Annotated in this window: 38 protein-coding genes and 1 pseudogene; 16 read left to right on the top strand and 23 right to left on the bottom strand. The window is 69.7% G+C overall.

All coding sequences use genetic code 11. The features are described from left to right. The first annotated feature begins 105 nt into the window (after positions 1 to 105). On the top strand, positions 106 to 1,299 hold the full coding sequence (locus tag ACIRU3_RS25640) for an Imm50 family immunity protein (protein ID WP_404060413.1): 1,194 nt from the start codon (positions 106 to 108) through the stop codon (positions 1,297 to 1,299). A 684-nt stretch (positions 1,300 to 1,983) separates the two neighbouring features. Beyond that, positions 1,984 to 2,517 (top strand): orotate phosphoribosyltransferase, encoded by a 534-nt coding sequence (pyrE, locus tag ACIRU3_RS25635; protein WP_404060411.1) that lies wholly within the window; start codon positions 1,984 to 1,986, stop codon positions 2,515 to 2,517. 77 nt (positions 2,518 to 2,594) lie between these two features. Here the strand turns inward: pyrE and ACIRU3_RS25630 are convergent, their stop codons facing one another. The 4 genes from ACIRU3_RS25630 to ACIRU3_RS25615 all read right to left on the bottom strand — a co-directional run bounded on the left by ACIRU3_RS25630 (position 2,595) and on the right by ACIRU3_RS25615 (position 5,596). Beyond that, positions 2,595 to 2,753, bottom strand: coding sequence for a hypothetical protein (locus ACIRU3_RS25630; protein ID WP_404060409.1), 159 nt, complete (start codon positions 2,751 to 2,753; stop codon positions 2,595 to 2,597). Positions 2,754 to 2,854: 101 nt separating this feature from the next. After that, positions 2,855 to 3,793 (bottom strand): hypothetical protein, encoded by a 939-nt coding sequence (locus ACIRU3_RS25625; protein ID WP_404060406.1) that lies wholly within the window; start codon positions 3,791 to 3,793, stop codon positions 2,855 to 2,857. A 353-nt stretch (positions 3,794 to 4,146) separates the two neighbouring features. Continuing rightward, positions 4,147 to 4,467, bottom strand: a complete 321-nt coding sequence (locus tag ACIRU3_RS25620) for a hypothetical protein (protein WP_404060404.1) — start codon at positions 4,465 to 4,467, stop codon at positions 4,147 to 4,149. Positions 4,468 to 4,552: 85 nt separating this feature from the next. After that, a complete protein-coding gene (locus ACIRU3_RS25615) occupies positions 4,553 to 5,596 on the bottom strand; it encodes a GlxA family transcriptional regulator (RefSeq protein ID WP_404060401.1) in 1,044 nt (347 codons plus the stop codon). A 132-nt stretch (positions 5,597 to 5,728) separates the two neighbouring features. Between ACIRU3_RS25615 and ACIRU3_RS25610 the strand changes: the two genes are divergently transcribed. Together ACIRU3_RS25610 and ACIRU3_RS25605 are read left to right on the top strand one after the other, a co-directional pair. Further along, positions 5,729 to 6,652, top strand: coding sequence for an NADP-dependent oxidoreductase (locus ACIRU3_RS25610; RefSeq protein ID WP_404060398.1), 924 nt, complete (start codon positions 5,729 to 5,731; stop codon positions 6,650 to 6,652). Positions 6,653 to 7,339: 687 nt separating this feature from the next. Beyond that, positions 7,340 to 7,777, top strand: a complete 438-nt coding sequence (locus ACIRU3_RS25605) for a subtilase-type protease inhibitor (protein ID WP_404060395.1) — start codon at positions 7,340 to 7,342, stop codon at positions 7,775 to 7,777. A gap of 302 nt (positions 7,778 to 8,079) precedes the next feature. Here the strand turns inward: ACIRU3_RS25605 and ACIRU3_RS25600 are convergent, their stop codons facing one another. The 3 genes from ACIRU3_RS25600 to ACIRU3_RS25590 form a co-directional block, all read right to left on the bottom strand. Next, positions 8,080 to 8,616 (bottom strand): hypothetical protein, encoded by a 537-nt coding sequence (locus tag ACIRU3_RS25600; RefSeq protein WP_404060392.1) that lies wholly within the window; start codon positions 8,614 to 8,616, stop codon positions 8,080 to 8,082. A 94-nt stretch (positions 8,617 to 8,710) separates the two neighbouring features. After that, positions 8,711 to 9,328 (bottom strand): TOPRIM nucleotidyl transferase/hydrolase domain-containing protein, encoded by a 618-nt coding sequence (locus tag ACIRU3_RS25595; RefSeq protein WP_404060389.1) that lies wholly within the window; start codon positions 9,326 to 9,328, stop codon positions 8,711 to 8,713. Positions 9,329 to 10,172: 844 nt separating this feature from the next. Next, on the bottom strand, positions 10,173 to 10,805 hold the full coding sequence (locus tag ACIRU3_RS25590; protein ID WP_404060386.1) for a glyoxalase: 633 nt from the start codon (positions 10,803 to 10,805) through the stop codon (positions 10,173 to 10,175). Positions 10,806 to 11,142: 337 nt separating this feature from the next. On the opposite strand from ACIRU3_RS25590, the gene ACIRU3_RS25585 reads away from it, so the two are divergent. Next, the gene (locus ACIRU3_RS25585) at positions 11,143 to 11,703 is read left to right on the top strand and encodes a hypothetical protein (protein WP_404060383.1); all 561 of its coding nucleotides are present in this window, start codon (positions 11,143 to 11,145) and stop codon (positions 11,701 to 11,703) included. Positions 11,704 to 11,733: 30 nt separating this feature from the next. Then, the gene (locus tag ACIRU3_RS25580; RefSeq protein ID WP_404060381.1) at positions 11,734 to 12,291 is read left to right on the top strand and encodes a hypothetical protein; all 558 of its coding nucleotides are present in this window, start codon (positions 11,734 to 11,736) and stop codon (positions 12,289 to 12,291) included. A gap of 251 nt (positions 12,292 to 12,542) precedes the next feature. On the opposite strand, the gene ACIRU3_RS25575 is transcribed toward ACIRU3_RS25580, so the two are convergent. Further along, the gene (locus ACIRU3_RS25575) at positions 12,543 to 13,064 is read right to left on the bottom strand and encodes a hypothetical protein (protein ID WP_404060378.1); all 522 of its coding nucleotides are present in this window, start codon (positions 13,062 to 13,064) and stop codon (positions 12,543 to 12,545) included. Positions 13,065 to 13,220: 156 nt separating this feature from the next. Continuing rightward, complete coding sequence (locus ACIRU3_RS25570) at positions 13,221 to 13,781, bottom strand: hemerythrin domain-containing protein (RefSeq protein WP_404060375.1); 561 nt, start codon at positions 13,779 to 13,781, stop codon at positions 13,221 to 13,223. A 351-nt stretch (positions 13,782 to 14,132) separates the two neighbouring features. Here ACIRU3_RS25570 and ACIRU3_RS25565 point away from each other — a divergent pair. Further along, positions 14,133 to 14,709: pseudogene (locus ACIRU3_RS25565) on the top strand (hypothetical protein); the annotation flags it as partial. Positions 14,710 to 14,909: 200 nt separating this feature from the next. Then, the gene (locus ACIRU3_RS25560; RefSeq protein WP_404060373.1) at positions 14,910 to 15,638 is read left to right on the top strand and encodes a hypothetical protein; all 729 of its coding nucleotides are present in this window, start codon (positions 14,910 to 14,912) and stop codon (positions 15,636 to 15,638) included. 154 nt (positions 15,639 to 15,792) lie between these two features. Here ACIRU3_RS25560 and ACIRU3_RS25555 read toward each other — a convergent pair whose 3' ends face one another. Then, entirely contained in the window at positions 15,793 to 16,374 is a 582-nt protein-coding gene (locus ACIRU3_RS25555; RefSeq protein WP_404060370.1) for an AAA family ATPase, read from the bottom strand. Between the two features lie 641 nt (positions 16,375 to 17,015). Between ACIRU3_RS25555 and ACIRU3_RS25550 the strand changes: the two genes are divergently transcribed. Further along, positions 17,016 to 18,602 (top strand): multicopper oxidase family protein, encoded by a 1,587-nt coding sequence (locus tag ACIRU3_RS25550; protein WP_404060367.1) that lies wholly within the window; start codon positions 17,016 to 17,018, stop codon positions 18,600 to 18,602. 105 nt (positions 18,603 to 18,707) lie between these two features. Here the strand turns inward: ACIRU3_RS25550 and ACIRU3_RS25545 are convergent, their stop codons facing one another. Continuing rightward, entirely contained in the window at positions 18,708 to 18,932 is a 225-nt protein-coding gene (locus ACIRU3_RS25545; RefSeq protein ID WP_404060366.1) for a hypothetical protein, read from the bottom strand. Between the two features lie 709 nt (positions 18,933 to 19,641). Between ACIRU3_RS25545 and ACIRU3_RS25540 the strand changes: the two genes are divergently transcribed. The 4 genes from ACIRU3_RS25540 to ACIRU3_RS25525 all read left to right on the top strand — a co-directional run bounded on the left by ACIRU3_RS25540 (position 19,642) and on the right by ACIRU3_RS25525 (position 23,667). Beyond that, positions 19,642 to 19,818 (top strand): hypothetical protein, encoded by a 177-nt coding sequence (locus ACIRU3_RS25540; protein ID WP_404060364.1) that lies wholly within the window; start codon positions 19,642 to 19,644, stop codon positions 19,816 to 19,818. A 197-nt stretch (positions 19,819 to 20,015) separates the two neighbouring features. Continuing rightward, complete coding sequence (locus tag ACIRU3_RS25535; protein WP_404060361.1) at positions 20,016 to 20,465, top strand: VOC family protein; 450 nt, start codon at positions 20,016 to 20,018, stop codon at positions 20,463 to 20,465. 370 nt (positions 20,466 to 20,835) lie between these two features. Continuing rightward, positions 20,836 to 21,612, top strand: a complete 777-nt coding sequence (locus ACIRU3_RS25530; protein ID WP_404060359.1) for a hypothetical protein — start codon at positions 20,836 to 20,838, stop codon at positions 21,610 to 21,612. A 168-nt stretch (positions 21,613 to 21,780) separates the two neighbouring features. Beyond that, positions 21,781 to 23,667 (top strand): protein kinase, encoded by a 1,887-nt coding sequence (locus tag ACIRU3_RS25525; RefSeq protein WP_404060356.1) that lies wholly within the window; start codon positions 21,781 to 21,783, stop codon positions 23,665 to 23,667. A gap of 44 nt (positions 23,668 to 23,711) precedes the next feature. Here ACIRU3_RS25525 and ACIRU3_RS25520 read toward each other — a convergent pair whose 3' ends face one another. Next, complete coding sequence (locus tag ACIRU3_RS25520) at positions 23,712 to 23,939, bottom strand: hypothetical protein (RefSeq protein ID WP_404060354.1); 228 nt, start codon at positions 23,937 to 23,939, stop codon at positions 23,712 to 23,714. 480 nt (positions 23,940 to 24,419) lie between these two features. On the opposite strand from ACIRU3_RS25520, the gene ACIRU3_RS25515 reads away from it, so the two are divergent. Both ACIRU3_RS25515 and ACIRU3_RS25510 read left to right on the top strand, forming a co-directional pair. Further along, complete coding sequence (locus ACIRU3_RS25515) at positions 24,420 to 25,184, top strand: FHA domain-containing protein (RefSeq protein ID WP_404060352.1); 765 nt, start codon at positions 24,420 to 24,422, stop codon at positions 25,182 to 25,184. A 256-nt stretch (positions 25,185 to 25,440) separates the two neighbouring features. Then, entirely contained in the window at positions 25,441 to 25,656 is a 216-nt protein-coding gene (locus ACIRU3_RS25510) for a hypothetical protein (protein ID WP_404060349.1), read from the top strand. Between the two features lie 40 nt (positions 25,657 to 25,696). Here ACIRU3_RS25510 and ACIRU3_RS25505 read toward each other — a convergent pair whose 3' ends face one another. The 8 genes from ACIRU3_RS25505 to ACIRU3_RS25470 form a co-directional block, all read right to left on the bottom strand. Then, positions 25,697 to 26,233, bottom strand: coding sequence for a 2'-5' RNA ligase family protein (locus tag ACIRU3_RS25505; protein WP_404060347.1), 537 nt, complete (start codon positions 26,231 to 26,233; stop codon positions 25,697 to 25,699). Positions 26,234 to 26,642: 409 nt separating this feature from the next. Then, positions 26,643 to 27,794 carry a glutathione-independent formaldehyde dehydrogenase gene (locus ACIRU3_RS25500; RefSeq protein WP_404060344.1) on the bottom strand — a complete coding sequence of 384 codons (1,152 nt, stop codon included), beginning with the start codon at positions 27,792 to 27,794 and terminating at the stop codon, positions 26,643 to 26,645. A 293-nt stretch (positions 27,795 to 28,087) separates the two neighbouring features. Next, positions 28,088 to 30,880 carry a SpoIIE family protein phosphatase gene (locus ACIRU3_RS25495; protein WP_404060341.1) on the bottom strand — a complete coding sequence of 931 codons (2,793 nt, stop codon included), beginning with the start codon at positions 30,878 to 30,880 and terminating at the stop codon, positions 28,088 to 28,090. 29 nt (positions 30,881 to 30,909) lie between these two features. Further along, entirely contained in the window at positions 30,910 to 32,826 is a 1,917-nt protein-coding gene (locus ACIRU3_RS25490; RefSeq protein WP_404060430.1) for an MFS transporter, read from the bottom strand. 107 nt (positions 32,827 to 32,933) lie between these two features. Then, positions 32,934 to 34,139 carry an NAD(P)/FAD-dependent oxidoreductase gene (locus ACIRU3_RS25485; protein ID WP_404060340.1) on the bottom strand — a complete coding sequence of 402 codons (1,206 nt, stop codon included), beginning with the start codon at positions 34,137 to 34,139 and terminating at the stop codon, positions 32,934 to 32,936. Next, on the bottom strand, positions 34,136 to 34,345 hold the full coding sequence (locus tag ACIRU3_RS25480; RefSeq protein ID WP_404060337.1) for a ferredoxin: 210 nt from the start codon (positions 34,343 to 34,345) through the stop codon (positions 34,136 to 34,138). Before ACIRU3_RS25480 ends, ACIRU3_RS25485 begins: the two co-directional genes overlap by 4 nt. Positions 34,346 to 34,380: 35 nt before the next feature. Beyond that, positions 34,381 to 35,619 (bottom strand): cytochrome P450, encoded by a 1,239-nt coding sequence (locus ACIRU3_RS25475; RefSeq protein WP_404060334.1) that lies wholly within the window; start codon positions 35,617 to 35,619, stop codon positions 34,381 to 34,383. 131 nt (positions 35,620 to 35,750) lie between these two features. After that, entirely contained in the window at positions 35,751 to 36,233 is a 483-nt protein-coding gene (locus tag ACIRU3_RS25470) for a MarR family winged helix-turn-helix transcriptional regulator (RefSeq protein WP_404060332.1), read from the bottom strand. A 124-nt stretch (positions 36,234 to 36,357) separates the two neighbouring features. Between ACIRU3_RS25470 and ACIRU3_RS25465 the strand changes: the two genes are divergently transcribed. After that, the gene (locus tag ACIRU3_RS25465) at positions 36,358 to 36,804 is read left to right on the top strand and encodes an ATP-binding protein (RefSeq protein ID WP_404060329.1); all 447 of its coding nucleotides are present in this window, start codon (positions 36,358 to 36,360) and stop codon (positions 36,802 to 36,804) included. Between the two features lie 271 nt (positions 36,805 to 37,075). Here the strand turns inward: ACIRU3_RS25465 and ACIRU3_RS25460 are convergent, their stop codons facing one another. From ACIRU3_RS25460 to ACIRU3_RS25450, 3 genes are read right to left on the bottom strand one after another with little or no spacing between them, the layout of a single operon-like run. Then, positions 37,076 to 38,275 (bottom strand): FAD-dependent monooxygenase, encoded by a 1,200-nt coding sequence (locus ACIRU3_RS25460; protein WP_404060326.1) that lies wholly within the window; start codon positions 38,273 to 38,275, stop codon positions 37,076 to 37,078. 35 nt (positions 38,276 to 38,310) lie between these two features. Beyond that, entirely contained in the window at positions 38,311 to 41,199 is a 2,889-nt protein-coding gene (locus ACIRU3_RS25455) for an ATP-binding protein (protein WP_404060323.1), read from the bottom strand. A 39-nt stretch (positions 41,200 to 41,238) separates the two neighbouring features. Beyond that, positions 41,239 to 42,009 (bottom strand): SDR family NAD(P)-dependent oxidoreductase, encoded by a 771-nt coding sequence (locus ACIRU3_RS25450; RefSeq protein WP_404060320.1) that lies wholly within the window; start codon positions 42,007 to 42,009, stop codon positions 41,239 to 41,241. Positions 42,010 to 42,347 lie beyond the last annotated feature (338 nt).

The raw sequence follows: 42,347 nt of genomic DNA, 5'->3' as shown, positions 1-42,347 counted from the left end.
TGAACACCGCGCCTGGCCACAGCCGACCGGCACTGGACCTCAAACCGTCCTCATCACAAGACCCCAACCCGCAAGCCCGTAACGCAACGGCATTGCCCCTAGGCGGTGGGTTTCGCCCTGCCGAACCCGGCCAAGGGAGCTGCTGCTGAGCCGTGGCGGTGGATCGCCGTCGAGCCCGGCTGCTGCAGGCGGAAAAGGGAGGGAAGCGGAGGTCCGGGGGCCGGCAAAGGCCTTCGGCCACTGCCGCCCTCGGCCGACGACCCTGCTCATGAAACGCGGAACTCCCGTCCGCGGTCGGCCGATACCCGGCAACCGGCTCAAGCCCCACGAGCCGCCTTGAGAAACGATGTCTCGGCGACCTCAGGCACAGACTGTGCATCGTCATCCCGTGCTCGCGATCCATACGAGACGCTGACATGCCGGTCGTCCCCCGGTCCCTCGCCGCACGAGCCGGGCTTTGTGACGCCGGCCAGCAGGTTCCGGACGCCGCGCATCCGCCGCGAACCTCGCGTCAGCGGCAAAGAGCGACAGGCGTGGACCTGGTGTCCGGCCGTGCGGTCGGCGTGGTCTGGCCGGAAGACGTCACTGAGGTGGAGGAGAAACGGCTGCTGCAGCGGCACGGGCGCTCCTGGCATCGGCCCAGGACGCCTGCACGACGATGAACGGTGCCGAGCCTGTTGTCCGCGGGCTCATCGCTACACCCCGGACAGGGTGAGACCCTGGTGTGCCGGAGGAGCCGAATGCCGAGCAGAGTGGTCTTCACCTTGTCATTTCGAGCAGAGGAGCACGGATATCGCCACCCCGACCTGGGACAGCCTGCTGTGCAACCCCGAACATCTGACGGATTACTACACGGCGGTCCCGCCGCTGGAGCAGGTGCCCCTGCGATCCGTTCATCTGAGCCCTCATGGTCCGACACTCAAGCTGCGCATTGAACTGCCTTGGTTCGCAGACACCCCGCCGCCAGGGTGGGCAGAGGCCGGGTGCGATCGCCTTGAATGTCAGGTGGGGTTCCTGGCGACCGATGACCTGCACATGCGAGGCCTTCCCGCTGGGCAGTTGGTCAATCTGGTGCACTCGCCGCTCGGGCAGCGCCGATTGAGCGTCTCGGTTCTTGGCGACGCGGTCCAACTGGAATTCACCTGCGCCGACGCCCTGCAGGTGAGCCACGTGAGCGCGTATCGCGCGGAGGACGGGGATCCCTACCGTGCCCGTCGTTGGTTCCGCAGCCCCGTGGATCAGCGCCTCCCCACCACTCTGCCGGACCCGACTCGGAAGACCTTCTATGACAACCCCTGACTGGACAGCTGTCTTGGCGGATCCGACACCGATCCGCACTGCTCTCGGAAACCCTGCTCCGGCGCTCACGGAACTCGTCCTCTTCTGCGTTCACCTCGATGAGCGCGACGCCTCCATCACACTGATCTTCCAATGCAGGCGAGCGCCCGCCGTCGCCATAGGGGAACGGTCCGAGCACGGCCATAATGCGATGGAGTTCTCGCTGGTGCTCAAAGGAGTCTCCGACCTGCAGGTCGAGGGCTGGACACACGAGCCGATGACCGCCGTGACCTTGACCGCCGGCTCCGCGGTTCTCTCAGGGCCTGGTCAGCGCATCTCCTTCAGCTACGAGGTCGCCTTGGCTACCGGGGTACGCAGCTTCCGAGCCTCCCCCACGTCCGTTGCGGTACCCCCTGGCCAGTGATGCCATGGGAGTGCGACGGCCCTGCTACGAGCGCCGTTCTGAGCGGGCAGCGCGCTCACGAGGTGGCCCGGACGCCGATCGCGTACTTCACTGTCGAAGGAAGAATCCGGCCATGTCGTCTGCGCCCACTCGGGGGAAGGTCGCGCTCGTGACCGGGCGATTCAGCTGATCAAGTACCGGCAGCAGGGGCTGCCTTCCCGGTGACAGGCTCCCGGACGTCGACCAGACTGGCGCGGCCCTGCCCCGCTGGGCGGTCCGGCGGGATGGGACACTTTGATCCTGTGACTTCTTCAAATTTGGCTCGCCAGATCCATGCCACCTCTCATCTGACCGGCGAATTCGTCCTCCGATCGGGCCAGACGGCCACGGAGTACTTCGACAAATACCGCTTCGAAGGCGATCCCGCTCTCCTCGACGCCATCGCCAAGGAGATGGCTCCGCTCGTGCCGGCGGAGACGGAGGTGCTGGCCGGCCTTGAAATGGGTGGGATACCTGTCGTCACCGCCCTGGGCCGGCATACGGGCCTGCCCTGCGCATTCGTCCGCAAAGAAGCCAAGCCCTATGGAACATGCCGCCTGGCGGAGGGTGCGGACGTCGTGGGCCGGCGCGTCCTGGTCGTCGAGGACGTGGTCACCAGCGGCGGACAGATCGTGCTGTCCACGGCTGAACTGCGCGCTCTGGGCGCGGATATCCGCGAGGCGCTGTGCGTCATCGACCGTGGGCAGGGTGGAGCCGAGGCACTTGCTCGTGAAGGGATCGGCCTGGTGTCGTTGCTGACCGCGGATGATCTGAAGGCTGCGGGTGCCGCTGGCTGACGGAACCTTGGGCTCCGGCAGTACGGAGCCAGAAGCACTCGTTTCGGGATAAGTTGAAAGCCGGTAGGCCCGAACGTTCAGTGCTTGAGCATCTTGATCCGGTTGACGTGCCCTTCGACTACGCCGGAGTTTGAAGGCAGGGCGAGGCCGACGCTGACTGCGTCACGGTCGCGGTAAACGTCAGCAGCGAGGGTGCGGAGGCCGGGCAGGTCGTCGTTGCGGTGTGGACGGTGCATTGAGCCACCCCCGTGGGGCTTGGTGCTCAGTGAGGATCTGCACGAAGGCAACAGCCTGCCCGGTCAGGGCCCCTGGCCCGGGGCAGAGAGCAGGGTGGCCGCTATTTCGTCACCTCGGAAACCGCATTTCTTCGGTCCGCCTCAAGGGCGACGCGGCGCCACTGGGCTTCGCCGCCCGGCAGCGGCCAGGCCCAGGTGGGCTGTTGTGCCGTACGCAGTTCCTGGAGATGGCGGGCGAGGGTCGGACCTGCGATGGCGGCACCATCTGGGACTGCGGTGCCATGGACGCTGCGGAGCTCGGCGAAGCGCGCCAGTTCGGCCTCGTAGAGGTGCACTGCCTGCTCGGTGCCCGCCACTACCTCATCGCTGGGTGCAGTGCGGTGCAGTTGCAGCAGCGAGGGCGCGGTCGACTCGGCGATCGCCGCGGCGAGTCGCGCGTGACCGTCCAGAATCAGGTGGCAGTCCAGGCCACTCACCCACCACAACAGAACGGGCGGGAGCGTACCGTCACGGGCCTGCTTGCGATACGCCTTCACTCGGCCGTCGCCAGCATCGGGCATGGGACGCAGCGGGAAAATCTCCCACGAGCCGGAATGGATGAACCAGTCGATGTATCCGTCCGGATGGCCCTCGATCACCATCGACTTCCAATACTCCGCCTGCGTCCTACGGCCGTGGTTCCAGCGCAGGAGCGGGCTCTCGCGTGACAGCAGCCATCGGCCGTCGTGCAAAGGGCTGCCTGGTGAATCGATCAGGTACTGCCCGAAGCGGTATGCCCAGCGATCCGGGCGGCCGGCCAAGGCTCGTCCCGTCTCGGCACGCAACGGCGGGACGAAAGAGCGGTAGACATCAGTGCGCCTGAACTCCACCCCGCAGTCGTCCTCGTCGACAGTGGCAAGGAGCACGGGCCTCGACTGCTGGGCAAGAAGGAGCCGCCGCTCGGCGGTGAACAGACAGAGACCCGGTTGGCGACGTGACTGTACCTCCAGGGACAGGCCCGTCCAGGTCCCGTCGTCCTGCGTGACATCCGTGCGCCGCATGCCGAAACCATAGATGGTGCACGTGGTCGACCGCACAGTTGTCTTCAGGAGCACCCGAGCCGTCTGACGGACCGAAACAGCAAAAGCCTGCTTGAAGCGACCACTTCCGCGTTCTGCTACGCCGGTTTCCGGACGCCCCGGACCACTCGGCAGGTCTCCTGCTCGCCGGCCCGTCGCCGGGACGCCGAACGGCAATGTGGACACGGACCACACGCGGCACGAGTCCGCCGGCTCGGCGAGGCAGCACCCTCGTTGCCGGAACTCCCATGGCCGCCAGAACCCGCACACCGGCCCGAGCCCGCACAGCCACAGGCCTGGGGCCGACGGGGACTTCGTCGCCCCTGGGCCTATGTTCAGGCCAGCAGATCCAGAGGACGACGTGCCGAGTCTTCGAGGACGCAGGCAAGGCCGGCACCGTAGCTGCCGGTGCCTTCGAGTGCCCAGCAGCGCCGTCCGGGCACATGCTGTCGGGCGAAGTCCGGCAGACGCTGGTAGCCGGGCGTGAGCGGGTGCGTCGGTGGTCTCCCGGACTGCGCTGACGGGCTGATGGCGGCTACCGCCAGGGTGTCGCGGTGGGTGTCGACACCGATGGCTCCGTCGACGTGCTCTGCGACCACGGACGCCTGGTCCTGCGGGACGCTGGTGCGCAGCCCCGCGATCTGTTCCGGTTCCATCGGGGCGCTTGGCGTACGCCGTTGTCGTGGTCCTTGCTCGTCCAGCGATCGATGGTACACCGGTCGGGTGGAGTCTGATGTGCCATCAGCCGTGGTTTCTGACGAGGTCGTTGGGGCTGAAAGTGCGACGGTAGGCAGCGGGTGAGACGCCGAAGGCCGTTCTCATGTGTGCGCGCAGGGAGTTCGCGGAGCCGAAGCCGGCCCGGTGTGCGACCAGGTCGATCGACAGGTCGGTGGTCTCCAGCAACTGCTTGGCCAGTTCCAGGCGTTGTGCGGTGAGCCACTGCACCGGAGTCATGCCGACCTCGTCGCGAAATCGCCGGGTGAAGGAGCGCAGGCTCATCCGGGCGTGTTCGGCGAGGCGGTCCAGGGAGAGCGGCTCGCCCAGGTGTTGAAGGGCCCAGGCCCGGGTGGCGGTGGTGGTGGCGACGGTGGGTTCGGGGACCGGGCGGTCGATGTACTGGGCCTGTCCGCCGTCCCGCCAGGGCGGTACGACACACATGCGGGCAGCCCGGTTGGCGGCGGCCGCGCCGTGGTCGCGGCGGATCATGTGCAGGCACAGGTCGACGCCGGCGGCGACGCCCGCGGAGGTGAGCACGTCGCCGTCGTCGATGAAGAGGACTTCCTCATCGACCTTGACCTGGGGGTAGGCGCGGCGGAACTCCGGGGCCAGGTTCCAGTGGGTGGTGGCGGGCCGGCCGTCGAGCAGTCCGGCGGCGGCGAGGACGTAGGAGCCGGTGCAGATGGACACCAGCCGCGTACCGGGCCGGATCCGGGCGATGGCCGCGGTGACCTCGGGCGGCAGCGGGCCGCCGCGGCCCAGCTCGGGCATGGCGTGCGTGGGCGGGACGATCACGGTGTCCGCGGCGGCCAGGGCCTCGGGGCCCGCAGCGGGCTGCACGGTGAAGCCGGCGTCGCTGAGCACGGGGGCGCCGTCGGCGGTGCAGACAGTGACCTCGTACAGCGGGCGGCCGGCGGCGTCCACGACGCTGCCGAAGACACGGGAGGGGATGCCGAGCTCGAAGGGCGGGACCCCGGGCAGGGCGAGCACGGCGATCCGGTGCCGCCCGGGCACCTGCTCCGCTTGGTCCCGCTCTCCCTCGGTGCATGGCCTGTACATCTCGCTCATGGCCAGATCCTGTCACATAGTGGCCGTACGGCCAATACCATCGTGGGCGGTGGTGCCGGATCGTGGACTGCGTCGCACCGGGGACCGCCCGGGCGGCGAGCAGAATCGAGACGGAAGAGCGAGGCGGACAGCATGCGTGCGGTGGTCGTGGAGCAGTGGGGCGGACCGGAGGTGCTCGTCGAGCGCGAGGTCGAGCGCCCCGAGCCGGGCCTGAACGAGGTACTGGTGCGGGTCCACGCGGCTGGAGTGAACCCGGTGGACTGGAAGACCCGGGCAGGCGGGGCCCTCATCGAGTGGGGCGAGGTCCCGGCGGTCGGCTGGGACGTCTCCGGCACCGTCGAGGCCGTGGGGCCCGGCGTGGGGATGTTCCGCCCCGGGGACGAGGTCTTCGGCATGCCGCTGTTCCCGCGGCAGGCGGGCGCCTACGCCGAGTACGTCGTCGCCCCGGCCCGCCACCTCGCCGCCAAGCCGGCCAGCCTGACGCACGCGGAGGCGGCCGCGCTGCCGCTGGCCGCGCTGACCGCCTGGCAGGCTCTGGTGGACACCGCTGACGTGCGCCCCGGTGAGCGGGTACTGATCCACGCGGCGGCCGGCGGCGTCGGCCACCTGGCCGTGCAGATCGCCAAGGCCCGCGGCGCGTACGTCATCGGCACGGCCAGTGCCGGCAAGCACGACCTGGTGCGACAGCTGGGCGCGGACGAGGTGATCGACTACCGCACCGTCCGGTTCGAGGACGCCGTGTCCGACATCGACGTGGTGCTGGACGGGCTCGGCGGCCAGAGTGCCGAACGCTCCGTGCAGGTGCTCCGGGACGGCGGCCGGCTGATCACCCTGCCCGGCCCGGACGACGTCCCCGCCACCCCCGACCAGGTGCGGGCCGTGTGGATGCTGGTCGAGCCCGACCACCTGGGTCTGCGCGAGATCGCCGCCCTGGTGGAACGTGGCGCGCTGAAGCCGGTGATCGAGACCGTCCTGCCGCTGGCCGAGGCCGCGAAGGCGCACGAGATCGGCGAGCAGGGCCGTACCACCGGCAAGATCGTCCTGACCGTCGCCTGATCCGGCCGCCGGCCGTCGGCAGTCGGCCGTCGGCCGTCGGACAGACAGGAGCCCTGGGCGCACAGGCCCCCGGGGCTCCTGCCGTGCCGGGCCGGCAACATGCTTGATCGTGATCCTCGTGCGGCAGGAATGCTTGCCGGTCTCGGTGGCCCTGGTGCCCGTGGACGGCCGAAGGGCCGAGGGTGAGTGCGCTGCACCGCAGCAGTTTCTCCGCGTGGCTGCCGGCCCACAGAGCACTTCGTACGGGGGTGTCACCGGACCGCGCAGGGTGACCCCGTGACGTAAGTCAGGTCACAGGCCGGCGTCACCCACGCTCGATTACGGGGTCAATCCCGGTGTCCAGCGGCGTTGTTGCGGCGCCGGCCGCACCCGGAGGGTCGGTGCGTGTCATGGACGGGGTGCTGTGGCCGACGCGGCAGCACGCCCTGACTTCCGGCCATTCTGTGCGGTGTGACGACCATCGCGACCTGGCCTTTCACCTCGTCAAGACTAGTCGAATTCACACCTACTTGACCTGAATGAAGATCTTCACAGGGTGCGACAGCCCCATGACCTGCACGTATGACATTCACAGCATGCACACAGATCGAGCACGTCTCAAACATGGTCAGTCAACTGGCCTTGCCCCGTTGCTCAGGCGAAGCTGCTCCCGGCCCACAAAGCCCCGACCCTCCTGAAGGAGCCTTCATGCGCACGAACCTGCGCTTCGCCGCCACCGCCGCCACCGCCACCGCGCTGGTCGGCGGAGCACTCATCGCGACCTCGGTCACCGCCACCGCGGCGCCGGCCGGTCTGTACGCGCCCTCGGCACTGGTCCTGACCGTCTCCCACCCCGGAGGATCGACCGACACCGCAGCTCGTGCCGTCACACTGAGCTGCATGCCCGGCGCGAGCGGCACCCACCCCAACCCTACCGGGGCCTGCGCCGACCTGCGCGCCGCCGACGGCCGGCCCGGCTCCCTGCTGTCCGCCACGCCCGGCCGGGCCTGCACGCGACTGTGGTCCCCCATCACCGTCACGGTCGACGGCGTCTGGCAGGGCACCCGCACCTCTTGGAAATACACCTTTGCGAACTTCTGCGAAATGAACAACGCCGTCGGGCAGAGCAGCCTCCTCAACTTCTGACCTCAGTGGGACCCCTGGGGGCCGGGGGAACGGCCCCCAGGGACGGACGAGCACCCGGGACATGCCCGTGGGTACAGATGTGAGCGCCGCGCAACGGGACTTCCACAAGCCGTGACATCACCACAACCGGCTCCACGGCCGTGAGGTCCGCCTCTTGAGGCTCAGCCACCAGTCATCATCAACAACCGATTCAAATGCGGAGCATGAGCGCATCCGGCCCATGTGAAGGTTCTGGCCGCAGTTTCGTGAATAGCCAGGTCAGCGCCTGCATGTACAAGTGGTCAGGCTGGGTACCGACGCGCTCAGCTTGCGTTGAAGCCGTCGCCCTCCTGGCCCGGCAGCATGGGTGGGCAGTCGTGGAACGAGGAGGAGACGGCCTTGTTCAGCACCGGGTCCGCGAGCGGAGGCTCGTCGTAGCCCTGGGTGGTGACGAACACGAATTCGGTCCGGACCCCGTCCGCCTCGGTCTCCACGGTGCACTGCCCGGAGAAGTCCTGCCCCCGGGTCCAGTCGCACCTCACGGCGTCCAACGCTGCGGTGAACTGGGAGTACGTCACGTCCGACGGATAGCTGACCATCGTGTGCGTGTCCGCGTCGGGAACTTCGATCTCCCCGCGCCCCACCGGGACGATGACCTGGACCACCAACCGACACTGGCAGACGACCAGTTGCAGATTGCCGTAGCCGAACCAGCGCGGCCAGCGGGACTTGCTGTACACGGGGTCACCGACGAAGGGCTGCCCCAACGCCTCCACCAATGTGGGCAAGGCGGCGTTACAGCCGATCGGCCCGATCCTGGACGTCCGGCCGAACTCCGCCAGTATTTGTGGCGCAGTCATGGTGAAGATTCTGCCATCAGGCATGCTGAGCTGCGGCAACGGTTCGCGATCAGGGATGCGCTTCGTTTCTGCCGGAATCGGCGTCGCCCAACGGTCACAGGGTGGAGAGCAGGCCGTCGAGTGGGGCTGGGATTCGGTCGGGGTCAAGGGCCTCGCCGAGGACGCGGCCGTAGTGGATCTTGCGCCCCTTCTTCGTTCCGAGGAAGCGCTTGAACTGCTGCTGTGGGGCGCGGCCCTGCTGTGCGGGCTGGCGCAGGAAGGTCTGCAAGGCACGCAGGTCGCCTTCCGCCCGAATGAGCTCCTCCACCCGTGTCACGCCCAGCACGCGGATGAGCTCGTCTTCCAGATCCGCCGCGCAGACGAAGAAGTCTTGCTGTGCGGCACTGGCGCGTTCGAAGCCGCGTGCGTAGTAGGGGCGCTCCGCCTCGTCGCACAGTCCGGTGAGGCGGAGGTCCAGGCCGGGTGAACCGAGGAGTCGGGCGTAGCGTCCGATGCTCATGGCACCGCCGATCGACAGGACGCAGATCCCTTCGGCCGCCAGGTCCCGACCGCGGTTCGCTGCCAGCGCGTTGACCGCCGCGACGTCGCTCGGCCCTTCGAGCAGGACGGCCGCCCGGACGGCCAGCCGCGCGGCCAGCTCGTACGCGGGGTCGCCTGGACCACCCGCCGCCCACGCGGTCACCGAGTCTCGGAACGCCCCCATGTCAGCCATGAGACGAGTCTCAGCCTGTTCCGGCCGCAGCGCGAGGGAATTTCCGCGGGTGTGTCGATGGGCGGTGAGCGGTCGGACCCGAAGCTGCTGCCCAAATGGGACGAATAGGCGCGAAGGGCGCATCAGGCTTGCCCGGCACCGATAGGCCCGCCCCAAGCCCGCTCAGCCGAAGTCGTTCCAAGACGTAGGCCCGGCAAGGCAGCAGGAAAGGAAACGGCTGATGCCGGTTCACTCCGGCCGCCACTCCCGAACTGTCCGCACACTCGTTCAAGTGCTCAAACGGATACGGATGAACGCGCTCCGCTGGTGGTCGTCGAGGTGCCCTCGACGACGTCCCGCTGACGACGCTCTTCCCGCGAGCCTCGGGTACTGACTTGGGCCCCCGAGGAGGCGTGGGAGCGGCTGTACGCGTCAACGTGCTCCTGCTGACCGGAGTCTGGGGACTGTGGGCGCTCACCGCCTCCACTGCAACGTGGACGGGCAAGCGCGGTCGGCCCGCCCGGCTGCCCCAATCGGCTGCCCCGCCCGGACCCCCAAACGCTCCGCCGGCTGGAGTCGGGGTGGCTCTTCGCGTGGAGGGGTTGGGAGCCGCCCTCACGTTGTACGTCGCGACGGCATGTCCTCCCGGTGCCGAGCCGGCAGAAGGACTCACCCTCGCAGCCGTTCTGCATACCGCCGCACGAGCGGCGGGCACGGTGGTGCGTCGATGCTCGTCCGTACCCGCCGGCGTATCCCGGTGGCGGATTGCGCCAAGACCTCCGCATGACCACCGTGCTCAGGGGGCACGGAGGCCGCCCCCTCCGGCGCGCCTGTCCGGCTGTCCCGCAGACAGAGCTGACCCGGCTCAGGCGATGGCGGACAGCGGTGTAGCGGTTTCCCAGACGAACCCGTCCGGGTCGCTGAACGGGCCGGCGGCGCTGGAGAGCGCCAGACGGTGCGATCCGGTTCCGTCTGCGGGGACGCCTACGTCCTTGGCGAGAGCACGGTGCTTGTACAGGGCCAGCTTGACGGGGCCCGCCCCGGCGGCGAACTCGACGTACTTGCCGCCGAAGCTCTTACCCACAGTGAGGCCCTGCTCGACGTAGAACTGCTTGCTGGCCTTGACGTCCTGGACCCCCAGCAGGAGGACGAGTTCGTCGAAGTCCCGGGTGACCGGGCCACTGTCCTTCTTCTTCGACGTCGCGATCTTCCAGATCGTGCCGTCCGGGGCCTGGACGACGCCACCGTAGCCCCACAGCGACTTGGAGGCAGGCTTGAGGGTGGTGGCGCCGGCGTCCAGGGCGGCGCCGACGAGGGCGTCGACGTTACCCGGCTGGGACACCACGAGCGACAGGGTGAATCCGCGGAAGCCAGTCGTGGGGGCCTCCGAGGCCCGCAGGCTCACCTGGGACGGGTCCAGTCCGAAGGCGGTGGAGTAGAAGCGGGCGGCGGCCGTGGTGTCGGCCACCTCAAGGATGACAGAGCCGATAGAAGTCATGCCGTCGACAGTAGGCGCGGCTCGGGCGCCGACGCTTCTCGAAAACTGCCCGATCCCGCCGGCCCCGCGGCCACGGGCCCGAGCGGTCCGCGGCCGTGTCGAGCCGCCGTCGCCCCACGTGTCGCCTCAGGGGAAAGCCGACCCAAGCCGAAACGCAGGGTGATCGCTGCGCCGACCGGGGCTCCCGGTTGCATACGCGACGCAGGACCTGCGGCCTTGCCCGTCAAGACCGAGTCACAGAAGCGGCCGCACTGCCCCTTATGCCGCAAATGTGTACGAATGATGGGTGTGGATACCCGTGGAGTGCGTGTCACTACTCCCTGAGGAGCGTGCTCCCATGTCCACGGGAACCCTTCTGGCGATCATCATTCCGATCGTGGTGGTGGTCGCCCTGGCCGCAATAGCGGTTTCACTGATGATGCGTCGCCGACACCTCCGAGAGCGATTCGGCCCGGAGTACGAGCGCACGGTCGAGGGATCCGACGGCCGGTTGGCCGCCGAGCGTGAGCTCAAGGCTCGTGAGAGGCGGCACGACTCGCTGGAGATCAAACCGCTGTCCCCCGTCTCGCGGAGCCGCTACACGCAGAGGTGGAGCAGTGTCCAGGAGGAGTTCGTGGACCGGCCGGTGGACGCGGTGCACGACGCGGACCAGCTGGTGACCTCTCTGATGCATGAGCGCGGATACCCGACCGAGGGATTCGAGCAGCAGGTGAAGGATCTCTCGGTGGAGCACGGCCGCACCCTGGAGCACTACCGTGCCGCCCACGAGGTGGAGTCCCTCAGCACAGACAGCCGGGCGACGACCGAGCAGTTGCGGGGTGCCATGGTGCACTACCGCGCCCTCTTCGACGAGTTGCTCTCCGACGGCGGAGGCCGGGCGCGGCACGCGCACGCCTGACGCCGACCACGACCCGCATGGAGGAACACCATGCACAGCGAGAAGACGGATCGCACGACGGGCACCCTCTCCACCGAGGACCTGGCCCAGCCGTCCGGCACCGCCGCCGGGACACCAGGAGAAGGGGAGGAAACCTCGTCGAGAGCCCCGATCTATCCGGGTGAGAGCACCGCGTCGGCCGAGACGGAGCGCCGCCCGGGCGATGAGTCCGCTGGTGTGACCGATGCGGACGCCGCGGCCTCGGACTCGACAACCGCGGATTCAGCAGCCACGGACGCCTCGGCCACCGAGGACGTCCCGGGCTCCTCGGACGGCGAGGCTCCGCAGCTGCTGACGGACGACGAGGAGCGCGGCTACCGCGACCGCTGGCAGAAGATCCAGAGCAAGTTCGTGGACGACCCCCGCGATGCTGTGCACGACGCCGATGCCCTGGTGGCGGACGTCATGCAGACCCTGGCGGCCACCTTCGCCCAGCACAAGAAGGATCTGGAAGGCCAATGGAGCCAGGGCGAGCGTGTGAGCACCGAGGAGCTGCGCGGGGCTCTGCGCCGCTACCGTTCCTTCTTCAACCGGCTCCTCAGCACGTGAGAGGCCTCCTGGGCCGGTACCCGCAGGGCCCAGACGCGCTGACCCCGTAGGGGTTCGATCGGCGCGGGTCCGTCCCGCGAGCATGCGCAGCGCCTGGCTGACTGCGCGGAGATCCACGGCTGCGGCGACCAGCCCAGATGCCTCTTCGCGAGACGCCCCCTTCGTCAGACTTCCCCTGCCAGACGCCTCCCTTCGCCAGACGCTCCCTTCGCCGATGCGTTGGTCGCGCTCGCGCGGCAGACTCGTCGCGATCAAGCCCCGGCCGTATCGGATCCAAGGAGTTCGAGCAGAGTCGTGCGGTGCACGCTGCCGACCGGTGCGAGCAGGTCAGGGTGGCGCAGCAGGGGCGCCGCGTCGTGGTCGCGTGGACTGGGCATGGTCAGCCGACGCACATCCCCCACGGTGCTGGCGCCGTGTTCCGTGGCCGACAAGGCGGTTTCCGCGGTGGTGGCCAGGTCGGGATCGGCAAGCAGGTTCGCCGCCCAGCTGACGACGGTTTCGTCGACCCAGGTGCGCCAGGAGTGTTCCGTCTCTCCCGAGTGGTGCTGGTCGGCTCCGGTGAGTGCGTCCAGCCGTCCGGAGCCTCCGGGGCCGAGGAGGTTCAGCAATTCGACGTCGAGTGTCGTGGGGTAGCGCAGAGCTGCCGCGATGGTGGCTGCCTGCCGTGCCTGGGCTTCGGCCAGTGCGTAATTCATGGCGCCGGCTGCCGCCGGGAAGGCGGTCAGCAGCCAGCGTGTGGCGGCGGCTATGACTGGCGAGAGATCACTGGGCATGTGAACCGTCCTTCACGCGCGCCCGGTGCCCGTCTGTGGTGCGTGAGCCAGCCGCGCTGTCGCGCATGACGCATGAGCGTATGCGGACCTCCCTGGTCTGCGACAAGGAGGTACGTCACAGTCGCGCGGGTGGGGCCGCCCGGCCCGTGTTCCGGGTCAGGACCTGCCGCGGCCGGTGACGAAGTCACGCACGCGGTCCACCAGCCCCGCTCCCGGTGCGAGCAGTTTGTTGGCGGGCGGCGTGTCGGGGGCGGAAGGATGCGGACGGGTGGGGGCCATGGCCTTGGCCCGGCGGATCTTGTCACCCAGGTCGTCCAGTGCTTCAGCCGTACATGACTGGCGCAACCGAGGGAACAGCTGGTTCTCCTCGTCGTGGAGGTGAGCGTTGACGTCGTCCATCAGCATCTGCAGGGTCGGATGGAACTGCGCGTCGTCGACCCTCAGGTGCTCCAGCTCCTTCATGAGCTTCTCGGCCTCGGCGTGTTCCGCGATCTCCTTGTCCGCGAGTGCCGCACCGCCCTCGATGTACTCGCGGACGGCCGGATAGAGGTATTGCTCCTCCGCGACCGAATGCCGCACAAGCTCGATGGTGACTTCGTCCACCAGGCCACGCAGGTCACTGTCCCCGGTCGGCAGCTCCTCGATCCGGGAGAAGAGCTCCTCCACCTCCCGGTGGTCGGCCATGAGCTCCTCAATCGCGTCTCCGCCGTGCCCCATGCTCACATTCCTCTCACCTCGGCCAGTGGCCGGGACTGCCCGGCCACGCCTGATGGGTTCCCCGTCGTCTGCTCACTGTCCGTGGCATCGCGGGCAGGCCACCCGGCTGGCGGCAGCCAGAAGGTCCGGGGCGGCAGCAGACGGGACGGCGCGCCGCCCGCGGATCCGGGCGCTTCCTCGAGTGCGGAGAGTTGGAAATCCGGATTGCGCGCCCCATTGCCTGTCGGCTGCAGAGGGGACGTCTTGCGCCGAACCCTCTGCGAACCCTCCGTGTTCGAGCGGGTGATCGGCCCTGCCCACAAGACGGTGCGCACCCCCGTCCGGCACCTCGCCATGGACCTGGAATTGGCCCCGGCCCCGATCCCGGCCCGTTGGACCTTACAGCTCGGCCAGGCCGTACCCCGCGAGCTGCACGACGCTCACCCCCGTCCTCACCGTCAGCTCCGCAGCCTCAGGGATCCCAGGGTCCTTGCTGGACACCCTGCCCGTCGTCGGTGCCTCGACTTGAACGCGCTCGTCCGGGGCGTCGAGCGATTGCCCGACGAACGGGCTCTCCCGACCGGACCTGCATGGTCTTCAACGGCACCAGCGTGGTGGCCGGCAACCCTCGGGCGCTGGTGGTCGACATCGGCGACCGGACCGAGGGCCGCCGGGACCCTCCGCCTCGCCGCGCGCACGCCTCCTTCCCCCGCCGCCGTACCCCAGCACCTGCCGCTGGTGGCCACAGTCGCCCAACCGGCCGGCGGCCGGCCGCCCGGCGCATGAGCCGCAGCGCAGTGCAGATCCGTACCTCGCGCACGTTCGACGCACTGAGCCGGGCCGCTTGGACACCTTCTGCTTCGACAAGACCGGCACGCTCACCGTGCACCGGCTCCGCCTGGTGGGGATTTCCGACGCCGACATGACGATCCGGACGGTGGACGAGGCCGCGGTCGGTGTCCCCGGGGCACCGCTCATCAGGCAGACCCGGCACCGCGCCCTGACCACGTACCTGGGATCGGTCACCGCCTGACTCATCGACCGCTGCACGCCCAGCACGGCTCGCCGCAACAGCACAGGCTGCCCGGGTCACTTGCCGAAGGGGTTGTCAGTGGGCGGTGCGATGCTGGCGACCGACAACTTCGCGCGTTGATCAAGGGGATTCCGGTGTTTGGCGAATCAGAGTCCGACGTGTCCTCGGCCGGCTTCGACTCCGCGTGGTGCGCCACTGACCTTGGTGAGTACAGGGCCTGCCGTTACACCTACGAGTACTACCCGTACGCGAGTCTGCCTCCGCTCGACTCCGCCGAGTTCACAGGAGCCTTTCAATGGCTTGGTGGTTCCGGCGAGCTTGTGCCCGAACAGGTCACGAAGCTCAACGGCTTGGCAGCGAGCCTGGCTACCAGGAACCTGACGCTGCCGCACGACTTCGTCACCTTCCAGACCGGCTCGAATCTGTACCTCTCGTTGGACGAGGTTTCCGTGACCTCTTGCTGGACCGACTTGTCGGATCCGCTGCCCAGTCCGGTCGAGCCTGGTGCCTTCCTCGTACGGTTCCTGCGGGATCAGCAGGACTGTGTCTTCTGGTATCTCTGCCTCCGCCCTTCAGGCGAGGCGTTCGTGGTGTTTTCCCATCTCGACTACGAGTACGAGCACGAGGCACGGCGCGATGGGGAAGAGACGAAGACCAATCCGGATGACAAAGAGGAACAGTGGGCATCGATCTTCTGGTGCGCACCGTCGTTCGAGGAGTTCGCTCACCGATTCTGGATCGAGAACCGCCTCTGGTGTGCCCTCAACGGTGGTGACCTGTCCGAGCTCGATCCGGAGTTGCGTGACTATCTGCGTCACTATGCGGAGCCTGAGATACCGGCATGACGCCGCATGCCTCGCACGACCCCGCTTGGTACAAAATCACGTGCGGTTGGCAGAACAGCCGATCGCTTATCCTGCGCTGCTGCCGAGATATCCGCTCCACCACCTGGCACCTGAAATGACGCCTGCAGCACCACCGCACACGGTCCTGCCCTGATCACTGCTCTGCGGCCACCAGGGCGAAGCGGTCGGCGCGAAGTCCGGCGAGGACGTCTGCAACGGTCTGCTCCACCGTCTGGTCACTCGAGTCGACTACGTGATTCTCCAACGGCCCCAGGGACTCGAAGGCGCCGTACAGGCCGACGATGGGGTCGATCTCCTTCAGCTGCCTTCCCTCCCGCCGGGTTGCCCTCGTGAGGGCCACGTCGAGGCTCGGCCGCAGGACGGCGTAGGAGAGTGCGAGGTTGCCCTCTTGGCAGGTCTTGCGGAAAGGCTCCAGCAGCCAAGGACCGAGGATGCCGTCCAGGACGACGTCGTATCCGCCGCGCGCGTACGCGCACGCCGTGTTGATCATGACATTGACGACGACCTCGTTCTGTCGCTGAGCTTCTGGAAGGTAGGGCGGAACGAAGCCCGAGCGAATCCACATGTAGAGACTGTCCGTGTGCAAGTGGACCGTTGGCCGCTCGGCAGCCGAAGCGAGGGTTTCGGCGACGGCGGACTTGCCGGCGCCCGGCGGCCCACCGAGCAGCAGCAGTCCGCCGGTCCGCGAGGACACGCTGGAATCGTTGGTCGACAAACCAGTCTCCTTTACCTCGTTGCTGATTTCGGCGGGAGTCTAGCCTCGAACATGCCATTGATTTTTTCGGCTGATAAAGAAAATCGCGTCAAGCGCAGCGGGTGTTAAGTTGGTCACCCCTGGCGTGAGTGGCTGATCTGAACTGATCCGATGCAGCGCCACCGCGCCCTGCAATAAAGCAAGACCTGCAGATCGGACTATCGCACTCTCGATCACATATCCGGTTCGGTCGCATATCCAGAGCAGTGAGACTGCGGAAATGCCTGGTATCACCAATATCCGAATTGGCGCAATCAAGCAGGCCCGTTAGAGCCGGATGGGGCCTGATCAGGAGCCCTCCACGACGGACCGTGTCCTCGGATACCTCGGGGCTGGCCTCACCAGCCGGCCAGCCCTTTGGAGCCGAAGGCGAACAACCCCCGCCTCCTTCGCAATTCAGTCCGACAATAGGGCAATCGATCGACTCGCTGCGTCCAGAAGGCCGAACAAGGCCCGCTGGACTGAGAGAAGACTCGACAGGCCGGCGTTCCACGACGCGGCCAGAGGCACCGACCGCCGACTGGGGCACCGGAGGCCGACACTACCGGCGTGCAACGCCGTATTTCCCACCACCTCCCCACAAAACGTGTCTTATTGCAGCCATGCACACACCTTCGCGGCGCACCCTGCTCCGTGCCCCGCTCGCTGCGGCCGGCGCCGGACTCCTGCCTGCCCGTACCGACTTCACTCTCCGCCCGTACCACCGCCCCGAGGGGACCGCCCTCAGAAACGACTTCGGCCCGTCAGGGACCCAGGGATATGTCGACCCGTCGGGTCCGGAGGTCCTTGCCGCCGAGCGGAGACGCGGTACCGGTCCCGTGCGCAGGTTCGCCTTCACCGCCTCCCCGTCCAGGCTGGACCTGGGCGGGCGGACCGTCCGGACCTGGGCCTACAACGAGACGCTGCCCGGTCCGGTGGTGCGCGTCACCGCCGGTGACATGCTGAACCTCACCCTCGCCAACCGACTGCCGGCCACCACCACGCTCCACGCGCACGGAGTGCGGCTGCGCTGCGACATGGACGGCGCCCCCGGCGTGACGCAGAACGCCATCCGCCCGGGGGCCGACTTCACCTACCGCTTCGCCGTCTCCCACCCGGGCACCTATCTCCTCCACTCCCATGTCGGACTCCAGCCCGACCGTGCGTTGTACGCCCCGCTCATCGTCGACGACCCCAGGGAACCCCTCGCCTACGACAAGGAATGGGTCATCGTCCTGGACGACTGGGTCGACGGCGTGGACGGCTCCACCCCGGTAGGCGTGCTCGACCAACTCCAGCCCGGCACAGGCACCTCCATGGCTGACGGAGGCATGGCCATGGGTCCCGGACCCGGCCGCCGGCCGGCAGGCCCCTCTCGGGTGTTGCACCGTTCCCACAGCCGCATGCTCGACGGTGAGGGAGGCAGTGTGGCCTACCCGTACTACCTCGCCAACGGCCGACTGCCGGCCAATCCCCCGGTGTTCCGGTGCCGCCCGGGTGAGCGCGTCCGGCTACGCATCATCAACGCGGGTTCCGAAACCGCATTCCGGGTGGCGCTGGGCGACCACACCATGACCGTCACTCATACCGACGGGTATCCCGTGGAGCACACAGAAACCGACGCCCTCCTCGTCGGCATGGCCGAGCGGTACGACGTCCTTGTCACCGCCCAGGACGGCGTCTTCCCGCTGGTCGCACTCGCCGAGGGGAAGAACGGCCAGGCTCTCGCCGTGCTGCGCACCGACACGGGACGAGCCATTCCCGGGCGAAACGTCCGCCCGGACGAACTGAACGGGCGCGTCGTGCCCGCACGACGCCTCGAACCGGACGAGTCCGTGGCGTTGGACGAGCGCGAGCCCGACCGCGAGATGCGGATCAGGCTCACCGGCACCATGAAGAAGTACGACTGGGGCTTCGACCACCAGCTCTACGACGTGCACAAGCGCCACCCCGTGCGTGCCGGGGAACGGGTGCGGCTCACTCTCATCAACGCCACCGACATGTGGCACCCGCTCCATCTGCACGGTCACACCTTCGCGCTCGCCGGCATCGACTCCGCCGGCACGCGCAAGGACACAACGATCGTGCTCCCCCACCGCAAACTCGTCCTCGACTTCGACGCCGACAACCCGGGCCTGTGGATGCTCCACTGTCACAACCAGTACCACTCGGAAAGCGGCATGATGACGATCCTCGGCTACCTCAAGTGACCTGTCCCTGGTCCACCACGAACGGCGCCGTCCGGGCGAGGCTGCCTGCCCGTCGACGGCCGACTCGTGGCTGGACCAGGACTTGATGTCGTCGATGCAGGCGTATCAAGGGCTGTGCTGCTGGTGATCGGAGTTGACCTCGCCGTAGTTGGTTGCGTACCAGATGTTCAGGGCGTTGCTGCCGAAGATACGGTCCGAGCCAGGCGTCGCGCCATCCCGGTACTCGGCGGCTCCGGTGTGGTCGTGGGCGACGACGATGACGCGCGCGTTGTTCGGGCTCTGCGCGTCGGGGATCCAGTCGTAGAGGTTGCCGTCGGGTGCGCAGGGCAAGCAGTGCGGCTCGGATGTCCGCCACACGTATCGCACCGTCGCGGCCCCGAAACTCCGCATGCTCGGCATGACGCTTCGAAGGATATGAATGCTCAAGTCTTCCCGGATCGCGGCTGTCACGCTTCTCGCTGTTGGCGGCCTCGGTGCATCCGCGCCCAACTCGTCGGCAGCCCCTCCTCGTGTCGATTCAGTCGCGGTGAGTGGCCTGCTTGCTGACCCTACGCAGGCTCCGGCCCCGCCCACGGGTGCCGGCCCTGACGGGTCGCCCACCGGGGGTGCCCTGTACAGCCCTGCGGATCCCATCGGCTTGGGGCCGCTCAACATCGGCGTCCCTGCACTGGGCGTGCTGTAGGGCGGATTGATTCCGAAGTCGGAGCCTTCCGGCCGTTTGCGCACCGGTGACGGGCGCACGCCGTTCGTCGGTGCCGAGGGCATTGCCGAGGCTACTGGGGCGGCGCCGGCCACAGGCCGCCACGGCCGCCTGGTCTACGACCTGGCCGGCCCACGGCGAGCTGCTCCGGGTGCGACACGAACCGGCTTCGGGATGCGGTCACCCGCAAGCCGTCCGACTTGGCCCCAGCCGCAATTCGAACGCCGGGTGTGGATCCCAGCCCCCTGCTTGCTCAAGTTCCGCTCAAAGCTGGTGTAGACACCCGTGTCACAGGCGCATGCTCACCAGTAAGAAACACGCCTACACAGGGGAACGATCATGAACGCGTTACTCACCCAAGCCGCGACCTTCATCCGGGATACCGTCTCCGGCCGTCGCCGTCTCACAAAGTACGGCGACCCCGAGGCGCACCGTCGCCCCCGCCACGACCGTGACGCGGGCCTCGCCAACCACTACATCCCGTCGAGCAACTTCCCCACTGTCGGCGGGCTGTGACCCCGTAAGGCCTCGCCGGGCTGCTGGAGCGCGGCTCTTGACGCGCTGGTCAGCTGATCGGCTGTGTCTGTCCGGGCAGTGACCACTGATGCCGTGGGGGACTCGATCGAGCCGTCGAAGCTTGTGGCGACGTCGTCGCCGTGACAGGCACCTCGTGCCTGCGCCTCTCCGGCCACCGATCACCTCACACTGGGAGTATGAACGGAGACGACAGGAACCCATTGGCTCGAGGCCGGGTGGCAACCAGGCTTCCGGCCCAGGACCTGGACCGAGCACGCCGTTTCTACTCCGAGCAACTCGGTCTGCAGCCCGCCGAGGAGGCCCCCGGCGGGCTGCTGTATCGGTGCGGAGGGGCGGAGTTCCAGGTGTTCCGGTCCGAGGGAAACTCGCCCGGGACCTTCACGCAGATGTCGTGGGAGGTGGACGACATCGAGGCGGTCGTTGCGGAACTCAAGCGACGCGGTGTGGTGTTCGAGGAGTTCGACCTTCCCTCGGTGTACGGCGGCGCGCGGACGCACGACGGAGTCGTACAAGTCGAGAACTACCTCAGCACGCGCGCACCGGGCGCACGGGGAGCGCGCGGCGCCTGGTTCCGTGACAGCGAGGGGAACATGCTGGGCATCGGCCAGCCGCTCGACCTGAGCTGAACATTCGGTCAGCGCCGGCATTGACGGTGCACGCCCCACCGCGCCCACCGAGTGAAGCCTTGTCGGCCGATGGTGCGGGTGGACGTCTCGCCGTGGCTGCGACCGGGCGCCGGCACCTTCCCGGACCGGTCCCACTGTCACACCTTCTGCCGGTGCGATGCTTGAGACACCCGGCTGTCCGCCGCCACCGTCTGCTACGGCCTGCATGCCAACCCCAGGAGTGGCAATCGGGGCAGCATCGCCGGCCCCTTTCCTCCGGAGGGCCGCGGACCTTCGGGACCCCTCCCGTGCGCCCGGTCCTACGGTGTGGCCGCGTCCCGGCCGGTCGAGGCAGGGGCGCGGACAGGCGATTCAGGGCGGGCGAGAGACGATGACGATGGACGAAGACGTGCACTTCCCCGAGTACCGGGCTCCCGAAGGATGCATGGGCGGGCTGGCCGTGCCCAGTCTGGGACTGGTCGGGATCATGGGCGGGCTGGCGCAGTTGTCCCGGGGCGGCGCGCCCTTGTGGCTGCTGCTCGGGCTTCCCGCCGTCCTCCTCCTGTTGTTCCTCCTGATGCGTATCGCGGCCGGTCGCATCGCGACCCTCACCGGACCGGACGGCATCACGGTGAAGCGGCCGTTCGGCGCGCGCAGCACGGCGTGGCCCGACATCCAGGCCATCGAGGTCCAGTCCGACCCGTCCGCCGTCGTGGACACCGGCGTGATCGCGGAGCATGTCGTGCTCTACGACCGTGACGGGCGCCAGATGCTGCTTCCCCACATCAACAGCAAGACGGTGTTCGCGCTGAACGAGGACGTGGTGGAGTTGCGGGCGCTCTGGGAGCGGCTGCGGGGCAAGGACTGGGTGGCCCTGCCGGAGGTCGTCGAGAAGATGGCCAGGACGCGGCGCCGTATGAACGGGCAGCGCGCGGTCCTGGCCGGCGTAGCGGCCTGGGGCGGTGTGATGGTGGTCGGCCTCGTGCTGTTCCTCGTCCTGCTGCTCACCGGGGCTCTCGACGGTATCGAGGAGAGCACGCCGGCCCTGGGCGCCGTGGCGCTCGCGGTGGTCGGCGTGGTGGTGGGCGTCATGTTCGGCCGCCGGGTGGCGCGAAAAGGTGAGCCGTCCGCCCCCGCACGACTACGGCGCACCGGCCGGCACGAATGATGTACGCGAACATCGCGTGAAAGCGCTCGGTGACGCCCCGGTAACCCACTACGTTCGGTTGCCGCAGACAGCGGTTTTCCGAAGCGTGGGTGAGGGGGCGTCTCGGTGCGCCTGGGAACGACGGTGGGTGGGCGCTACCGGCTCACGCGGGGTCCTCTGCGTGGGGGCATGGGCGAGGTGTGGCTGGCACGTGACCAACGCCTGCCGCGCGATGTCGTCCTCAAGCGGCTGCTCCCGGCGGACGAGGCCGCTTTGTTCGACGGGTTGGAGGCCGAGGCGCGCGCCCTGGCCCGCTTCGGCCATCCCCACGTCGTCACTCTTCACGACGTACTCGCGCTACCCGCCGGGGGGTCGCGCCGGCTGGGCCGCGGACCGGGAAACCGCGAGTCCTGGCTGGTGATGGAGTGGGTCTCCGGGGGCAGCCTGGAGAACCGGCCGCTGCTGCCGCCCGAACGCGCCGCCCGCGTCGGTGTCCAGATCGCCGACGCCCTGACCGCACTGCACGCACAGGGCCTCGTGCACGGCGACGTCAAGCCGGGCAACATCGTCGTCACCCCTGAGGGTCTCGCCAAACTCGCCGACTTCGGCGCGGCCTGCCGGGTCGGCGGCGCGGAGACCATCACCCCGAAGCACACCGTCGGTTACACCCCCGACTACGCCGCGCCCGAAGTGGTCCGGGGCCGTCCCGAGCGCGCCTCGGACGTCTTCTCCCTGGCCGCCACGCTGCACCGCCTGGTCACCGGCCGGCCACCACGCCCCGACGCCACGGCCACGGACGCCGACCCGTACGTCATCGCCCGCCAGGCTGCCCGCGGAGAGGTCGAACTCGCCCCGGACCTGGCCGTGTTGAGCAGCGTCCTGCCGGCCATGCTGGCCCGCGACCCCGAGGATCGGCCGACCGCTGTCGAGGCCCGCCAGATGCTCCGCGAGATCGCCGGGCCACAGGATCCGCTGCCGGCGCCGGTGCCGAGCAATGCGGATGAAGGCGGGTCGGCGCCTGAACCGCTGTCCGGCGGGCTCAGCGGCTGTGCCGGAACGGCGCGGGGCGCGGTGGCCGGGATCGGACGGTTCTGGAACCTTCTCCTCGGGGTGGGATCGGCCGCCGTACTGAGCGCCGTCGTCGTCCTGGTGGCCCGGATGCCGGCCGGCGGTCCTGACACCGCGGTGCCCCCGGACGGCAGTTCGACGCGGGCGGGGCACACCGCCTTCCTCTGGGGCGACCACCGTACGGCCGACCCCTGTGCACTGGTCGAGCCGTCCGTGTTCGGACGGTTCGGGGAGGTGGACCTGGACCCCGCCTACGGCAACTTCGACCGCTGCGACGTCCTGGTGGACACCGGCGAGGGCGACCCCGTGGACGTGGAGATCCTGTTCGAGAACGGAGGCGGCTCGGAGCTGTCCGCGCCCAAACGGACGGTACACGGCATCGCGGTGGTGGACGAGGCGGACGACGGCACAACGTGCGTCAAGGACCTGCTGCCCACCACCGATCCCGACACCCGCATCGTGGTCCAGGCCAAACAGGACGGCCAAGAGGCGGTAGACAAGGCACCGTTGTGCGTGATGGCCGACAGTGCCACCGATCACGCGCTGCAGGTCCTGGGCCACGGCAAGATCACGCGCCGTACGCCCCTGCCGGCCGACTCGCTGATCCACCAGGACGCCTGCGCCGTGCTCCCGCCGGGCGTCCTGGAGGGCGTACCCGGAATCGACGCCGACCACCCGGACGTCTCGTTCGGCAACTGGGGCTGCCGCTGGCACAGCACCACCAGCCCACTGTGGGTGGATCTGCGCTTCGACCGCGGACAACCGCTCGGCGCGTCCGACGGTACGTTCACCCGCGTCGGCGGACGCACCGCCGTCGTCGAGCCGGACGCGGACGGCGATCACACGTGCCTGATCAGCGTGGCCCATCGCCCTTTCACCAACCAGGACGGCGGCACGGCGGTCGAGACGCTCGACCTGACGGTCGGTGGCGACACGTCGGCGGCAGCACTACGCCGCCTGGCCACCCAGCTGGCCACCGCGGCGGTCGCCCGACTCGAGCGGAACTAGGGGCATGACGTGCACGCGCATCCGGGCCACCCGCTCCGAGCCGGCTACTTCTTCGGGAAGAGATCGAGTACGACCTTCCCGTCGTGGAGTTCCGCCACCCGGAAGCTCAGCCCGTTCAGGCTGCTGATGCCTCCCTTGCTGACCGAAGTGGCCAGGAACACGCCGTTGCCCGAGGCCTGTACGACCACCGAGCTCGCCGTGATGCTCGTGACCTCCAGCGATCCGACGCCGAACCGGACATCGACCGGAATGCTCGTCGGCTGCTTCGTCACGAGGATCTGGCAGCGCCCGTCGAAACAAGCACCGACGTCGGTACCGTCGGCAGCCCGTCCTGCGGCGGATGCCGGACCGGGAGAAGCGGCCCAAGTGGACCGCGGGACGGAGGGAGCGGTGGACGGAGAGACGGACGGGGCCGGTGAGGAAACGGCCGACGAGGACGGCGACTTGGCCCCCTCCACCGAGCCGCCGCCCCCTGCCCCTGCCCCTGCCCCTGCCCCGCAGGCTGCGAGAGACACCGTCAGGAACAAGCCCAGTACGGCTACGACGCTCCGGTGCGCACCCATCCGCATTGCTCTGCCCCTCACCACTTGCCTTGCGCCCGCACTGCATGGACCTCTCACGCTCTTTGCGTTCCACGGTCTTTCCAGGGGCACACCGTCGGGACGGGTCCCGAACACATGGGCGCACCATGGCAGGGCGTACTCGCCTCACCAGGGGACAGGCCCTGGCGCCATCACCCGAGGAGACCGGCGATGCACTTCTCCGACAGCCTGGCGCGCGGTGTCGCCCCGACGGGGCCCGGCACCCTGCACGCCCGTACCGTCACCGGCGGCATCAGGATGGCGCCGCGGCCGGGGCTGACCGTGCGCTTCGGCCGTGGCGAGAGGCCCGAGGTCGATCTGGGCGTCGGAGTGGACGATCTACGGGTCAGCCGACGGCACGGCGAGCTGACGTACCGCAGACGACAGTGGTGGCTCATGAACACCGGGCAGCAGCTGCTACGGCTGCCGCGTGGCCGCATGCTGCACAGCAGCAGCGAGCCGGTACCGCTCGCAGCGGGGTACACCCCGCTGTTCGTGAAGGGGTCGGGTTACCGCGAGCACCTGGTCGAGCTGTATGTGACGGGCCACGACGACCAGGGCCTGGTCTCCCGTCGCCGTGCCGACACCGTGGCACCCGACCGATGGCCGCTGGACGAGGACGAGCGGCTGCTGCTGGTCGTGCTGGGCCAGCGCTATCTGCTGTACGAGGAGGACCCGCGCCCGCTGAGCTATGGCCGCGCCGCCGATCAGCTCGGCTACCTCCGTCCTGAGGAGGCCTGGAGCGAGCGCAAGGTCGAGTACCGCATCGAAGCGGTACGCCGGCGCCTGCACGGCACCGGATTCCCCTACCCGCTGATGCACGACACGTCGGCCGGCCGCCCCTCGGACAACAGCCTGCTGCACAACCTGCTCAAGGGCCTGGTGGAGTCGACGACGCTGGTCCCGCCGGACCTGGATCTGATGGAAGAGGACTGACCCGGCCAGCCGGGGGCGAACGAACCGGCCCGACGCCCGGGAGCAGGGAGAAGCTCACGCGTAGCAAGATGTACGAACTCATCGAGCGGGCCGGCGGCGCTCCTCCTTCAGCTGCACCACGGTGCGCGCACGGAACGGGGCAAATGGGTGACGGGGGCCATCCGGGTGGCAACAGGCCGTGTCGGCCGTCCGGTACGGCACCTGTTGGCCATGCTGGGCCGCAATGGGCACCCTTTTCGGTGACAAGGAGCACGGCATGTCGACGGACCCGGTCGGACGATTTCTGGCGGCCCTGGACCCGGAACACCGGGAGTCCATCGGCGCCAAGCCGCGCGAGGAACAGGAACAGCTCGCGGCTGCCTGGGAACGGGAACTGGAATCGGACGACGAGCTCGACACCCTCGACGAGCTGTCCCCGCCCGCGGCAGAGGCCGAGGCGGCCCGCCGCGTTCTGGACCGCGGAACCGAGTAGAGACCGCCGAGCACCGGCTGGCCGACCGACGAAAGCGACGTCAACGGAGCGCGAACGACGCCCGCTCCTGCCACCGTGTTCCGTCGTGCACGAAGAGATCGACCGCCGATACGCGGGCAACGACGGGAAGCCGGCCGCGAAGGTCGGCGGCGACCTCGTCAAGGACGGCATCGTCCTGCCCCTGGGCAACAGTCAGATGCGGAACGACGGCGTCGAACCTGCCGCCGAACGGCGGGGTCTCAGGCCATCGATCCGCGATCGCCTCGGTGAGGCGGCGGAACGATGCATCTGGTTCGGGGACGAGATACAGAATCCCGGGAAACCGCCCGCACCGCTCGAACCGTGCCTCGAAGGATTGGTGACGTCCCATCACCTCGCCGATGGCAGCAAGGGAATCGCTGTCGATACGGCTTTCCCCGAGAAACGGGAAGAGCACGGTGACGTGAGCGGGGATACCCGCGCGGGCCGAAGGGTCCAGCCGGTCACGCCATGCTCGAACTGCGGATTCCGCCTCAGGGACCTTCACGAGAAGTCCCGACTGCCCTGCTTGAAACTCTCCGGAGTCGTCGGCTGCCATGGCACCTGTGTATCAGCGGTCCGGAGGCCGGCGGCCGACTATCGCCGAAATCGGTTTATCCCGCGAGATACCGGCAGCCTCCTCAGGGGCTGTGGCCTCCTTCCTGTACCACGCCGGCCTTCTGCGAGCACACGATGCGGCGGCCCTCAGCACACGAGTTCGGTATCTGTTTCCTTGGGCAAGGTGCCCATAGTGCGAAGCGGCAACAGGACATTGAGGAGGGTCAGCCCTCCGCGTCACGTTGCGCCCGACCCCGTACACCTCGGCCGGCTACGCCCGGGAGGACAGGCGCTCCCCGATCTCCCACTCTCCCGCGAGAATCCGTGCGCGAAGCGCGCCGGCCACGGCAAGGTGCGGCGCCTCTGGGAGGACAGGTCCGTGGCACGCGTGCGTGCCACGGACCCATGTCTCACGCCGCAAGGGCGTGACCGGGGTGCAGTACCACCTTGGTGTATCCCTCGATCCGCTTGTCGAACTTCTCGTACGCCTGCGGCGCCTGGTCCAGCGGGAATTCGTGGGAGACCACGAAACTGGGCTTGGCCCGCCCGGCGATGATCAGGTCGCGCAGCTGGCGGTTGTACCGCTTGACGTTGCACTGGCCGGTGCCCATCTGCTGCCCCTTCTCGAACATCCGGCCGATGGAGACCAGCAGTTGGCCGTGCTTGGCGTGCTCATCGGGACCGCCCGGGTCCGAGGGCACATAGAGGCCTGGCACGCCGAGCATGCCGGTCGGCCGCACCGTTTCGACGAGCGCGTTGAGCACGATGGCGGGTTCCTCATGGCTGGCGTCGTGCGCCTGGGCCTGGTACCCGACGGCGTCCACGCCCTTGTCGGTTCCTTCTCCGTTCGTCTGTTCCTTGATCTGCTCGGCCGGGTCGCCCTTGGTGAAGTCGATGGGAATCGCCCCGATCTGCTCCGCCTTGGCGAGACGTTCGGGCACCCGGTCGACCGAGAACACCTTCGAGGCACCGCGCAGCAGTGCGGAGTAGGCGGCCATGAGTCCCACGGGTCCTGCACCGAAGACCGCCACGCTTTCGCCGGGGACGACCTGGGCGAGTTCGCACCCGTGGTAGCCGGTCGGGAAGATGTCGGCGAGCAGCACGAAGTCGGTTTCGAATTCGTCGCCCGGCGGCAGCTTCAGACAGTTGAAGTCGGCGAACGGCACCCGCAGCAGCTCTGCCTGGCCGCCCTTGTACGGGCCCATCGCCACATAGCCGTAGGCTCCGCCGGCGAACCCCGGATTGACCGTCAGGCAGAATCCGGTCTTCCCGGCAAGGCAGTTCTTGCAGAATCCGCAGGCGACATTGAACGGCATGACGACGCGGTCGCCCTTGGACAGGGACGTCACACCCGGGCCTACCTCTTCGACGATGCCGAGGTTCTCGTGCCCGAAGACTATGCCCGCCTCGGCCGCCGTGCGGCCCTCGTACATATGCAGGTCGGATCCGCAGATCGCGGTCGACGTGACCCGTACCAGGACATCGTTCGGATGCTGGATCTTCGGGTCGTCGACGTCCCTCACCGTCACGCTGAAGGGCTTCTCGTAAACGACGGCTTTCACCTGGCTCACCTCCGCGTCGATGGCTGTGCGGCGGCGGCGAGGGACGGCCGCTGCCGGGGGGACGCACAGAAAAGCGCGGGCCCTCGGACTGTGCCGTGGCCACCATGCGCTCGCTTCACCGCCGGTACTTCCAGGTAACGCCCGTACGGCCAGGGCCGCAACCCACGTCGGGGACGCCTGCGGCTTCGGTCGAGGGTCGGGGTCGGTCGTCTCGGTGGCGTGTCTCCTCGGGAGGCGACTCAGCTGGCGGCGGGTCCGCCGACGGCACCGGCCGAGGACACGCGCGGGCCCTCTCACCAGGCCATCTCATCGATCAGGGCCGTCACATCCGGTTCCCGGGTGCTGCCGAGGATCTGTTCGGCCCAGATCACCTTTCCGTCGGCCGCATAGCGTGTCCCCCACCGGTCCGCGTACTGGGAGACCAGGAACAGGCCGCGGCCGCCTTCGTCGGTGGTGGCCGCGCGCCGCAGCCGGGGTGAGGTGTTGCTGCGGTCCGACACCTCGCAGACCAGGGTGCGGCCCAGCAGGATCCTGACGCGTACGGGCGGAGCGCCGTACCGGATCGCGTTGGTGAGGAGTTCGCTGAGGATCAGCTCCGTCGCGAACGCCGAGTCCTCCAGGCCCCAGTCTGCCAGCCGACGGCTGACCTCCGTGCGTACTCGGGACACGGCCATCGCGTCGAAGGGCACGTCCCAGGTCGCGGCACTGGACGGGTCGAGGAGCCGGGTCCGGGCCACGAGCAGCGCCACGTCGTCGCCGGGATGCTCGGGCAGCATCGTCTCGACCAGGGCGCGGCAGGTGTCCTCCGGCGTCCGGCCCGCCTCGGCGACGGCCGAGCGAAGCATCTCCAGGCCCTCGTCGATGTCCCGTCCGCGGGCCTCGATCAGGCCGTCCGTGAACAGGATGAGGCGACTGCCCTCCGGCAGTTCCAGCTCGCCGCTCTCGAAGGGATGCCCTCCCACTCCCAGGGGCGGTGACAAGGGAAGGTCGGGGAAGGTCACCCCGCCCCGGGCATCCACCACGGCCGGTGCGAGGTGCCCGGCCCGGGAGAGAGTGCAGCGCCCGTCGACCGGATCGTAGATGGCGTAGAGGCAGGTGGCACCGGTGAGCGGTGCGCGGTCGTCATCGGCGTCCGCCGTCTGGGTGTCCAGCCAGGTCACCATCTCGTCGAGATGACCGAGCAGTTCGTCCGGGGACAGGTCCAGTGAGGAGAAGTTCAGTACTGCGGTCCGCAGCCGTCCCATGGTCACCGCTGCATGCAGCCCATGCCCCACGATGTCACCGACGACCAGGGCAACCCGGAAGCCGGGCAGGGGGATCACGTCGAACCAGTCACCACCCACGCCGGACTGCGCCGGCAGGTAGCGGGAGGCGATCTCCAGTACCTCCTGATCCGGAAGGCCCGAGGGCAGCAGACTGCGCTGCAGCGTCGCGGCCATGGCGTGCTCGCGGGAGTACCGGCGTGCGTTGTCGATCGCGACGGCCGTCCGGGCGACCAGTTCCTCGGCCACCGCAACGTCCTCCTCCTCGAACCGGGCAGAGTCTGCGCCCCGCCAGAAGTTGACCATGCCGAGGACGACTCCTCGGGCTCGCAAAGGCACCGTGATCAGGGAATGGATGCCGTGGTCCAGAGCCTGCCGTGCCCCCTCCGGGTCCTGGGCCCGCCAGTCCTGGGCGGCGTGCAGGTCCGGAACCAGGACGGCCTTGCCCTGTCGCAGTGCAGCCACCATCGGCGTGTCGGCCATGACGAAATGAATCAGATCGCCCACCGGTTGCAGCGGATGCCCGGCCTCCACCCCGCGCAGTGCTGTGCGCCGCATCCGGGTGACGGCGCTGGTGGGCTCCTCGCCCTTCAGCACCGAGTCGAGGAGTTCCACGGTGGCGAAGTCCGCCAGGCGCGGGACGGCCGTCTCGGCCAGTTCCTCCGCGGTACGCCGCACGTCGAGCGTGGTGCCGATCCGCGTGCCGGCCTCGTACAGGAACGACAGCCGGCTCCGCGCCACCTCGGCCTGGCCGGACAGGGCTGCCAGCTCCGTCGTGTCTCGGAAGGTGGCGACCAGGCCCTGCACGCCGCCGTAGGGTGCGGTTTGGCGGATGTTCACGGCCAGCAGCCGGTCTCCGGCCGGGACCACCTCGTCGGACGCGGCTTCGGCCGACACCAGCAGCCGTGTCAGGTCGGGCCCGAGTCCCAGCTCCGTCACCTGCCGCTGGTCGGCGTCCTCGGCAAGGTGCAGCAGCCTGCGTGCGTCATCGTTGGCGAGCAGCACTCGACCGTCGCCGCCGACGATCAGGACCCCCTCGCGCACCGCGTGCAGCACGGCATCGTGGTGCTCGTACATGCGGGTGATCTCGGCCGGGCCGAGTCCGTGGGTCTGCCGTAGCAGCCGCCTGCTGACCAGAGCCGTGCCGCCGGTCGCGAGCAGGAGTGCCCCCGCCGCCGAACCGAGCAGCATCGGCAGCTGCTCGTTCAGCACATGTCCCAGAGTGGCGAATTGGATCCCGGCACTCACCATGCCGACCACGCGGCTGTTCGCATCCTTCACGGGGACGACCGCGCGCACGGCGTCGGTCGGCCGGCCGTGGAACGTCTCCGTGAACGTCTGCCCCGCGGCGGCTCGGCCGACGCCCTGGGCCTTCGTACCGATCAGGGCGGGCACGGGGTCGGTGAGCCGGACCCCCTGCTTGTCCAGGACGGTGACGAAATCGACGCCGGATCCGCGCCTCGCCTGCTCCGCAGCCGCCTGCAGTCGTGCGGTCGGATCCGGTGAGCGGAGCGCGAGAGCCGTGCCCGGCGCGTCGGCGAATCCCTCCGCCGCGGCCAGTGAGCGGTTCCTTGCGTCGCGCTCCGCGTCGCGCCACCCCTGCACCATCAGGGCGACGGCCGCCACCGCGACCACCACCAGCAGGATGAGGGCCTGCAGCAGAAACACCTGCGCAGCGAGCGTGCGGACGCTCAGAGACGGCGAAGAACGGCGTGCCCGTGACGGCCGGGGCCCCGGACCAGGACCGCGAGACGGGCCGGATGACCACCGTGTGCCCGGCGGCGGCGACGCTCTCGCCCATGACCGGCGGGAACGTCCGCTCATACCCCTTTTCTAACACTGTGGCTCCTCGCTCAGCGACCGGTACGTCGCTGCTGCCCGGCTTTCCGCGGAGGCGCGAGAGCATCGTCCGAGCGCGCTCCGGCGCTTCGCCGGCCCGGCGTCACATCAACATGCCGGCCGCCGGCCCTTCCGGCTTCCCGCCCGTCCCCGCCCGGCGAACCGTGGTCTCCGCGTGTCCTGGTCGCCGTCGAAGAGGAATGGGCTCGTTCGGGGCGGCGGTCAGCTCCCGTGGCGGAGTCTGTCGGCGTGGTGCTGGTGGTGGGTGCCTCGGGTGTGGTCCGGGTGCGTCCTCGGATCAACGAGGTGGCCGCGGCGATGAGGGCCATGGCGATGGCCAGGGTGAAGACGACGACCAGACCGTCGTGGAAGGGCCGGGAGATCAGGTGGGGGAAGAAGTCTCGTCCGGTCAGGATGGCGGTGTTGGCCGGTGGCAGGTGGCCGAGGACGGCCGGGCCGAGGAGGTGCTGGACGGGGTTGTAGCCGAGGAAGGCGGCGAACAGGACCTCGACCGGCGGCAGCGAGGCGACGGTGTGAGCGGCTGGGGCGGGAACGTCCTGGGCGGTGAGGCCGGAACCGAGGGTGTGCGGCAGCGAGCCGGCCAGTCCGGCGACCATCAGGGAGAAGAACACGCCCATGGACAGCACCGTGCCGGCGTTCTGGAAGGTGGCGCGCATGCCGGAGGCTGCGCCGCGGGCGTCCGGCGGGACACTGGACATGATGATCGAGGTGTTCGGCGCTGCGAACAGCCCGTTTCCGAGGCCGTTGAGGAAGACCAGGACGGCGAAGAGGCCGTAGGTGAAGTCGGTGGGCAGGAGGAGAAGCCCGGCGAAGGAGGCGGCCATCACGAGACATCCGGCGACGGCGAACGGCCGGGTGCCGAATCTGTCCGACAGGGCTCCGGATATCGGTCCGGCCGCCAGGAAGCCGATGGTCAGGGGCAGCAGGTAGAGGCCCGCCAGCAGCGGGGTGTCGGCGTAGTCGTAGCCCCGGAGCGGCAGCCAGATGCCCTGTAGCCAGATGATGAGCATGAACTGCAGGCCGCCGCGGGCGATCGCGCCCAGCAGGGTGGCCGCGTTGCCGCCGGCGAAGGCGGCGTTGCGGAACAGCCGCAGCGGGAACATCGGTTCGGCGACTCTCCTCTCCACGATGCAGAAGACGGCCAGGGTGAGCGTGCCACCGATGAGGCCGGCGAGTACCCAGGGGCTGGTCCACCCCATGGTGTGTCCGCCGTAGGGCTGGATGCCGTAGGTGATGGCCGCCAGCAGTGCGGTGAGCCCGGCGGCGAAGGTGAGGTTGCCCCACCAGTCGATCCGTCCGGGGGTGCGGGTGCCCGTCTCGTGCAGGGACTTGTACGCCCACACGGTGCCGATCAGCCCGATCGGCACGTTGACCCAGAAGATGTAGCGCCACTGCCACTGCACGAGCACGCCGCCGAGGACCAGGCCGATGAACGTGCCGGCGATGCCGGCGACCATGTTCACGCCGAGCGCCATGCCGCGCTGCCGGGCGGGGAAGGCGTCGGTGAGGATCGCGGTCGAGTTGGCCATCAGCATCGAACCGCCGACGGCCTGCACGATCCGCCATCCGATCAGCCACAGCGCCCCGCCCACGCCGTGGAGCGGATCCACGGAGAGGATCACCGAGGTGACGGTGAAGATGACGAACCCCGCGTTGTAGGTGCGTACCCGGCCCCGCATGTCGCCGAGCCGGCCGAGGGTGACGACCAGCACGGCGGTGACGAGCAGGTAGCCCATCAGCATCCACAGCAGATAGCTGACGTTGCCCGGCTGGAGCGGGTCGAGACGGATGCCGGTGAAGATCCCGGGCAGTGAGATCAGCACGATCGAGGCGTTGACGGTCGCGATCAGCACGCCGAGCGTGGTGTTGGTCAGTGCCACCCATTTGTAGCGGGGGTGGTCGGCGGTGATCCGGGCACGGCGGCCGCGGGGTCGGACGGCGGAGGAGCTGCCTGCCGGGCGGGGGGTTCCGTCGGTGGTCACCGGCTGTCCTCCTGCTTCCTGTGCGGACCCGAGGGTCAGTGCATGGTCGCGGAGCGGGGCGCGGGAGTTGCCGCGAGGGATGTCCATGGCGCGCGTTCGACGACCAGCCGGCGCAGGGTGCGTACCTGGCGCGGGGCGTTCCAGCCGAGTACGCCGACCACCCTGCCGTGGTGACCGTAGGCGGCCGCGAAGTGACCGTCCGACGGGTCCCCGTGGACGATCCGCGGCGTCGCGCCGGGCGGGAAGACGCCGTATGCCTGGATCTTGGTGTCGTACTGGTCGGTCCAGAAGTAGGGCACAGATGCGAACGGGGTGGCGTCGCCGAGCAGGTTTCCGGCCGCGGCCATGGCCTGTTCGGTGGCGTTCATCCGGTGCTCAAGGCGCATCCGGGTGCCGAAGTGCGGGTTGTGCCAGGAGGCGACGTCGCCGGCGGCGTAGATGCCGGGAGCGGCCTGGCAGAGCGCGTCGCACAGCACTCCGTCTCCCAGGCGCAGGCCCGAACCTGCCAGCCAGCCGGTCGCGGGGGTGGCGCCGAGGGCCAGGACGACCACGTCGGCCGGCACACTCGTGCCGTCGCCGAGTTCCACGGCGGTCACCCGGCCGCCCGTTCCGCGCAGGCGGCGCACGGGCACCCCGCAGCGCAGGCGCGTTCCGTGGTCGTGGTGCAGTTCGGCGACGAGCGCGCCGATGCGGTCCCCGAACGGGCGGTGCACCGGAACCGGCTCCGGCTCGGCCACGGTCACCTCCAGGCCCATGGTCCGGGCCGCCGCGGCAACCTCGGTGCCGAGGAATCCGGCGCCTACGACCACCACCTTGGGCCCGGTGAGCAGCGCGGCACCCAGGGCGAGCGCGTCGTCGAGCGTGCGCAGGACGTGAACCCCGGCCAGGTCGCTGTCGGGGAGGCGCCGGGGGGCCACACCGGTGGCGATGATCAGAGCGTCGAAGCCGATGCTCTCGCGGTTGGCCAGGCGCACCCGGCGGCCCGGGATGTCGAGGGCGGCTGCGCGCTGTCCGAGCCGCAGGTCGGCCTCCAGCCGCGCAAGATCCTGCAGGGAGCGCAGGGTGGCCCGTTCGGGTTCCGAGGCGCCGGTGAGGATCTGTTTGGAGAGCGGGGGCCGGTCATAGGGCGGACGGGGCTCATCGCCGATCAGAGTGAGGTGGCCGTCCCAGCCTCGGCGGCGGAGGGTCTCGGCCGCGGTCAGGCCTGCGGCCGAGGCTCCGACGACGACGATCCGCTTCATTGCCTGTTCTCCTGCTCCGCCACCCAGATCGCCTGGGCCGGGCACAGGGCGACGGCCTGCCGGACGTCGTCAGTCAGGCGTTCAGGCGGGTTCTCGGTGAGCAGGACGACGATGCCGTCCTCCTCGCGTTGGTCGAACGCCTCCGGCACGGTCAGCACACACTGGCCGGAGGCCACACACTTGTTCAGGTCGACGATCACCTTCATCGGGTCCTCCCTTCCTGCGCGGCACCCGGCCGCACTCACCAGGTGACAGGCAGTTCGTAGACGCCGTAGACGCCCGCGTCGTGCTTGAACGGGATCTCGGCGAGGTCCGCCGCCACCTGCAGGGTGGGAATGCGGCGGTAGAGCGTGCCGTAGACGACCTGCAGTTCCACCCGGGCCAGCGGCTGGCCCAGGCACTGGTGCACACCGAAGCCGAAAGCCACGTGATGGCGGGCGTTGCGGTCCACGTTCAGGTCGTCGGGGTCGGGGAAGGCGGCAGGATCACGGTTTGCGATGTCGTTGGCGAGGACGACGCCGTCGCCGGCGCGGATGGTCACGCCACCGATCTCGATGTCCTCCAGGGCCACTCGGCGTCGTCCGCCGTGCACGATGTTCAGGTGGCGCAGGAGTTCCTCGACCGCCGAGGCGACTGCCTTCGGATCGTCGCTCTCGCGCACCCGTGCCAGCTGGTCGGGGTGCTGCAGCAGGGCCAGGGTGCCCAGCGCGATCATGTTCGCGGTGGTCTCGTGCCCTGCGATGAGCAGCAGGACCCCCGTGTCGGCCGCTTCGTGGCGGGAGAGTTCACCGGCGGCGACCCGCGCGGCCAGGGTCGAGACCAGGTCTTCGGCCGGGTGGGCGAGCTTGTCGCCGATCAGCCGGTCCAGGTAGTCGACCAGCCGCCCGCCGGCCGTCCGTGCCTCCTCGGGCGTCGTGGTGCGCTTGACCAGGATCTTGGTGTTGGCCTGGAAGAAGTCGTGGTCGGCGTACGGGACACCGAGCAGCTCGCAGATCACCAGCGACGGCACGGGCAGCGCGAACGCCTGGACCAGGTCCGCCGGCTTCGGTCCGGCCAGCATGGCGTCGATCGAACCGTCGACGATCCTCTGGACGACCGGCCTCAGCGCCTCCACATGCTTGATGGAGAAGGCCGCGGTGACCATCCCGCGCAGCCGGGCGTGCTCCGGATCGTCCATCGCGATGAAAGTCCGCGCATGCTTCCGGCGCTCCTTGTGGCCCGCGCTCTGATGCGGGTAGTGCGGGTGGGTGCTGTCCGAGCTGATCCTCGGATCGGACAGCAGGGCACGCAGGTCCTCGTACCGGGTGACCAGCCATGGGGTGCTGCGGTCCCACAGCCGCACGCGGCTGATGGGGGCCTGCTTCTGCAGGCTGCGCAGGGCCGGCGGGGGATCGAACGGACAGGCGCCCGCCCGAGGCATGGGAAACTCCGGTACCTCAGTCGACGGGGCGTCGGTTCCGGGTGCCGAGATGGTGCTCATCGTTTTCCGCCCTTTCTGCAAGTCCGACAACGGCAGGTGCCTGGACCGGAGCCCGGCACGCACAAGGCGCGACGGGGCGACGGGGCAGGTGCGCCTGCTGGAGGGGACGCCGAAGAGGGCACCTCGGGGGTTCAGGAAGCCGGGCCGCCACCGGTGGCGCGGGACCCCGGAGTCGCCCGAAGCATGCGCCGGACGATGGGCAGAGCCGTCCGTGTGGCCGCGCCCAGGGCTTGCAGCTCCTGTTCGTGCAATACGCCCAGCAGGTCCGCCACCCAGGCATCCCCCGCCCGGCGGCGCTCGGCCAGCAGTTCACGCCCGGCATCCGTGATGGCGACGAGCCGTACCCGACCGTCTTCGGGATCACCCACTCGCGATGCCAGACCCTGGGCTTCCAGCCGATCGACCAGCACGGTCATCGACGGTTGCGCGAGGCCCTCCAGCGCGGCAAGCGCGGTCAGCCGGATCGGACCCTCCCGTTCCAGCCTGGCGAGCGTCGCAGCCGTCGTCAGACTCATGCCCTGCCAGTTCGACATCAGGTACCAGGCCATCCCGGAGACCAGCTCGTGCAGCGCCGCCGCCACCTCCTTGGGACTCTCTTCACGCTCCTCATCCATATGTCCACATATATCACACTCTATATAGACTGTCTATATAGAGTGTTATATATACAAGTTTGAGGCTGAAAGGAGCCCTGGTCAGAGTCAACGCGCCACCCGGCGCCGGAAGAAGGTGACGACCGTGGCCTGCGAATTCGCCCCAGCCCCCTCCCCCTGGCAGGCCGCCCCGCGCCCGCCGGCATCGGGCCGAGCCTGGCCTCTGGCACACCGCCTGGAAGCCGCCGGAGAAGCCCGCAAGATCACCGAAGAGGTCCTCGCGGACTGGGGAATCGCCGATGAGGCGGCCGACTCGGTGCTGCTGACCGTCTCCGAACTCGTCACCAACGCCGTGGAGCACGCCCAGCCCCCACTCAACTTCGAACTGAGCCGTGACCTGGGCAAGCGTCGTGTGCACATCGAAGTCTCCGACGGAGGCCCTGCCGCGACGCACGGCGCTTGGGCCGCCGGCCGCGCGCCCTACGAGCACGGCCGTGGGCTGGAGATCATCCAGCAGATCACCGCCGCGCACGGCGACCGTCAGGAGCCGGGACACGCAATCCACTGGGCCGACGTGAATGCCACGGCTTGACCCGACCACTCGGCAACGGCCCTGCCGGACGACGGCACCGGCCGCACTCTTGACCGCCGGCCAGGCGGCCCCGAACTTCCACCCCTGCGGGCTACCGGTCACTGACGATTCCTGTGCAAGAACCGCCTGTCCGCCGCAGTGATCCGGGCCCTGCTCGACAAAGGGCGGAACAGTCGGACCTGCTACTGCACGCGAACGCCGACCGGGTCGCGGAAAGGGGGCCGGCGACAGGCCGGCCCCCTCGGCCTCGTACGAGTCATGACCACCGCCGCTACGGGTAGTCCGGCAGGGTGATCCCCTCCGCCGCCTTGCGGGCCATCTTGGCGGGGAGGTTCTTGCCGGGCAGGTACGGCAGGAACTTGTAGTAGCGGTTCAGGAGCGTGGCCATGAGGCGGCTGCCGGGGACCATGAGGCCGGCTACGCCGTCGCCCATCTTCTGGCAGCCCTCGGCGTAGGCGCGCATCCGTTGCTCGTACCGGGTGAAGGCCACGCAGTGGTCGCCGCGGGCGGCGGCGAGTTCGCCGGCGAGGACGTAGGCGCCCACCAGGGCGAGGCCGGAGCCCATGCCCGACAGGGAGGACGGGCAGTACGCGGCGTCGCCGACCAGGGCGACCCGGCCGCGGGACCAGGTTTCCATGCGGACCTGGGCGACCGAGTCGAAGTAGAAGTCGGGCGCGTACCGCATCTCCCTGAGGAGCTGGTCGCTCTGCCAGCCGTTGCCTCTGAACTCCTGCGTCAGTACGGCCTGTTGGGCGGTGACGTCCCGGTGCGGGAGTTCGCCGCGCGGAGAGGCGAAGTAGAACACGGCCTTGGCCTCCGCGTTGTGCCGGGCACTGTAGAGGGCGACCATGCGGCCCGCGGTGCGGTAGGCGTGGCCGGTGTGATCGAGCCCGAGGTGGTTCTCGGTGGTGAAGATCGCGCAGTGGACGCCGAGGTGCTTCACGAAACGCTCCTCCGGGCCGAAGGCCAGACGCCGGGTGGTGGAGTGCAGACCATCGGCGCCGATCACCAGGTCGAAGCGGCGCGGTGCGGCACGCTCGAAAGTGACGGTCACGCCGTCCGCGTCCTCGGTCAGGGAGGCGATCGAGTCCCCGAAGAGGTACTCGGTGTACTCCTTCGTGGTGTCGTACAGGATGCGGGCCAGGTCGCCGCGGAGGATCTCGACGTCCCCGGTGAACAGGTCGGCCGGGAGGGACGCCACCGGCCTGCCGTCGGCGTTGACGTACTTCATCGCGCCCATGCCGGTGCGGGCGCGTTCCAGGTCGGGAAGGATGCCCATGCGGCGCAGCACGGTCAGGTGCGCCTCGCCGCGGAAGTCGACGGCGTAGCCGCCGTCCCGCAGGGCTGGGGCCCGTTCCACGAGGGTCGGGCGGAAGCCGTGGCGGTGCAGCCAGTAGGCGAGCGCGGGGCCCGCGACGGAAGCGCCGGAGATGAGGACGCTGAGGTTCTTCGGAGTGTCGGTGTTCGTCATGTCCCCGAGCCTGCGCCCGCGCGCTCACCGGCCGTTCACCGTCGGCTCACCGCCTCCACCAGTGCTTCCGGCAAGCCCAGCATGCGCAGTGATTCGGGCAGTTCGCGGCCTGGCAAGGCGGCGGACTCCGCCGCCTCCCGGTACCAGGTCCTGGCGCCGGCCGTGTCGCCGGCCGTCTGGGCGATCCGGGCGAGCCCGGCCAGGGTGCGGACGCGGTTGCCGATGCCCTTCACCCAGTGCGGGTCGAGCCGTTCCAGGGCACGGGTGTACAGCTCCCGTGCCGCGGCCGTGTCCCCGTCCAGCAGTGTGATGTCCGCGAGCCCCCGGCGGGCCGCCGCAAGTGCGGGCTCACTGCCGGCCCGGCGGGCGTACTCGGCGGCCCGGGCGTAGTCGGCTCGGGCCGCCTCCGGGTCGGCGGCCACCCGCAGGTCCCCGCGGTTGACCAGGAGGTCGGCGCAGTCCTCCAGGGCGCCCAGCTCCTCGGCGAGGCCCAACGCCTCGTCGGTGAGCGCGGCCGCCTCCGCGCGAGCGCCCCGCGCACCGGCCAGGCCGGCCAGCGCGTCCAGGACCAGCGCGGCGCCCCAGCGCTCGCCCAGCGCCCGGAACCCCTCGGCGGCCGTCCGAAAGCCCTGTTCGGCCGCGGGGTGGTCGCCGTCACCGAGCGGGCCGTAGGCGGCGACATAGTGCGCAACCGCCCTGGTCCAGGGTTCGGAGCGGTCCCGCTGGGCGGAGACGAGGGCGTGGGCGGCGGGCGCGTCGCCGTCGCTCGCCTGGTGCATCATCCACTGCAGCAGCCCGGCCGGCCACCGGCCGGAGTCTGTCCCCGACCAGGCCGCGGTCAGCGCCCGCCCCGCGGCCTCCCGGTGACGGCGCCAGGTCCGCCGCCCGTCGGGCCCGGACGCGGCCAGCAGCACACACAACGCGTACTCCTCGCCCAGCCCGTCCGGCACATCGTCGCCCAGGGCGTCCAGTACGGCGACGGCCTGGACCGCGAACGCTTCGGCGGCTCCCCGGATCCACAGGTACGTCGAGGCCGCGCCGAGCAGCTCGAGCGCGCTACGCAACTCCCCCGCGCCGACCGCCCGGCGCACGGCAGCCAGCAGCTCGGGCTGCTCCGTCGACAAGGCGTCCAACCACGTGAGTTGGTCCCGGCCGCGCAGCAACGGCTCGGTGGTGCGGAGGAATTCGAGCAGGGTGCGGGCGTGGGACGCGTGGGTGTCGCTCTCCTCCCCCGCCTCCCCGAGGCGTTCGGCGGCGTAGGCGCGGATCGTGGCCAGCATGCGGTAGCGGCCGGCCGACCGTTCCAGCAGGGATTTGTCGGCCAGCGCCACCAGGGTGTCGTCGTCGGTGCCGCACACGCGGCAGGCGGTGTCCGTGGTCGCGCCCGCCGCGAACACCGAGAAGCGCCGGGCCGCCTGCTGCTCCGGCGGGTCCAGCAGGTCCCAGCTCCAGGCGACCACCGATCGCAGCGTCCGGTGCCGGGTGTCGGCTGTCCGGCTGCCCCGCGCGGCGACGCCCAGCCGGTCCTGCAACCGGTCTGCCAGCTCCTCCAGGGTCAGCGTGCGCAGCCGGGCCGCGGCCAGCTCGATGGCCAGCGGCAGGTTGTCCAGCGCCGCGCAGACCCGACGCACCGCCTCCGGGTCGGGCACGAAGGCGCGCCGTACCGCACGGGCCCGGTCGGTGAACAGCTCGACGGCCGCGGCGTCGTCGAGCGGCCGTACGGTGTGCAGGTGCTCGCCGATGACGCCGAGCGGCTCGCGGCTCGTCGCCAGTACGCGCAGCCCGGGGCTGGTGGTGAGCAGGTGGGCCGCGAGGACGGCGGTCTCCTCCACCAGGTGCTCGCAGTTGTCGAGGACCATCAGCAGTGTCCGGCCCGAAAGGGCGGCCGTGAGCCGGTCGAGTGCGCCCTGGCCGCCGGGGTCGGCCGCGTGCAGTCCCCGCTCGCGCAGCCCGAGCGCGCCGAGCAGGGTCTGCGGCAGCACACGCGGGTCGCGCAGCGGGCCGAGTTCCACGAAGCACACCTCGTCGTCCGTGGCGGCGGCGACCTCGGCGGCCAGCCGGGTCTTGCCGACTCCGCCCGGTCCGGTCAGCGTCACCAGGCGGGCCACGCGCATCAGGCCGGCGACCTCGGTGACCTCGCCGCAGCGGCCCACGAACGCCGTCAGCGGGGCGGGCGGTGCGATGGGCGCGGGCGTGGGATCGAGGGTCAGCAACTCCCGGTGGAGAGCGGCGAGTTCCGCCGACGGGTCGGTGCCCAGCTCTTCCGCCAGGTGGCTCCGTACCTGCTCGTACACCAGCAGCGCCTCGGCTTGGCCTCCGTCGGCGAACAGGGCCCGCATCAGCAGGGCGGCGAACCGCTCCCGCAGTGGATGCCGGCCGAGGAGCTCTCGCAACTCCGGTACGACCGCACGGTGTTCGCCGAGGATCAACTCGGCCTCGATGCGGTCCTCCAGGGCCGTCAGCCGCAGTTCCTCCAGGCGTACGGCGGGGGCGCGGCCCTGCTCGACGTCCGCGAGGTCGGCGAGCGCGGGACCCCGCCACAGCCGAAGTGCCGCGCGCAACGCCGTCACGGCCCCCTCGGCGTCGCCCTCCCGCAGAGCGACCCGGCCCTCGGCGGCCAGGCGCTCGAAGCGGCCGGCGTCCACGTCGTCCGCGTCGGCGAGGAGGCGGTAGCCCGCCCCGGTCCGCTCGATCACGGCCGCCCCGGCCAGCGCCGCACGCAGGCGGGACACCTGCGACTGCAGCGCGTGCGCGGACGGGGCGCCGTCCGGGCCCGTGCCTTCCGCCAACCGGTCGGCGGGTACGGCCTCGCCGGGCCGGATCAGCAGCAGGGTGAGCAGGGCCCGGCGGGCGGGGCCGCCGAGCGGCACCAGTGCGCCGTCGTCGCCCCACACCTGCGTCCCGCCGAGTATTCCGAAGTGCATGCGATCGATTATGCAATCGAAGCATGGCAGTTGGGACGCTCACCCGGCTGCGAGGGGGCCGAGCCAGGTGCCGCCGGACACATCGATGGTCTGCCCCGTGACCCAGCGGCCCTCCGGACCCGCCAGGAAGCCGACGACGTCGGCCACGTCCTCCGGCTCACCGAGCCGCCCGAGTGCGGTGATCGCCTCCAGGCCGGCGACCACCTCCGGGATCGAGGTGTACCCGGCGGTGAGGTCGGTGCGCACCGCGCCCGGCGCGACCGTGTTCACGGTGATGCCCCGGCGGCCGAGTTCGTTGGCCAGCGACGGGGCCAGCGACTCCAGGGCGGCTTTGGTGACGGTGTAGCCGATCTGGGTGGAGACGGCGAACCGGCTGGCGGTGGAGCCCATGTTGACGATGCGCCCGCCGTCGTTGAGCAGCGCGAGCGCCCGCCGGATCACGAAGAACGGGGTGGTGACGTTGACCGCGAGCAGCTGCTCCCACTCCTCCTCGGTGACGTCGGCGATCGAGTGGGTCGAGGAGATCCCCGCGTTGTTCACCAGGACGTCTAGCCCGCGGCCGCCCAGTCCGGCGGTCAGCTCCTCGAACAGCGCGTCCACGGCACCGGCCGCGCCGAACCGGGCGCGAACGGCGAAGGCCTGTCCACCGGCCTTCTCGATCAGTGCCACGGTCTCCGCGGCCGCCTCGGCGTTCTCCCCGTAGTGCACGGCGACCAGCGCGCCGCCTGCGGCCAGCCGCAGCGCCACCGCCCGCCCGATCCCCCGCGAACCACCGGTCACCAGCGCCGTCTTGCCGGTCAGAGCACCCATCGTCAACTCCCGTGGTCGGGGCCGGTCCCGCTGTCGGAACCGGCGATGGGTCCACCTTCGCCGGGCCCCCTCACCGCCCGCTCACCGCGCGCTCACCGTCGGGTCGGGGGCAGGGCCTGTCCGGCGGATCATGCCGGAATCGCGGGGTCTTGCACGCACATCTGCGCTGATGAGGCACCGTTGCCCGGGGCCGGCCCGATCCGCCGGACAGACCGTGGTGGGGGGGGGGGGGGCCCCGGGGGGGGGGGGGGGGGGGGGGGGGGGCGCGCCGGCGCCCGCCCCGCCCCCCCCCCCGCGGCCGGGGGGCCCGCGGCGCGCCGCGCGCGCGGGGGGCGGGG

Origin of the sequence: Streptomyces sp. NPDC101151 (assembly GCF_044768335.1) — a bacterium.
Taxonomy (GTDB): domain Bacteria; phylum Actinomycetota; class Actinomycetes; order Streptomycetales; family Streptomycetaceae; genus Streptomyces.
The sequence above is the reverse complement of the archived record's forward strand: the minus strand, read 5'-3'. Positions and strand labels throughout refer to the sequence as shown.

Bases quoted from the DNA above. Each gene is read 5' to 3' on its own strand.
- ACIRU3_RS25510 (WP_404060349.1), top strand. From the start codon at position 25,441: ATGTCGACGGACCCGGTCGGACGATTTCTGGCGGCCCTGGACCCGGAA.
- ACIRU3_RS25480 (WP_404060337.1), bottom strand. From the start codon at position 34,345: ATGAAGGTGATCGTCGACCTGAACAAGTGTGTGGCCTCCGGCCAGTGT.
- ACIRU3_RS25625 (WP_404060406.1), bottom strand. From the start codon at position 3,793: ATGCGGCGCACGGATGTCACGCAGGACGACGGGACCTGGACGGGCCTG.
- ACIRU3_RS25460 (WP_404060326.1), bottom strand. From the start codon at position 38,275: ATGACGAACACCGACACTCCGAAGAACCTCAGCGTCCTCATCTCCGGC.
- ACIRU3_RS25475 (WP_404060334.1), bottom strand. From the start codon at position 35,619: ATGAGCACCATCTCGGCACCCGGAACCGACGCCCCGTCGACTGAGGTA.
- ACIRU3_RS25525 (WP_404060356.1), top strand. From the start codon at position 21,781: ATGGGCGAGGTGTGGCTGGCACGTGACCAACGCCTGCCGCGCGATGTC.
- ACIRU3_RS25630 (WP_404060409.1), bottom strand. From the start codon at position 2,753: ATGCACCGTCCACACCGCAACGACGACCTGCCCGGCCTCCGCACCCTC.
- ACIRU3_RS25515 (WP_404060352.1), top strand. From the start codon at position 24,420: ATGCACTTCTCCGACAGCCTGGCGCGCGGTGTCGCCCCGACGGGGCCC.
- ACIRU3_RS25595 (WP_404060389.1), bottom strand. From the start codon at position 9,328: ATGGCTGACATGGGGGCGTTCCGAGACTCGGTGACCGCGTGGGCGGCG.
- ACIRU3_RS25620 (WP_404060404.1), bottom strand. From the start codon at position 4,467: ATGGAACCGGAACAGATCGCGGGGCTGCGCACCAGCGTCCCGCAGGAC.
- ACIRU3_RS25615 (WP_404060401.1), bottom strand. From the start codon at position 5,596: ATGAGCGAGATGTACAGGCCATGCACCGAGGGAGAGCGGGACCAAGCG.
- ACIRU3_RS25605 (WP_404060395.1), top strand. From the start codon at position 7,340: ATGCGCACGAACCTGCGCTTCGCCGCCACCGCCGCCACCGCCACCGCG.
- ACIRU3_RS25495 (WP_404060341.1), bottom strand. From the start codon at position 30,880: ATGAGCGGACGTTCCCGCCGGTCATGGGCGAGAGCGTCGCCGCCGCCG.
- ACIRU3_RS25600 (WP_404060392.1), bottom strand. From the start codon at position 8,616: ATGACTGCGCCACAAATACTGGCGGAGTTCGGCCGGACGTCCAGGATC.
- ACIRU3_RS25535 (WP_404060361.1), top strand. From the start codon at position 20,016: ATGAACGGAGACGACAGGAACCCATTGGCTCGAGGCCGGGTGGCAACC.
- ACIRU3_RS25590 (WP_404060386.1), bottom strand. From the start codon at position 10,805: ATGACTTCTATCGGCTCTGTCATCCTTGAGGTGGCCGACACCACGGCC.
- ACIRU3_RS25550 (WP_404060367.1), top strand. From the start codon at position 17,016: ATGCACACACCTTCGCGGCGCACCCTGCTCCGTGCCCCGCTCGCTGCG.
- ACIRU3_RS25585 (WP_404060383.1), top strand. From the start codon at position 11,143: ATGTCCACGGGAACCCTTCTGGCGATCATCATTCCGATCGTGGTGGTG.
- ACIRU3_RS25570 (WP_404060375.1), bottom strand. From the start codon at position 13,781: ATGGGGCACGGCGGAGACGCGATTGAGGAGCTCATGGCCGACCACCGG.
- ACIRU3_RS25485 (WP_404060340.1), bottom strand. From the start codon at position 34,139: ATGAAGCGGATCGTCGTCGTCGGAGCCTCGGCCGCAGGCCTGACCGCG.
- ACIRU3_RS25530 (WP_404060359.1), top strand. From the start codon at position 20,836: ATGACGATGGACGAAGACGTGCACTTCCCCGAGTACCGGGCTCCCGAA.
- ACIRU3_RS25450 (WP_404060320.1), bottom strand. From the start codon at position 42,009: ATGGGTGCTCTGACCGGCAAGACGGCGCTGGTGACCGGTGGTTCGCGG.
- ACIRU3_RS25540 (WP_404060364.1), top strand. From the start codon at position 19,642: ATGAACGCGTTACTCACCCAAGCCGCGACCTTCATCCGGGATACCGTC.
- ACIRU3_RS25610 (WP_404060398.1), top strand. From the start codon at position 5,729: ATGCGTGCGGTGGTCGTGGAGCAGTGGGGCGGACCGGAGGTGCTCGTC.
- ACIRU3_RS25575 (WP_404060378.1), bottom strand. From the start codon at position 13,064: ATGCCCAGTGATCTCTCGCCAGTCATAGCCGCCGCCACACGCTGGCTG.
- ACIRU3_RS25580 (WP_404060381.1), top strand. From the start codon at position 11,734: ATGCACAGCGAGAAGACGGATCGCACGACGGGCACCCTCTCCACCGAG.
- ACIRU3_RS25470 (WP_404060332.1), bottom strand. From the start codon at position 36,233: ATGGATGAGGAGCGTGAAGAGAGTCCCAAGGAGGTGGCGGCGGCGCTG.
- ACIRU3_RS25505 (WP_404060347.1), bottom strand. From the start codon at position 26,233: ATGGCAGCCGACGACTCCGGAGAGTTTCAAGCAGGGCAGTCGGGACTT.
- ACIRU3_RS25455 (WP_404060323.1), bottom strand. From the start codon at position 41,199: ATGCACTTCGGAATACTCGGCGGGACGCAGGTGTGGGGCGACGACGGC.